54 protein-coding genes and 1 pseudogene (1 of these 55 only partly in view) are annotated in these 57,180 nt (G+C 61.4%); 38 read left to right on the top strand and 17 right to left on the bottom strand.

What is annotated here, in order from left to right:
* The 17 genes from Q8X51_RS15680 to Q8X51_RS15600 form a co-directional block, all read left to right on the top strand.
* Nucleotides 1-1,652 carry the 3' portion of a methyl-accepting chemotaxis protein gene (locus Q8X51_RS15680; RefSeq protein ID WP_065948309.1) on the top strand. 343 nt of this gene lie to the left of the window's left edge, so 1,652 of the gene's 1,995 nt are visible here — the last part of the coding sequence; its start codon lies beyond the left edge, outside the window; its stop codon occupies nt 1,650-1,652.
* Between the two features lie 78 nt (nt 1,653-1,730).
* The gene (locus Q8X51_RS15675; protein WP_065927329.1) at nt 1,731-2,189 is read left to right on the top strand and encodes an SRPBCC family protein; all 459 of its coding nucleotides are present in this window, start codon (nt 1,731-1,733) and stop codon (nt 2,187-2,189) included.
* A gap of 81 nt (nt 2,190-2,270) precedes the next feature.
* Nucleotides 2,271-2,717 (top strand): DUF411 domain-containing protein, encoded by a 447-nt coding sequence (locus Q8X51_RS15670; protein ID WP_065927328.1) that lies wholly within the window; start codon nt 2,271-2,273, stop codon nt 2,715-2,717.
* 9 nt (nt 2,718-2,726) lie between these two features.
* On the top strand, nt 2,727-3,164 hold the full coding sequence (locus Q8X51_RS15665; protein WP_027606736.1) for a YqaA family protein: 438 nt from the start codon (nt 2,727-2,729) through the stop codon (nt 3,162-3,164).
* A 44-nt stretch (nt 3,165-3,208) separates the two neighbouring features.
* A complete protein-coding gene (locus Q8X51_RS15660; protein ID WP_065948307.1) occupies nt 3,209-4,210 on the top strand; it encodes an alpha/beta fold hydrolase in 1,002 nt (333 codons plus the stop codon).
* Between the two features lie 24 nt (nt 4,211-4,234).
* Nucleotides 4,235-5,188, top strand: coding sequence for a D-2-hydroxyacid dehydrogenase family protein (locus Q8X51_RS15655; protein WP_407694450.1), 954 nt, complete (start codon nt 4,235-4,237; stop codon nt 5,186-5,188).
* Nucleotides 5,189-5,655: 467 nt separating this feature from the next.
* Nucleotides 5,656-7,212 carry a glycogen synthase GlgA gene (gene glgA / locus Q8X51_RS15650; protein WP_074846904.1) on the top strand — a complete coding sequence of 519 codons (1,557 nt, stop codon included), beginning with the start codon at nt 5,656-5,658 and terminating at the stop codon, nt 7,210-7,212.
* Between the two features lie 19 nt (nt 7,213-7,231).
* The gene (gene treZ / locus Q8X51_RS15645) at nt 7,232-8,977 is read left to right on the top strand and encodes a malto-oligosyltrehalose trehalohydrolase (RefSeq protein ID WP_407694451.1); all 1,746 of its coding nucleotides are present in this window, start codon (nt 7,232-7,234) and stop codon (nt 8,975-8,977) included.
* Complete coding sequence (gene malQ, locus Q8X51_RS15640; RefSeq protein ID WP_065948304.1) at nt 8,974-11,058, top strand: 4-alpha-glucanotransferase; 2,085 nt, start codon at nt 8,974-8,976, stop codon at nt 11,056-11,058. Before treZ ends, malQ begins: the two co-directional genes overlap by 4 nt.
* Nucleotides 11,055-13,805: a malto-oligosyltrehalose synthase gene (locus tag Q8X51_RS15635; protein ID WP_407694452.1), complete on the top strand. Its 2,751-nt coding sequence runs from the start codon at nt 11,055-11,057 to the stop codon at nt 13,803-13,805. Before malQ ends, Q8X51_RS15635 begins: the two co-directional genes overlap by 4 nt.
* Before the next feature lie 24 nt (nt 13,806-13,829).
* Nucleotides 13,830-14,099: a DUF2934 domain-containing protein gene (locus Q8X51_RS15630; protein ID WP_065925222.1), complete on the top strand. Its 270-nt coding sequence runs from the start codon at nt 13,830-13,832 to the stop codon at nt 14,097-14,099.
* 130 nt (nt 14,100-14,229) lie between these two features.
* Nucleotides 14,230-16,389 (top strand): glycogen debranching protein GlgX, encoded by a 2,160-nt coding sequence (glgX, locus tag Q8X51_RS15625; RefSeq protein WP_407694453.1) that lies wholly within the window; start codon nt 14,230-14,232, stop codon nt 16,387-16,389.
* A gap of 1 nt (nt 16,390) precedes the next feature.
* Entirely contained in the window at nt 16,391-17,389 is a 999-nt protein-coding gene (locus Q8X51_RS15620) for an acyl-CoA dehydrogenase family protein (RefSeq protein ID WP_065948302.1), read from the top strand.
* The gene (locus tag Q8X51_RS15615) at nt 17,386-18,144 is read left to right on the top strand and encodes a PIG-L deacetylase family protein (protein WP_065925219.1); all 759 of its coding nucleotides are present in this window, start codon (nt 17,386-17,388) and stop codon (nt 18,142-18,144) included. The genes Q8X51_RS15620 and Q8X51_RS15615 overlap by 4 nt, the downstream gene beginning before the upstream one ends.
* Nucleotides 18,141-18,740, top strand: coding sequence for an SAM-dependent methyltransferase (locus Q8X51_RS15610; RefSeq protein ID WP_065925218.1), 600 nt, complete (start codon nt 18,141-18,143; stop codon nt 18,738-18,740). The genes Q8X51_RS15615 and Q8X51_RS15610 overlap by 4 nt, the downstream gene beginning before the upstream one ends.
* A complete protein-coding gene (locus tag Q8X51_RS15605) occupies nt 18,737-19,396 on the top strand; it encodes a glycosyltransferase (protein WP_065925217.1) in 660 nt (219 codons plus the stop codon). Before Q8X51_RS15610 ends, Q8X51_RS15605 begins: the two co-directional genes overlap by 4 nt.
* A 177-nt stretch (nt 19,397-19,573) precedes the next feature.
* Nucleotides 19,574-20,335 (top strand): PIG-L deacetylase family protein, encoded by a 762-nt coding sequence (locus Q8X51_RS15600; RefSeq protein ID WP_065925216.1) that lies wholly within the window; start codon nt 19,574-19,576, stop codon nt 20,333-20,335.
* 45 nt (nt 20,336-20,380) lie between these two features.
* Here the strand turns inward: Q8X51_RS15600 and Q8X51_RS15595 are convergent, their stop codons facing one another.
* Nucleotides 20,381-20,629: a hypothetical protein gene (locus tag Q8X51_RS15595; RefSeq protein ID WP_407694454.1), complete on the bottom strand. Its 249-nt coding sequence runs from the start codon at nt 20,627-20,629 to the stop codon at nt 20,381-20,383.
* 410 nt (nt 20,630-21,039) lie between these two features.
* Here Q8X51_RS15595 and Q8X51_RS15590 point away from each other — a divergent pair, with 410 nt between their 5' ends.
* The gene (locus Q8X51_RS15590) at nt 21,040-23,604 is read left to right on the top strand and encodes an autotransporter family protein (protein WP_315872489.1); all 2,565 of its coding nucleotides are present in this window, start codon (nt 21,040-21,042) and stop codon (nt 23,602-23,604) included.
* Nucleotides 23,605-23,616: 12 nt separating this feature from the next.
* On the opposite strand, the gene Q8X51_RS15585 is transcribed toward Q8X51_RS15590, so the two are convergent.
* Nucleotides 23,617-25,023 carry an amino acid permease gene (locus Q8X51_RS15585; protein ID WP_027606751.1) on the bottom strand — a complete coding sequence of 469 codons (1,407 nt, stop codon included), beginning with the start codon at nt 25,021-25,023 and terminating at the stop codon, nt 23,617-23,619.
* A gap of 67 nt (nt 25,024-25,090) precedes the next feature.
* Nucleotides 25,091-26,125 carry a histone deacetylase family protein gene (locus Q8X51_RS15580; protein WP_315872490.1) on the bottom strand — a complete coding sequence of 345 codons (1,035 nt, stop codon included), beginning with the start codon at nt 26,123-26,125 and terminating at the stop codon, nt 25,091-25,093.
* Between the two features lie 121 nt (nt 26,126-26,246).
* Here Q8X51_RS15580 and Q8X51_RS15575 point away from each other — a divergent pair, with 121 nt between their 5' ends.
* From Q8X51_RS15575 to Q8X51_RS15565, 3 genes are all read left to right on the top strand, one after another.
* The gene (locus Q8X51_RS15575) at nt 26,247-26,738 is read left to right on the top strand and encodes an Lrp/AsnC family transcriptional regulator (protein WP_027606753.1); all 492 of its coding nucleotides are present in this window, start codon (nt 26,247-26,249) and stop codon (nt 26,736-26,738) included.
* A gap of 186 nt (nt 26,739-26,924) precedes the next feature.
* Nucleotides 26,925-29,087: a TonB-dependent siderophore receptor gene (locus Q8X51_RS15570; protein ID WP_065925212.1), complete on the top strand. Its 2,163-nt coding sequence runs from the start codon at nt 26,925-26,927 to the stop codon at nt 29,085-29,087.
* A gap of 231 nt (nt 29,088-29,318) precedes the next feature.
* Nucleotides 29,319-30,812 (top strand): methyl-accepting chemotaxis protein, encoded by a 1,494-nt coding sequence (locus Q8X51_RS15565; protein ID WP_065925211.1) that lies wholly within the window; start codon nt 29,319-29,321, stop codon nt 30,810-30,812.
* An 82-nt stretch (nt 30,813-30,894) separates the two neighbouring features.
* Here the strand turns inward: Q8X51_RS15565 and Q8X51_RS15560 are convergent, their stop codons facing one another.
* Complete coding sequence (locus Q8X51_RS15560) at nt 30,895-31,863, bottom strand: OmpA family protein (protein ID WP_407694455.1); 969 nt, start codon at nt 31,861-31,863, stop codon at nt 30,895-30,897.
* A 268-nt stretch (nt 31,864-32,131) separates the two neighbouring features.
* Between Q8X51_RS15560 and Q8X51_RS15555 the strand changes: the two genes are divergently transcribed.
* Nucleotides 32,132-32,845 (top strand): hypothetical protein, encoded by a 714-nt coding sequence (locus tag Q8X51_RS15555; protein ID WP_407694463.1) that lies wholly within the window; start codon nt 32,132-32,134, stop codon nt 32,843-32,845.
* 230 nt (nt 32,846-33,075) lie between these two features.
* The gene (locus Q8X51_RS15550) at nt 33,076-33,696 is read left to right on the top strand and encodes a LuxR C-terminal-related transcriptional regulator (protein WP_074846917.1); all 621 of its coding nucleotides are present in this window, start codon (nt 33,076-33,078) and stop codon (nt 33,694-33,696) included.
* 13 nt (nt 33,697-33,709) lie between these two features.
* Here the strand turns inward: Q8X51_RS15550 and Q8X51_RS15545 are convergent, their stop codons facing one another.
* The gene (locus Q8X51_RS15545; protein ID WP_407694456.1) at nt 33,710-35,344 is read right to left on the bottom strand and encodes an ATP-binding response regulator; all 1,635 of its coding nucleotides are present in this window, start codon (nt 35,342-35,344) and stop codon (nt 33,710-33,712) included.
* A 103-nt stretch (nt 35,345-35,447) separates the two neighbouring features.
* Nucleotides 35,448-35,843, bottom strand: coding sequence for a hypothetical protein (locus Q8X51_RS15540; protein ID WP_065925237.1), 396 nt, complete (start codon nt 35,841-35,843; stop codon nt 35,448-35,450).
* A 459-nt stretch (nt 35,844-36,302) separates the two neighbouring features.
* Between Q8X51_RS15540 and Q8X51_RS15535 the strand changes: the two genes are divergently transcribed.
* Complete coding sequence (locus Q8X51_RS15535) at nt 36,303-36,710, top strand: hypothetical protein (RefSeq protein WP_092484906.1); 408 nt, start codon at nt 36,303-36,305, stop codon at nt 36,708-36,710.
* A gap of 21 nt (nt 36,711-36,731) precedes the next feature.
* Here Q8X51_RS15535 and Q8X51_RS15530 read toward each other — a convergent pair whose 3' ends face one another.
* On the bottom strand, nt 36,732-37,370 hold the full coding sequence (locus Q8X51_RS15530) for a response regulator (protein ID WP_027608115.1): 639 nt from the start codon (nt 37,368-37,370) through the stop codon (nt 36,732-36,734).
* Between the two features lie 96 nt (nt 37,371-37,466).
* On the opposite strand from Q8X51_RS15530, the gene Q8X51_RS15525 reads away from it, so the two are divergent.
* Entirely contained in the window at nt 37,467-39,083 is a 1,617-nt protein-coding gene (locus tag Q8X51_RS15525; protein ID WP_370671253.1) for an ATP-binding response regulator, read from the top strand.
* 77 nt (nt 39,084-39,160) lie between these two features.
* On the opposite strand, the gene alaE is transcribed toward Q8X51_RS15525, so the two are convergent.
* Nucleotides 39,161-39,622, bottom strand: a complete 462-nt coding sequence (alaE, locus tag Q8X51_RS15520) for an L-alanine exporter AlaE (RefSeq protein WP_065925207.1) — start codon at nt 39,620-39,622, stop codon at nt 39,161-39,163.
* 113 nt (nt 39,623-39,735) lie between these two features.
* Nucleotides 39,736-40,659 (bottom strand): LysR family transcriptional regulator, encoded by a 924-nt coding sequence (locus Q8X51_RS15515; RefSeq protein ID WP_065925206.1) that lies wholly within the window; start codon nt 40,657-40,659, stop codon nt 39,736-39,738.
* A gap of 175 nt (nt 40,660-40,834) precedes the next feature.
* Here Q8X51_RS15515 and Q8X51_RS15510 point away from each other — a divergent pair, with 175 nt between their 5' ends.
* On the top strand, nt 40,835-41,482 hold the full coding sequence (locus Q8X51_RS15510) for a hydrolase (protein WP_065941713.1): 648 nt from the start codon (nt 40,835-40,837) through the stop codon (nt 41,480-41,482).
* Nucleotides 41,483-41,661: 179 nt separating this feature from the next.
* Here the strand turns inward: Q8X51_RS15510 and Q8X51_RS15505 are convergent, their stop codons facing one another.
* A complete protein-coding gene (locus Q8X51_RS15505; protein WP_065925204.1) occupies nt 41,662-42,405 on the bottom strand; it encodes a class I SAM-dependent DNA methyltransferase in 744 nt (247 codons plus the stop codon).
* Nucleotides 42,406-42,508: 103 nt separating this feature from the next.
* Between Q8X51_RS15505 and Q8X51_RS15500 the strand changes: the two genes are divergently transcribed.
* Nucleotides 42,509-42,865, top strand: coding sequence for a VOC family protein (locus Q8X51_RS15500; protein ID WP_407694457.1), 357 nt, complete (start codon nt 42,509-42,511; stop codon nt 42,863-42,865).
* A 58-nt stretch (nt 42,866-42,923) separates the two neighbouring features.
* Here the strand turns inward: Q8X51_RS15500 and Q8X51_RS15495 are convergent, their stop codons facing one another.
* On the bottom strand, nt 42,924-43,793 hold the full coding sequence (locus Q8X51_RS15495; protein ID WP_065925202.1) for an AraC family transcriptional regulator: 870 nt from the start codon (nt 43,791-43,793) through the stop codon (nt 42,924-42,926).
* Nucleotides 43,794-43,891: 98 nt separating this feature from the next.
* The gene (locus Q8X51_RS15490) at nt 43,892-44,284 is read right to left on the bottom strand and encodes a RidA family protein (protein WP_065925201.1); all 393 of its coding nucleotides are present in this window, start codon (nt 44,282-44,284) and stop codon (nt 43,892-43,894) included.
* A gap of 137 nt (nt 44,285-44,421) precedes the next feature.
* Between Q8X51_RS15490 and Q8X51_RS15485 the strand changes: the two genes are divergently transcribed.
* The gene (locus tag Q8X51_RS15485; protein ID WP_330216151.1) at nt 44,422-45,351 is read left to right on the top strand and encodes a LysR family transcriptional regulator; all 930 of its coding nucleotides are present in this window, start codon (nt 44,422-44,424) and stop codon (nt 45,349-45,351) included.
* Nucleotides 45,352-45,405: 54 nt separating this feature from the next.
* Here the strand turns inward: Q8X51_RS15485 and Q8X51_RS15480 are convergent, their stop codons facing one another.
* Nucleotides 45,406-45,888 (bottom strand): DUF2867 domain-containing protein, encoded by a 483-nt coding sequence (locus Q8X51_RS15480; protein WP_065925199.1) that lies wholly within the window; start codon nt 45,886-45,888, stop codon nt 45,406-45,408.
* 198 nt (nt 45,889-46,086) lie between these two features.
* Between Q8X51_RS15480 and Q8X51_RS15475 the strand changes: the two genes are divergently transcribed.
* Together Q8X51_RS15475 and Q8X51_RS15470 are read left to right on the top strand one after the other, a co-directional pair.
* A complete protein-coding gene (locus Q8X51_RS15475) occupies nt 46,087-46,725 on the top strand; it encodes a hypothetical protein (protein ID WP_065925198.1) in 639 nt (212 codons plus the stop codon).
* A 74-nt stretch (nt 46,726-46,799) separates the two neighbouring features.
* Nucleotides 46,800-47,384, top strand: coding sequence for a DUF6630 family protein (locus Q8X51_RS15470; protein WP_065948290.1), 585 nt, complete (start codon nt 46,800-46,802; stop codon nt 47,382-47,384).
* Nucleotides 47,385-47,469: 85 nt separating this feature from the next.
* Here Q8X51_RS15470 and Q8X51_RS15465 read toward each other — a convergent pair whose 3' ends face one another.
* The 4 genes from Q8X51_RS15465 to Q8X51_RS15450 are packed head-to-tail and all read right to left on the bottom strand — an operon-like array spanning nt 47,470 to nt 50,726.
* Nucleotides 47,470-47,667 carry a hypothetical protein gene (locus tag Q8X51_RS15465; RefSeq protein WP_065925197.1) on the bottom strand — a complete coding sequence of 66 codons (198 nt, stop codon included), beginning with the start codon at nt 47,665-47,667 and terminating at the stop codon, nt 47,470-47,472.
* Nucleotides 47,664-49,619 (bottom strand): FUSC family protein, encoded by a 1,956-nt coding sequence (locus Q8X51_RS15460; RefSeq protein WP_407694458.1) that lies wholly within the window; start codon nt 49,617-49,619, stop codon nt 47,664-47,666. Before Q8X51_RS15460 ends, Q8X51_RS15465 begins: the two co-directional genes overlap by 4 nt.
* Nucleotides 49,619-50,527 carry an efflux RND transporter periplasmic adaptor subunit gene (locus Q8X51_RS15455; RefSeq protein WP_065925195.1) on the bottom strand — a complete coding sequence of 303 codons (909 nt, stop codon included), beginning with the start codon at nt 50,525-50,527 and terminating at the stop codon, nt 49,619-49,621. Before Q8X51_RS15455 ends, Q8X51_RS15460 begins: the two co-directional genes overlap by 1 nt.
* Nucleotides 50,528-50,537: 10 nt before the next feature.
* Nucleotides 50,538-50,726, bottom strand: coding sequence for a DUF1656 domain-containing protein (locus Q8X51_RS15450; RefSeq protein WP_065925194.1), 189 nt, complete (start codon nt 50,724-50,726; stop codon nt 50,538-50,540).
* 116 nt (nt 50,727-50,842) lie between these two features.
* Here Q8X51_RS15450 and Q8X51_RS15445 point away from each other — a divergent pair, with 116 nt between their 5' ends.
* The 8 genes and pseudogenes from Q8X51_RS15445 to dapA all read left to right on the top strand — a co-directional run bounded on the left by Q8X51_RS15445 (nt 50,843) and on the right by dapA (nt 56,935).
* Entirely contained in the window at nt 50,843-51,637 is a 795-nt protein-coding gene (locus tag Q8X51_RS15445) for an AraC family transcriptional regulator (protein ID WP_074848172.1), read from the top strand.
* A 100-nt stretch (nt 51,638-51,737) separates the two neighbouring features.
* Nucleotides 51,738-52,511, top strand: a pseudogene (locus Q8X51_RS15440) (PAS domain-containing protein); the annotation flags it as partial.
* Between the two features lie 102 nt (nt 52,512-52,613).
* A complete protein-coding gene (locus tag Q8X51_RS15435) occupies nt 52,614-53,051 on the top strand; it encodes a methyl-accepting chemotaxis protein (RefSeq protein WP_370671255.1) in 438 nt (145 codons plus the stop codon).
* 136 nt (nt 53,052-53,187) lie between these two features.
* Complete coding sequence (locus Q8X51_RS15430; RefSeq protein ID WP_323146115.1) at nt 53,188-53,808, top strand: LysE family translocator; 621 nt, start codon at nt 53,188-53,190, stop codon at nt 53,806-53,808.
* Nucleotides 53,809-53,818: 10 nt separating this feature from the next.
* Entirely contained in the window at nt 53,819-54,211 is a 393-nt protein-coding gene (locus Q8X51_RS15425) for an ester cyclase (RefSeq protein WP_065948286.1), read from the top strand.
* Between the two features lie 33 nt (nt 54,212-54,244).
* The gene (locus Q8X51_RS15420; RefSeq protein WP_407694459.1) at nt 54,245-54,724 is read left to right on the top strand and encodes a VOC family protein; all 480 of its coding nucleotides are present in this window, start codon (nt 54,245-54,247) and stop codon (nt 54,722-54,724) included.
* Between the two features lie 89 nt (nt 54,725-54,813).
* Nucleotides 54,814-55,791 (top strand): alpha/beta hydrolase, encoded by a 978-nt coding sequence (locus Q8X51_RS15415; RefSeq protein ID WP_065948284.1) that lies wholly within the window; start codon nt 54,814-54,816, stop codon nt 55,789-55,791.
* Nucleotides 55,792-56,071: 280 nt separating this feature from the next.
* On the top strand, nt 56,072-56,935 hold the full coding sequence (gene dapA / locus Q8X51_RS15410) for a 4-hydroxy-tetrahydrodipicolinate synthase (protein WP_407694460.1): 864 nt from the start codon (nt 56,072-56,074) through the stop codon (nt 56,933-56,935).
* Nucleotides 56,936-57,180 lie beyond the last annotated feature (245 nt).

Raw genomic sequence — 57,180 nt, 5'->3', positions numbered from 1 at the left:
GCAACAAGCACAGCACCTTCTGGCACCGCGATGCCTCGGGCAAGCTGGCAGTGAACACCTTCTGGAACAGCGACCCCGCCCCCAACTATTACGACCAGAGCTGGTACAAGGGCGGTCTCGCATCGCCACGCGGCCAATGTGCCTGGGCCGCGGCCTACAAGGACGACGCCAGCCAGGAGCCGCGCACCAACTGCGCCATGGCGATCCAGCGTGACGGCGCGGCGTACGGCGTGGCCACCATCGACGTGACCCTGGGCTTCTTCAACGAACTGGTAGCCAGCAAGGAAAAGGACATCGGCGGGCAAATGCTGATCGTCGAAGGCGATGGCAAGATCATCAGCAACAGCACGCGCCTGAGCAGCCCGGTGGTATTGAAGAACATCAGTGAATTGACCGGCACCTCGGCCTTTGCCGCCCAGGTCAGCAAGGCCCTGGCCCATCGCGACCAAGCCTTGCAGCGCAACGAGTTCGACAACCAGGGCGTGGCCAGCACCTTCTACATGCGCCCCATCGAAGGCACGCCGTGGTTCCTCGCCACCGCCCTGCCCACCTCGCTGATCACCGCCCAGCGCGATGACGTACTCGGCAGCCTGGCCCTGTTGCAGATCCCCATGGTGTTGCTGCTGGTGCTGCTGGCGGTGTATGCGATCCGCCAATTGGTGCAGCGCATGAAAATCCTGAAGACCAACATCGACGCACTGTCCACCGGCGATGCCGACCTGACGCGGCGCATCACCATCCGCGCCGAAGACGAACTGGGCGCCATCGGCCATTCGGTGAACCGCTTTATCGTCTACCTGCAAGACATGATCGGAGAAGTGACCCAGGCCACTGGCGCCATGTCATCGGGCCTTGAGCAATTGCAGCACACCTCGGCCCACACCAACAGCATCCTGGTGCGCCACGCCTCGGAGACCGACCAGACCGTCACCGCCATCACCGAGATGAGTTCCACCGCCGACACAGTGGCGCAAAACGCCGCGCAAACCGCTTCGTTCACCCAGCGCGCCAACGAACACGCCGACCGCTCCCGCGTGGTGGTGGGTGAAGCGTCCACCAGCGTCAGTGCGCTGATCGGCGAGGTCGCCAGTGCCACTCACACCGTCGAGAACATGCGCCAGGACGCCGCGCGCATCACCGAAACCCTCGGCGTGATCGGCGCGATTGCCGGCCAGACCAACCTGCTGGCCCTCAACGCCGCGATTGAAGCCGCGCGGGCCGGCGAGCAGGGTCGTGGTTTTGCGGTGGTGGCCGACGAAGTCCGCGCCCTGGCGGCGCGTACCCAGGCCAGCACTTCGCAGATCAATGAAATGCTCGCACGCCTGACCACCGGTGTCAGTTCGTCGGTGGCGGCCATGGAGAACACCCAGGCCAGTTGCCAGTCGGCGGCGGATGCCACGGCACGGGTGAACACCGGCCTCGACGAGATGGCCGGTTCGGTCAGCCATATCAATGACCTCAGCACCCAGATCGCCACCGCTGCCGAACAGCAAAGCGCGGTGACCGAGGAGATCAACCGCAGCATGGTGCATATCCGACATATGGTCGAAGAGCTGGTGCAGAGCGGCCATGCCACGCAAACCAATACACAAAGCCTGCTGGACGCCAATGGCCGGGTGATTGCGTTGATGGGCCGGTTCAAGGTGCGCTGATAAATGGCTGAAACACTCCCGTGCAATGTGCGGGAGTGGGACTATTCTGACAGTTCACAGCCACACAGGAGGTGTGCCATGCGCGCTGTCGAGCAGTCGGTCCGCTTGGATCGGATCAGTCAGGAACGTTTTATCCAGGCCCCTATCGATGCCGTCTACGACTATGTGACCCAACCGGATCGCTGGCACGAATGGCACCCCACCTCCCTCGGTGCCGACACCGGCACCAGCGGCCCCCTCCCCGCCGGCGCACGTTTTACCGAAATGATCGACTTGCTGGGCGTGCGCGTGCCCATGAGCTACCGCGTGCAGATCGCCCGGCGTCCCGACGAGTTCAAGACGGTGTTCACCTCACTGGCCGTCGACGGCTCGATTCATTACTTTTTGCAGCCCTTTCGCGACGGCACCCTGTTCAAGCGCGTGCTGACCTATGAAACCGAATTGCAGTTGGCCAGCCTCCATGAACGCATGATCGAGCTGTCGGCGATTGCACTGGACCGGCTCAAGCAGCGGATGGAAAACTCGCTCTCCGTATAATTTTGAAACATTAACCCGACGTCCCACGGATAAAAGCAGGGAGAATGCCCGGCTTACTGCCCGGTATTGGACGAGACCTCCATGAAAATCCCATTGCGATTGGCCCTGCTTTCAGTGTTGTTCACCACCACCCTGGCCCAGGCCGCCGACCTGATCCCCATCGATGTGCACCGCGACGCCAATTGTGGCTGCTGCAAAAAGTGGATCAGCCACCTGGAAAGCAACGGCTTCAAGGTCAAAGACCATGTCGAAGCCGACATGAGTGCAGTCAAGCAACGGCTGGGCGTGGCCCCGCGCCTGGGCTCGTGCCATACCGCCGTGATCGACGGCAAGTTCGTCGAAGGCCATGTGCCCGCCGAGCAGGTACTGGCCTTGCGCAAGCGCGACGACCTGCTGGGTATTGCCGCACCGGGCATGCCCATGGGTTCGCCCGGCATGGAAATGGACGGCCATGCCGAGGCCTATCAAGTCATCGGCCTGACCCGCGATGGCCAGGATGTGGTGTTGGCGGACTACCCGGCGCACTGATCGGTGCCGATGGGTTACCTGGGGCTGTTTCTTGCCGCATTCGGCGCGGCGACGTTACTGCCCCTGCAATCGGAAGCGGTGCTGGTCGGCCTGTTGATCAGCGGGCACTACAGCCTGTGGCTGCTGCTGGGTATCGCCACCCTGGGCAACGTCCTCGGCTCGCTGGTCAATTGGTGGCTGGGGCGCTGGGTGGAGCACTTCAAGCAGCGTCGCTGGTTTCCGGTCAGCGACAAGCAGCTGGAAAAGGCCCGCCATCATTACCAGCGCTGGGGGCACTGGACGCTGCTGCTCAGTTGGCTGCCGGTCATTGGCGACCCGCTGACGTTGGTGGCCGGGGTGATGCGTGAACCGTTGTGGCGGTTCCTGCTGCTGGTGACCCTGGCCAAGGGCCTGCGATACGCGGTGCTCGCCGCCGTGACCCTGCAATGGGTGTTAATCCCCCGTTAATCCCGCGCAAACAGCATCCGAGCATTCTGTCCGGAGCCCCGCCCATGCCTCTATCCCGCGTTTTTTGCATCGCCGGCCTGCTGACGGCCGGCGCCGCCCCGGCGTTCGCCGCCAGCTATGGCCCTGAGCTGCAAGGTTTCCAATACCCCTATCCCCTCGAACATTTCCAATTCCAATCCCAAGGCAAAGCCCTGCAAATGGGCTACATGGACGTGCCGGCCAAGGGCCAGCCGAACGGGCGCAATGTGGTGCTGATGCACGGCAAGAACTTTTGCGGCGCAACCTGGGAAGGCACGATCAAGGCCCTGAGCGACGCCGGTTATCGGGTGATTGCACCGGACCAGATCGGTTTCTGCAGTGCCAGCAAGCCCGACCACTACCAGTACAGCTTCCAGCAATTGGCCCTCAACACCCATCAATTGCTGGAAAAACTCGGCATTCAAAAGGCCACGCTCATAGGCCATTCCACCGGCGGCATGCTCGCCACCCGTTACGCGTTGATGTACCCCGAGCAGACCGAGCAGCTCGGGCTGGTGAATCCCATCGGCCTGGAAGACTGGAAAGCCCTGGGCGTGCCCACGCTCAGCGTCGACCAATGGTATGCGCGAGAACAGAAAGTCAGCGCCGAGGGGATTCGCAAGTACCAGCTCAATACCTATTACGTCGGACGCTGGAAGCCGGAGTACGAGCGCTGGGTAGACATGTATGCGGGCCTGAGCAATGGCCCCGGCCACGCGCTGGTCGCATGGAACTCGGCGTTGATTTACGACATGATCTTCACCCAGCCGGTGTACTACGAGTTCAAGCATCTGCAGATGCCCACCCTGTTGCTCATCGGCACCGCCGACACCACCGCCATCGGCAAAGACGTTGCGCCGCCGGCGGTCAAGGCCAGGATCGGCAACTACGCGGTACTGGGCAAGCAAGTGGCCAAACTGATTCCCCATGCCACACTGGTGGAGTTCCCGGGCCTGGGCCATGCACCGCAGATGGAAGAACCGGCGAAGTTTCACCAGGCGCTGTTGCAGGGCTTGAGCGCCCTTTAATCCAACTTTTCGAGGCACGCGTGCATGTCGGTACAGATCGCAGTCATTGATGATTGGCAAAATGTGGCCAATGGCGTGGTGGATTGGTCGGTGCTGGAGGCGGTTGGGCAGGTGCACTTCCTGCACGATTACCCGGCAGATACCGCCACGATGATCGAGCGTTTGAAGGCGTTCGAGGTCATTTGCGTCATGCGCGAACGCTCGACCTTCGACCAAGCGCTGTTACAGGGTTTGCCCAACCTCAAGTTGCTGGTGACCGGCGGCATGCGCAATGCCGCCCTCGACATTGCCGCCGCCAAGGCCATGGGCATCCAGGTGTGCGGCACCGACAGCTACAAGCAGGCGGCGCCGGAGCTGACCTGGGCACTGATCATGGCGTCTACGCGCAATCTGCTGACCGAAGCCAACTCACTGCGCGCGGGTGGCTGGCAGGTGGGACTGGGTGGCGACCTGCATGGCAAGACCCTGGGAATTCTCGGGTTGGGCAGTATTGGCCAGAAGGTCGCGCAGTTTGCCCAGATATTCGGCATGCGGGTGATTGCCTGGAGTGAAAACCTCACGCCGGAGCGCGCCGCGCAGGCCGGGGCGACCTGGGTCAGCAAGCGCGAGCTGTTTGAGCAGGCCGACATTCTCACGATTCATTTGGTACTCAGCGACCGCAGCCGTGGCCTGGTCGATGCCGAAGCATTGAGTTGGATGAAGCCGACGGCCCGGTTGGTGAATACCGCGCGCGGGCCGATTGTGGATGAGCAGGCGCTGGTGCAGGCATTGACCACTGGTCGCCTGGCGGGCGCGGCACTCGATGTATTCGCCGAGGAGCCGCTGCCGGTCGATCACCCGTTTCGCCACTTGCCCAACGTACTCGCCACGCCCCATGTGGGCTACGTGAGTGAGCAGAACTACCGGCAGTTCTATGAGCAGATGATTGAAGATATCCAGGCCTGGACCACGGGCGCGCCCATTCGGATGCTGGGCTGACGCACCAATCAGGTGCGGCCCGCACTAAGGGTGTGAGCGTAATTTTTGTGGTGAGCAGGCTTGCCCTGCGCTGGGGCGCGAAGCGGCCCTGAACCGGCGCAAGCCTGCTCACCACACCCTATCGCCTTCCTCAATTGCATATGGTTACAAGTTTTTTGTCCTACAAAATTCCCGCACAAACCCTACAGGCTCTGGAATCTGTCCTAGACTGATGACCGATGGGTCCCTTCCAAAACAAAAACCCCGCAAAAAATCTAAACTTTCGAACTCTGCCGTAGGTCCAGTTTTAAGGTAGGGCGAGTGCACGCGGTTCACACCCGATGCCCGTCCATCCAATCTATTTAAGCCGACCGTGCAACTGGCATAAGCCTTGCCAGTTTGTATAGCGCTTGTGCGCCTGGCCGCAGGATGCGGTCTTCGGAGCTAGTGGCAGCGGGCCATTAGCCAACCAACATTGGGAGAGAACTATGATCAGTGCCGCTGTAGATACTCAGGGAGAGCGTTTTAGTAAGGCGGCAGAGGGGCCAACGTCACTGGCCGACCTGCCCAACACTGTGCGGCCGATCGTGAGTAATAATCCCAATCGAAAGAAGGTATTGTTCGTCACCTCCGAGTTCGCCGACCTGGTGAAAACCGGTGGCCTGGGCGACGTGTCCGCGGCCCTGCCCCGCGCCATGGCCCACTTGCATGATGTGCGCGTCCTGATCCCCGGTTACCCGCAGGTGATGGAAAGCGACAACCCGATCCATATCATCGGTGAGCTGGGTGGCCACGCCGCACTGCCGCCGTGCAAGATCGGGCGCATGGACCTCAAGGACGGCCTGGTCATCTATGTGCTGATCTGCCCCGAACTCTACGAGCGCGAAGGCACGCCGTACGGCGCCAACAATGGTCGCGACTGGCCGGACAACCATATTCGCTTCGCCCGCCTGGGCCTGGCCGCTGCCGACATGGCCGCCAACCTCGCCCAGATCCACTGGTGCCCGGACCTGGTGCACGCCCACGACTGGCCCGCCGGCCTGGCCCCCGCCTATATGCACTGGCGTGGGTCACGCACACCGACCCTGTTCACCATCCATAACCTCGCCTATCAAGGCGTGGTCAGCCTGGCCTCGACGCCGGAGCTAGGCATTCCGCCCCACGCCTTGCAGCAGGAAGGCATGGAGTTCTACGGCAAGATGTCGTTCCTCAAGGCGGGCATGGCGTATTCCAGCCACATCACCACCGTGAGTGCCACCTACGCCCAGGAAATCACCACGCCGGAATTCGGCTGCGGCCTCGACGGTTTCCTCGCCGCCAAGACCCAGCAGGGCCTGCTCAGTGGCATCCCCAACGGCATCGATGAAAGTTGGGAAACCTCCACCGACACGCACCTGACCCACAACTTCAATATCGGTGACTGGGAAGGCAAGGCCATCAACGCCGACCACGTGCGCGAACTGTTCGGCCTGCATGACTCCACCGGCCCGCTGTTCGCGGTGGTCTCGCGCCTGGTCTACCAGAAAGGCCTCGACCTCACCGAAGCGGTGGCGAGCTTTATCGTCGAGAACGGCGGCCAGATCGCCATTATCGGGCGCGGCGAGCCGGAAGAAGAACAGGCCATGCGTGAACTGGCGCTGCGCTTCCCGGGCCAGGTCGGTGTGCGCATCGGCTTCAACGAGACCGACGCGCGGCGCATGTTCGCCGGCAGTGACTTCCTGCTGATGCCATCGCGCTACGAGCCCTGCGGCCTCAGCCAGATGTATGCCCAGCGCTTCGGCTCGCTGCCCGTGGCTCGCAACACCGGCGGGCTGGCGGACACCATCGAGAATGGCGTCACCGGCTTCCTGTTCAATGAATCCACCGTAGAGAGCTACGAAGAAGCCCTGAGCCGTGCGTTCCGGGTCTTCGCCAATAAAGGCCTGCTCAACGCCATGCGCAGCCGTGCCATGACCCAGCCCTTCAACTGGTGCCAGGCGGTGGAACCCTACGCCGAGCTGTATGAACAACTGGTGGCCAAGGCCTTGGGGAAATCGACTAAATAATCAAGGGAGGTCTTCATAGATGCCGTTACGGACTTTGGAAACCTGGCCCCACGGCGCAATCATGCTGGACGCGCAACACACGCGTTTTGCCTTGTGGGCGCCAGACGCGTTTTATGTCAGCGTTGAATTGGAAAACGGTAAATCCATCGCCATGCTGCCCCAGGCAGATGGCTGGTTCGAGACTGAAGTGAAGTGCCCGGCGGGCACCCGCTACCGCTATAACATCGATGGGGAAATGGATGTTCCCGACCCCGCGTCCAGGGCCCAGGCCTCGGACGTGCATGGCTGGAGCCTGGTGGTCGACCCGCTCGCCTACACCTGGCGTCACGCCAACTGGCAAGGCCGCCCCTGGCACGAAGCCGTGATCTACGAATTGCACGTCGGCGCGATGGGGGGCTACGCCGAAGTCGAAAAGCACCTGCCGCGCCTGGCCGAGCTGGGCGTCACCGCGATTGAATTGATGCCGCTGGCGCAATTTCCCGGTGAGCGCAATTGGGGGTATGACGGCGTACTGCCCTACGCACCGCACTCCTCCTACGGCTCGCCCGAGCAACTCAAGCACCTGGTCGACAGCGCCCACGAACACGGCCTCGCCGTGATCCTTGACGTGGTCTACAACCACTTCGGCCCAGACGGCAATTACCTGGGCCAGTACGCCAAAGGCTTCTTCCAGGAAGACGTGCACACCCCATGGGGTGCCGGGATCGACTTTGAGCGCCGTGAAGTGCGGGATTTCTTCCTCGATAACGCGCTGATGTGGCTGCTCGAATACCGCTTCGACGGCCTGCGCCTGGACGCAGTGCACGCCATCGACAACCCCGGCTTCCTCCAGGAACTCGCGCAACGGGTACGCCAGCAGGTGGATACCGGTCGGCATGTGTGGCTGGTGCTGGAAAACGAGCTGAACCAGGCCAGCCTGCTCAAGGAGGATTTCGACGCGCAATGGAATGATGACTTCCATAACGTGCTGCACGTGTTGCTGACCGGCGAAACCGATGCCTATTACAGCGACTTTGCCCAGGACCCCACCACCAAACTCGCCCGTTGCCTGGGCGAAGGGTTTATCTACCAGGGCCACACCACTCGCCATGGCCACGAGCGCGGCGAACCGAGCGCTGACTTACCGCCCACGGCCTTCGTCGCGTTCCTGCAGAACCATGACCAGATCGGCAACCGCGCCCTGGGCGAACGCCTGCACCAGCTCTGCTCGCCCCAGGCGCTCAAGGCTGCAACCGCCCTGCTGCTGTTGTCGCCGATGATTCCGCTGATGTTCATGGGGGATGAGGCGAACGCGAGCGAGCCGTTCCTGTTTTTTACCGACCACCACGGTGAACTGGCTGAAGCGGTACGCGAAGGCCGGCGCAATGAATTTGCCGACTTCGCCGCGTTCCATGACCCCGAGCGCCGTGAACGCATCCCGGATCCGAACGCGCTGTCGACATTCGCGCAATCGGCCCCGGTGATCGCCGATAACCCGCACGCTGAGCTCTACCGCCAACTGCTGGGCCTGCGCCATCGCCATATTGTGCCGCACCTGCCTGGCGCCGTGGCATTGGGCGCGCAGGTGCTGGCCTACGCCGCCGTCAGTGCGCGCTGGCGCCTGGGCAACGGCAGCCTGTTGCAGATCGACCTGAACCTGAGCGCCACGCCGCTGGATCACCCGGCCACCGCACCGGTCCTGTTTGAAACGCCGGCCCTGCAAGGTGCGCAACTGCCGCCCTTCAGCGCCCGCGTCACCTTATCCCCTGTTGGAGAGCACCCTTGAGCGAAGCGAACCTGGAAATCCTCGCCAGCCGCGCGGGCCTGGCCGTCGATTGGATCGACGCAAACGGCCGCCCGCAACGAGTGACACCCGACGCCCTGCGCGCGGTTCTCAAAGGCCTGGGCCACCCGGCCGACAGCGATGCCGACATCAACGCCAGCCTGCTTGAATTGGAGCGGGTGCAACAAGACAAGCACCTGCCGCCCCTGATGACCGTCGACAGCGGTGAAGGCCTCGACCTGGCGCGCTACTTCGAACCCGACACCCTGTGCCGGGTCAACCTCGAAGACGGCGAAAGCCTGGAACTGCGCCTCGACGGCAATGCCGTGCTGCCCGGGGTTATCGCCTTGGGCTACCACCAGGTGCAGATCGACAACCAGAGCTTTACCCTGGCGGTCGCGCCCACCCATTGCTACAGCGTGGCCGAAGCGGTGGACAACCAACCCGCCCGCGCCTGGGGCCTGAGCGCCCAGCTGTATTCACTGCGCCGCTTGGGCGATGGCGGTTTCGGCGACACCCTGGCCCTGGAACACCTGGTCCGTTCCGCCGCCGAACGCGGCGCCGATGCCCTGGCGATCAGCCCGATGCACGCGATGTTCAGCGCCGATACCGAGCGCTACAGCCCGTACTCGCCGTCCAGCCGCCTGTTCCTCAACAGCCTGTATGCCTCGCCCGCCTGCATTCTCGGTGAACGTGAGGTGCGCAACGCGATTGAAGCCCTTGGCCTGGAAGAAGAGCTGCACGCGCTGGAACAGCACAGCCTGATCGACTGGCCGGCCGCTGCGCGGGCCAAACAACGGCTGTTGCGCGTTCTGTATGAAGACTTCCGCCACGGCCATCACCCGCAGCACGCCGACTTCCTGAGCTTTCGCCAGGCCGGTGGCGAGGCGCTGGAAAACCATTGTCGCTTCGAAGCCGTGCAGGCAGTGCGCGCCGCTGCAGGCGAGGACCTTGACTGGCGCCACTGGCCTGAAGAGTGGCGCTCGCCGCAAAGCCCGGCGCTGGTGGCGTTCGCAGAAGAGCACCACGTCGAGATCGGCTTCTACGCCTTTGGCCAATGGCTGATCGCCCGTTGCCTGGAGCGCGCCCAACAAGCCGCCAAAGGCAGCGGCATGGGCGTCGGCTTGATCGCTGACCTGGCCGTCGGTGCCGACGGCGGTGGCAGCCAGGCCTGGAGCCGCCAGGATGAGTTGCTGGCCGACCTGACCGTGGGCGCGCCACCCGACATCCTTAACCGCGCCGGCCAGGGCTGGGGCATTTCCGCGTTCTCGCCCGAAGGTCTCAAGCGCAACGGTTTCCGCGCGTTTATCGAGATGCTGCGGGCCAACTTCGCCCATGCCGGCGGCTTGCGCATCGACCATGTGATGGGCCTGCAACGCCTGTGGGTGATCCCCATGGACGCCTCGCCGCGTGAGGGCGCTTACTTGTATTACCCGGTGGACGACCTGTTGCGCCTGCTGGCGCTGGAATCCCACCGCCACCAGGCCATCGTGCTCGGCGAAGACCTCGGCACAGTGCCCGATGGGCTGCGCGAAAAACTCATCGCCCGCTCGATCCTCGGCATGCGCGTGCTGTTGTTCGAACAGGGCCACGATGGCCAGTTCAAGCCGATCCTCGACTGGCCGGACAACGCCCTGGCCACCACCAGCACCCACGACTTACCGACCCTCAACGGTTGGTGGCACAGCCGCGATATCGACTGGAACGTCCAGCTGGGCCTGATCGATGCGCCCACCGTGGAGCAATGGAGCGAGCACCGCCTGCGTGAACGCCAGGCGCTGCGCCAGGCCTTGAGCCAGGACCCGCAGAACTTCGTCGATGAGATCCGCAATGAAACCGACCACATGATCGACGCCAGCGTGCGCTACCTCGGCCACACCCGTGCGCCGCTGGTGTTGTTGCCGCTGGAAGACGCCCTGGGCCTGGAAGAACAGGCCAACCTGCCCGGCACCACCGACACCCACCCCAATTGGCGCCGCCGTTTGCCGGGCGAGGCCTCCAGCCTGCTCGACAACGCCGGTGCCGCGCGCCGCCTTGAACTGCTGGCCGTCGCGCGTAACCAAGCCTATGAGCGTGACCGATGAAAGCCCTGCCCCTGCGCGCGACCCAGCGCCTGCAATTCCACAAAGGTTTTACCCTGGATGACGCGGTCCCCCTGGTACCGTATTTCGCCCAATTGGGCATCAGCCATCTATATGCCTCGCCCTTGCTGAGTGCGCGTGCCGGTTCCATGCACGGCTACGATGTGGTCGACCCCACCAGCGTTAACCCCGAGCTGGGCGGCGAACCGGCCCTGCGTCGCCTGGTCGCGGCCCTGCGCGAGCACGATATGGGGCTGATCCTCGATATCGTCTCCAACCATATGGCCGTGGGCGGCGCCGACAACCCCTGGTGGCTGGACCTGTTGGAATGGGGCCGGCTGAGCCCCTACAGCGAATTCTTCGATATCCAGTGGCACTCCCCCGACCCGCTGCTCAAGGGCCAATTGCTCATGCCCTTCCTCGGCAGCGACTACGGCGAAGCCTTGCAGAGCGGCACGCTGACGCTGCATTTCGATGCCGCCCACGGCGCGTTTCATGTCGAGCATTACGAACATCGCTTCCCGATCTGCCCACGGGATTACGCGGCGATCCTCGGCGCCGACGAGCTGCTTAAACCCCTGGCCGACCGTTTCAGCGCCCTGGCGTATCAGGATGACGCCTACGCCGAAGCCGCCTGGCTCAAGCAGGCATTGGCCGAGCGTGCCACCGAAGTCCTCGAGCTTATCGAACGCCGACTGACCGAGTTCGACGGACGCACGCCGGAGGGCTTCAAGCGTCTGCACCACTTGCTCGAGCAACAGGCCTACCGCCTGGCCAGCTGGCGCACGGCGGCGGACGATATCAACTGGCGGCGCTTCTTCGACGTCAACGAACTGGGCGGGCTGCGCGTGGAGCGCACGGCGGTGTTCGAAGCCACCCATGGCAAGATCTTCGAACTGATCAGCCAAGGCCTGGTGGATGGCCTGCGCATCGACCACATCGACGGCTTGGCCGACCCGCGCGGTTACTGCCGCAAGCTGCGTCGTCGGGTGGATTCGCTGTCGCCCGAGCGGCACTTGCCGATCTTCGTCGAAAAAATCCTCGGCGAGGGGGAAACCCTTCGCGAAGACTGGCAAGTGGACGGCACCACCGGCTACGAATTCATGAACCAGTTGTCGTTGCTGCAACACCATCCCGAGGGCTTTGCGCCGCTGGCCGAGGTGTGGACACGCCACAGCGAACGGCCCTCGGCGTTTATCGAAGAGGCACGGCTGGCCCGCCAGCAAATCCTCAACGGCTCCCTGGGCGGCGACTTTGAAAGCGTGGCCCAGGCCCTGTTGCAGGTGGCCCGCGACGACGTGATGACCCGCGACCTGACCCTCGGCGCGATCCGTCGCGCATTGCAGGAACTGATCGTGCACTTCCCGGTGTACCGCACCTATATCAGTGCCCGTGGTCGCAGCGCAGATGACGACAAGGTGTTCCAGCAGGCCCTGGACGGCGCCCGCACGACCCTTGGCGAGGGCGACTGGCCGGTGCTCGAGCATCTGGAAAATTGGCTCGGCGGCCAGCCCTGGCGCAATCGTCCGGTGGGCCGCGAGCGCAAGATGCTCAAGCATGCCTGTGTGCGCTTCCAGCAACTGACCTCGCCGGCAGCGGCCAAGGCCGTGGAAGACACCGCGTTCTACCGCTCGGCCGTGCTGCTGTCGCGCAACGATGTGGGCTTCAGTACCGAGCAGTTCAGCGCGCCGTTGGCCGAGTTTCATGCCATCAACCAACAGCGCTTGCAGGCCTTCCCCGACAACCTGCTGGCCACCGCCACCCATGACCACAAGCGCGGCGAAGACACCCGGGCACGCCTGGCCGTACTCAGCGAGTGCGCGCCGTGGTACGTCGAGCAAGTGGAGCATTGGCGTACCCTGGCGGCGCCGTTGCGCGACGACGCGGCCACACCGTCGGCCGGTGATGAACTGATCCTGTACCAGGTGTTGCTGGGCAGTTGGCCGCTGGACCAGGCCGAGGACTTCGAGGGCTATCACCAGCGCCTGTGGCAGTGGCAACAAAAAGCCCTGCGCGAAGCCAAGTTGCAGAGCAGCTGGAGCGCGCCCAATGAGGCCTATGAACAGGGTGTCGAGGCTTTTCTCACCCGCCTGCTGCTCACGGAGGAAGGTCGGCCCCTGCGCAGTGCGATCAATAACGCAGCCCAGGCCATCGCCCCCGCCGGCGCACTGAATGGACTGGCGCAAACCTTGCTTCGCCTTACCGTGCCGGGTGTGCCGGACCTGTACCAGGGCGATGAGTTCTGGGACTTCAGCCTGGTGGATCCGGACAACCGTCGCCCGGTGGATTTCACCGCGCGGCAACAGGCACTCAATACCCCGCCGGACATCGGCGAACTGTTGTTCAACTGGCGTGATGGGCGTATCAAGCAAACCTTGATTGCCCACGTACTGGCCTTGCGCAAGGCCCATCCGCAGGTGTTCCGCAGCGGCCGCTATACAGCGTTGGAAGTGGTCGGCCAACACGCCGAGCGGGTGGTCGCATTCTGCCGCGAACACCAAGGCAAACGCGCGCTGGTGGTGGTGCCACGCTGGTCCCATGAGCTGCTTGAAAACGGTGTGCGTCCCCAGATCAATGCGCGGGTTTGGGGCGATACACGGGTGAAATTACCGTTCGCCGCACCAACGCAAAACTGGAAGGGACTTTTTCATACAGGCGCAGTCACACCAGACATGGAGCTGTTGATCAGCACTGCCCTGGGGGATTTCCCGGTCAATGTCTTTATCAATCCTGATGATCAAGAAAGCTGAAAATTTTCTGTGAGGAGCATTGTGATGAGTACTGAAGACAAACGCATACGCGAACTGGCGCATCAGATCTGGGAGTCTGAAGGCAAACCCCACGGGGAAGACGCGCGCCACTGGGAGATGGCGCGCAAGCTGGCCGAAGCCGAAGCGCTGACGCCGAGCAAACCCAAACCCGCCGCGAAGCCCAAGACCGCACCCAAGCCGGCGGCGAAGGCCAAGCCACCCGCGCCAGCCGCAAGCAAGCCGGCGCCGCCGGCGGCCAAGAAGCCACCCGCGCCGAAAAAGCCCAAGGCTTAACGCGCACGGCGCCATCAACCTTTTGCCGGCGCGGCCGGCAAAAGGTGACTTCACTCTTCTTATCATCAGCTGAAAACTCGTCAGCACGGCCGCGTTCGGCCCGAAAAAATAGCCTTGCAGGAGCAACTCAATGAGCAAACCCCATAAGACCCCTTCGACGCCGGGCAGCGAGCCGTCGCGGATTCGTGAAGGTTTGCCCTTCCCCCTCGGCGCTACCTGGGATGGCCTGGGTGTCAACTTTGCGCTGTTCTCGGCCAACGCCGAGAAAGTCGAACTGTGCCTGTTCGACGACACCGGCGAAGTGGAACTCGAGCGCATCGAACTGCCCGAATACACCGACGAAATTTTCCACGGTTACTTGCCCGACGCCCACCCTGGGCTGATCTACGGCTACCGTGTGTACGGGCCTTATGACCCGGCCAATGGTCATCGCTTCAACCACCACAAATTGCTGATCGACCCCTACGCCAAGCAACTGGTGGGCGAACTCAAATGGTCCGAAGCGCTGTTCGGCTACACCATCGGCCACCCGGACGACGACCTCAGTTTCGACGAGCGTGACAGTGCGCCCTTCGTGCCCAAGTGCAAGGTCATCGACCCGGCGCACACCTGGGGCAACGACCAGCCGGTGCGGGTGCCGTGGGACCGTACGATCATCTACGAAACCCACCTGCGCGGCATCAGCATGCGCCACCCTTCGGTGGGCGAGGACGTGCGCGGCACCTGTGCCGGGTTGATGGAAGATGATGTGCTCAAGCACATCCGCCAGTTGGGCATTTCGTCGGTGGAGTTGCTGCCGGTGCACGCCTTCGTCAACGACCAGCACCTGCTGGAAAAAGGCATGACCAACTACTGGGGCTACAACAGCATTGCGTTCTTCGCCCCCGACCCGCGCTACCTGGCCAGCGGCAAGATCGCCGAGTTCAAGGAGATGGTCGCGCACCTGCACGAGCAGAAGCTGGAAGTGATCCTCGACGTGGTCTACAACCATACCGCCGAAGGCAACGAGCGCGGCCCGACCCTGTCCATGCGCGGCATCGACAACGCTTCGTACTACCGGCTGATGCCCGATGACAAGCGCTTCTACATCAACGACTCCGGCACCGGCAACACCCTGGACCTGAGCCACCCGTGCGTACTGCAGATGGTCACCGACTCCCTGCGTTACTGGGCCAACGAGATGCACGTCGACGGCTTCCGCTTCGACCTGGCGACCATCCTGGGCCGCTACCGCGATGGCTTCGATGAACGCCACAGCTTCCTCGTGGCCTGCCGCCAGGACCCGGTGCTGCGCCAGCTGAAACTGATTGCCGAGCCCTGGGACTGCGGCCCCGGTGGCTACCAGGTGGGCAACTTCCCGCCAGGCTGGGTTGAATGGAACGACCGCTTCCGTGACACCGTAAGGGCTTTCTGGAAAGGCGATGACGGCCAACTGGCGGACTTCGCCGGGCGCATGACCGCCTCGGGCGAGATGTTCAACCACCGTGGCCGCCGCCCGTACAGTTCGGTGAACTTCATCACCGCCCATGACGGTTTCACCCTGCATGACCTGGTGTCGTACAACGACAAGCACAACGAAGCCAACGACGAAAACAACCAGGACGGCAGCAATAACAACCTGTCCTGGAACCACGGCGTCGAGGGCCCCACCGACGACCCGGAAATCAACGCACTGCGCCTGCGCCAGATGCGCAACTTCTTCGCCACGCTGCTGCTGGCCCAGGGCACGCCGATGCTGGTCGCCGGTGACGAGTTCGCGCGGACCCAGCACGGCAACAACAATGCCTACTGCCAGGACAGCGAGATCGGCTGGGTCAACTGGGACCTGGACGAGGATGGCAAGGCGTTGCTCAAGTTCGTCAAGCGCCTGATCAAGCTGCGCCTGGCCTACCCGATCCTGCGTCGTGGGCGCTTCCTGGTAGGCGACTACAACGAAGACATCGGCGTCAAGGACGTCACCTGGTTGTCGCCGGATGGCACCGAGATGACCACCGAACAGTGGGAAGACAGCCACGGCCGTTGCCTGGGCATGCTGATGGATGGCCGCGCCCAGGAAACCGGGATTCGCCGCGCCGGTGCCGACGCCACCCTGTTGCTGGTGGTGAACGCCCACCACGACATGGTCAATTTCCGCCTGCCGCCGGTGCCGGAGGGTGAGTTCTGGACCTGCATGCTCGACACCAACGAGCCGGCGGTACGTGGCCAGGAACGCTTCGAGTTCGACCACGAGTACGGTGTGACCGGCCGCTCGCTGCTGCTGTTCGAACTGCAGCGTGACGACGAGGTGTGACATGGCACTGCATGGATTCCTTCAAGGCTTCCAGGGCTATGCGGACACGCAGGACCTGGCCAAGGCCCTGAGGGCATTTCAGGAGGAAGGCCTCGATCAGTTGCCGCTGCCTGGCAGCGGCGACACCCTGGGGCGGTTCAGCCGCCTGGCGCAGGTGGCGGGTCATGACCTGCGCTTGTGCAAGCTGTTCGAAGGCCACACCGATGCGTTGGCCATCATTGCCGAGCTGCGTAGCCCGGCGCCGCCTTTGGGCAGTCTGTGGGGCATGTGGGCCGCAGAACCGCCGAATGCCAAGGTGCAGGTGCGCTGCGAGGGCCATCGCCTGCGTCTGGACGGGCGTAAAGCCTGGTGTTCCGGGGCCGCGGTGCTCAGCCATGGTTTGCTGACGGCGTGGGATGAACAAGGCGGCCAGCAATTGGTGGCGGTGCAGATGGACCAACCGGGCATCACGGTCACCCACGACGGTTGGAATGCCGTGGGCATGGCCGCCACCGGCAGCGTCGAGGTCGTCTTTGACGGCGCCCATGGCCTTGCCGTGGGCGGCCCCGGCGACTACCTCGGGCGTCCCGGATTCTGGCAAGGCGGCATCGGTATCGCCGCCTGCTGGTACGGTGCGGCACAACGCCTGGCCGAGGTGTTGCGCGATCACTGCAGCAAGCGCTCGGAGCCTCACGCCCTCGCCCATCTGGGGGCGGTCGACAGCGCCTTGAACAGCGCTGCCTGCGTGCTGCGGGCCAGTGCGGAGCAGATCGACCGCTACCCCAGGGCCGATGCCCGGCACCTGGCCCAGCAGGTGCGCGCGAGCATCGAGGACACCGTCGAGCAGGTCATGCGGCACGTGGGCAGAGCCGTGGGCGCGGGTCCGTACTGCAAGGATCCGCACTTCGCCCAGTTGATGGCGGACCTGCCGGTGTATGTCCGCCAGAGCCATGCCGAACGCGACCTGGCCGGCCTCGGCGAACTGGTCGCAGGGGAACCCACAGGGAGGTGGCAGTTATGAAACCCAACCCGATCGTCGGCCAGGGCACGCCCCTGCAGCGCTGGCAGGACTCGCCGCTGATGGCCGAACTGCCGCAGATCAGCGTCGAACAATTGGTACCCGAGGGCCACCGCGCGGTGATCATCGCCCCACACCCGGATGACGAAGTGCTGGGCTGTGGCGGCCTGTTGCAAGGCTTGGCCGAACTGGGCCGGCCCATTCAATTGATTTCGGTAACCGATGGCAGCGCCAGTCACCCCGGCTCCACCCACTGGTCGGTGGAGCGCTTGAGCGTGGTGCGCCCCCAGGAGTCGGCCCAGGCCCTGCACCGCCTCGGTGTGCCGTTGCACAGCCTGAAATGGTTGCGGGCCGGCTTCAGCGACAGCCAGGTGGCAGCGCGGGAAGACCAGCTCAGCGCCTTTATCCAGCGCCACCTCAAACCCACGGATGTGGTGTTTACCACTTGGCGCGAAGACGGCCATTGCGACCACGAGGCCGTTGGCCGCGCGAGCGCCAAGGCAGCGCACGCGGTGGGTGCGGCCCTCTATGAGCTGCCGGTGTGGACCTGGCACTGGGCGTCTCCCGAGAACAGCCTGGTGCCCTGGCACCGTGCCCGCAAAATCCCCCTGAGCTGTGAAGCCGTCGCGCGCAAGCGCCATGCCATTCATGCGTTCGCCAGCCAGCTGGAGGGTGACCCGCAGATCGGCCTGCCGCCGGTGCTGGCGCCCTATGTGGTGGAGCGTCTGCTACAACCTTTTGAAGTGGTATTCGTATGAGTGTGGCGACACCGTATTTCGATCAACTGTTTGCCGGTAACGACGACCCCTGGGCATTTCGCCAACGCTGGTACGAGCGTCGCAAACGGGCGCTGACCCTGGCACTGTTGACCCGGCCGCGCTATGCCTCGGTGTTCGAACCCGGTTGCGCCAATGGCGAATTGAGCTTCGAGCTGGCCCCGCGCTGTGATCACCTGCTGTGTTGCGACACCGCCTCGGCCGCCGTCGCCCTGGCACGCAGCCGCCTGCTGGGCTTTGCCCATGCCCGTGTGGAGCAGAGCCGCCTGCCCGAGCAATGGCCGATAGGCGAGTTCGACCTGATTGTCTTGAGCGAGTTGTGCTACTACCTCGACCGCGATGACCTGTGCCGCTTGATCGATCGCGCCCTCAGCAGCCTCACCGCCAACGGCCAGGTGTTGGCCTGCCACTGGCGCCCGACGATCGACGGGTGCCCGCAGACCGCCGAACAGGTGCATGCCCTGCTCCATGAGCGGCTGGGGATGCCCCTGGTCGCCACCCACCACGAACCCGACTTTCTACTCGACCTGTGGAGCCGCGACGGCACTTCGGTTGCCACCCTTGAGGGCCTGCGATGATCGGCATTCTGATCCCGGTACATAACGAAGAGGCGCTGCTCGGCGAGTGTCTGGAGGCAGCATTGGTGGCCGCCAGTCACCCAGGCCTGCTGGGTGAAACGGTGCAGATCCTGGTGCTGCTCGACAGTTGCAGCGATGCCAGTGCGGAGATTGCCGAGGGGTTCCCGGTGCAGCGCCTGGAGGTACAGGCGCGCAATGTGGGCCATGTGCGCGGGGTGGGCGCGCGACACCTGCTCAACCAGGGTGCACGCTGGATTTCGTGCACCGACGCCGACAGCCGCGTGGCCCCCGATTGGCTGGTGGCCCAGTTGGCACTGGGCGCCGACGCGGTGTGCGGCACCGTGACCGTCGACACCTGGAGCGAAGAGTTCGACCCGGCGGCGCAGATCCGTTACCAGGCGGCGTACCACGCCCGTGACGGTCACCGGCATATCCACGGCGCCAACCTGGGCATCAGTGCCGGGGCCTATGTGCGCGCCGGAGGGTTCGAACCGCTGGCCTGTCACGAAGATGTGCAATTGGTGCGTGACCTCGAGCGCTGCGGGGCCTCCATCGCCTGGAGCCACGCCCCGCAAGTCATCACCAGCGCGCGCCTGGAGGCCCGTGCCCAGGGCGGGTTCGGCGATTATTTGAAGAGCCTGATGTGCGCGTCTTGAAAAAAACGACATTGCAAAATGTAAAAGCGACCAATCCTTGTCTATGCTGATGACGCCTTGCTGGTAATTCAGGGTTGGATTACCACGCGTGCACCACGGCGGAGTCTGTGGTGAATAAATAGAGTCGTCCCGTCAACGGGGCACGACCCAGCATCAATCGACAAGGACGTAACGCCCATGAAGCCTGCCTCCCTCAGTGAAGGCCGTCGCGGCCCCGCGCAAATCTGGAACAGCGCACCGCAGCTGGCGCAAATCCCGCCTATCTCTACCACCTCCCTGGTGCCCGCTGGCGCGCGTGTGGTGATCATCGCGCCCCATCCCGGCGACGAGGTGGTGGCCTGCGGCGGTCTACTGCAATTGCTCAGCACCCTGGAACACCCCCTGCAAATGATCTCCATCACGGACGGCAGTGCCAGCCACCCGGGTTCCCACGTATGGCCGGCCAGCCGCCTGAGTGTGGTGCGGCCCCAGGAAAGCGCCGAGGCGCTGCGCCGCCTGGGCATGCCCTTGCACAGCCTGAAGTGGATTCGCGGCGGTTTCTGCGACAACGCCCTCGCCGCCCGCGAGCCGCAACTGAGCCAATTTATCGCGCGCTACCTGCAACCGGGCGACGTGGTGTTTTCCACCTGGCGCAACGACGGCAATGACGACCATGAGGCCGTCGGCCGTGCCAGCGCCAACGCCTGCAGGCTGGTGGGTGCGCAACTCTATGAACTGCCGATCTGGGCCTGGCACTGCCCCGCCCGCGAGGGTGCGATGATCCCCTGGCAACGGGCGCGCAAGGTACGCCTGGACACCTGGACCGTGGCGCGCAAACTCCACGCCGTCCATGCGTATGCCAGCCAGTTGGCGGGCGACCCGCAGATCGGCCTGGCGCCGATATTGGCCCAGGTGCTGCTGGAGCGTATGCGCGAGCCTTACGAGATCGTGTTTTCGTAAGCACGAAGGGGAGCAAGCAGCCCGCCGCTCCCCTCATCCGTGTATTTACTCCTCGGACGGCCGGCATTTGATGATGTAGCGATCGGCGTCGTTCCAACGCTGGTCTTTACGCAGGGTTGCCTGGGCATGGTCGACACTCCCGGCTTCGACTGATTCATCCGCCTGCCTGGCCTCCGCCCCTTGCCCGGCGTTGATCGTCTTGTCATAGACCGCGCAATCGAATAACGCGGCCCAACTCAGGGCGGGCAACATCATCAACACCACGGCCAGTGCTTTTACTGTTTTGATAGTCACGATAGCTCTCCTTGTAGATGAGGTGGCCTCACAGGCCATTCGCCAGGCACGTCGAGGATCATCCAACGGCTACGCCCTCAGGCCCGTCGGGCCTGCGCCTTCTACATTCATCCACTACCGTTTCGCTCCCGGCCCATTAAGCATAGCCAGGTAAATGCTGCGGCCGAACTCGTCTACACCTGTTATTTCTGACAGTAGCGCCCCGCACTTTGTATGACTATGGTGCAAAAAGTGCTGCACAGGTTGAGGTGCAGTCGAGAAAGCCATGCCAACCCTTTGCATTGGCCGGTGTTTTCAGACTCAGGTAACCCGTCGTCCCTGATCCGTATCGCGTTCGTTGTTGCCATGGTCTTTAACCGTGCCTGTCACCAGGCACCGTGGAGATAGGTCGCGCTGCGCGAGGATGGATCATGAGCAAACGACTTCCCCCCTTGGCTTGCCTGGGCGTGGCCATCGCTGCGTCGTCCTGGTTGGCTACCTGGCCCGGCAGTACACAGGCCTGCACGTTGACGGTCACGCCAGGCGATGACGTGATCAACTGCAACAGTGGCGCAGCCAGCGCCCTCGTGGACACACAAGGCAACAACAGCCTGATCTTTTCCTCCGGCAACGGCAGCGTGACTGCGGTGACCTATGGCGTCGGTAACGACCTGATCGAGCTCAATACACCCGATGCCGTGATCGGTGTCGGCGGTGTCAGCATGGGGGATGGCGCGAACATCTTTCGCCTCTTTCAAGGGCAGGTCCAGTCAGTGGTGATTCAGGGCGCCGGTGCCGATATCGTGCAGGTCAGCGGTGGGCAAGCGCAAGCCATCAACCAGGGGGCTGGAGCCGACAGCGCCGCTATCAGCGGCGGTACGATTGCTTCGCTCGCCCAAGGTGATGGCTACGACACCTTTCGCATGAGCGGCGGCACCATCACGGGTGCCTTTGAAGATGGCGACGAGGCGCTGATGACTGGAGGCACTATCGGGCGCGTCGACATGAAACTCGACGACAACATATTCGACATGCAGGGCGGAACCATCATCGGCAACCTGGTTACCGGCTTTGGCAACGACACTATCCTGGTGTCGGGCACCAGCTATATCGGCGGCAACATCAGCGTCAGTGGGGGTACCGACGTGATTAAAATCACTGGCGGTACGGTCAACGGGCAGATTCTTGCCAGCTTTGGTGAAGACCAGTTCGAGTGGGACACAGGCGGCGAGATTCACTCATTTGTGCTAATGGGCGGCGATAACGACACGGCGCTGCTGAAAAACCTGACCGAAGCCATCGTAGCCCCCACGCCCTTGGTGGACGGTGGCGCGGGTACCGACACGTTGACATTTGACAACACCAAGGTCAGCACGCCCGAGCGCTATACCAGTTGGGAAAACGTGAACCTGGATAACAATTCGCAACTGACCCTCGGCGGCACCTTCACCCTTGGCGATACCGGCACCGGTACGGGCACCATGAACCTTAATGGCAGCAGTGTGTTGCTGGTCAGCACGGGAGTCATCAACCCGTTCACCGCCGGCCAGTTGGCGACGCTGAACAACAGCGGCCTGATCGATATGACCACCGCCAGCACCGGCACCTCCGACACCCTGACAGTCAATGGCAACTACACCGGCACCGGCGGCCAGCTGGCGCTGCAAAGTGTATTGGCTGGCGACGGCTCGCCCAGCGACAGACTGGTGGTGAGCCAAGGCACGATGCAGGGCAGCACCAGCATCCGCGTGACTAACCTCGGCGGTGCGGGTGCGGCAACGCTGCAGGATGGTATCCAGGTGGTGCAGGCGCTCAACGGTGCCACCAGCAGTGGCACCGTGTTCGCACTCGGAGCGCCGGTATCCGCTGGCGCGTACGACTATCGTCTGTTCAAGGGCGGCGTAACGGCTGGCACCTCGGAAAACTACTACCTGCGCTCGACCATTCCTGTGGTGCCACCAGACCCGGTGATTATCGTGCCGCTGCCAACCCCCGTACCCGGAGAGCCCCCATTGCCGACCAACCCAGGGATCACCCCGATTCCTATCTATCGTCCAGAGGTGCCGATCTACGCTGCGCTGTTCCCCGCGGCCCAGCAGATGGTGCAGGGCATGCTGGGTACCTTTCACCAGCGCATGGGCGACCAAAGCCAGCAACAGCAAACTGGCGCGTTGCCGGCGGGTTGGGGCCGGGTCTATGGCACCAGCAGTCGCCAGAGTTTCGCGGGAACGGTCAACCCAACGTTGGACAGCTCAGTGACGGGCTTCCAGGTCGGTAGCGATGTATATGCCGGCACAATGGGCGATGGCCAGCAACGCCTTGGGTTCTTTGTCGGCCATAGCCGCCTCAAGGGCACTGTCAAAGGTTTCAACGGCGGTAGGGAAGACAAGAGCGCCGGTAAGACCACCTTGCGTGGGGACAGCCTGGGGGTCTACTGGACGCTGATCGGCGCCAATCAGGCCTACCTTGACGTGGTGTTGATGGGCACGCGCTTCAACGGCAACAACGAGTCGGACCGAGGCGTGAAGATGGACACCAGTGGGCATAACGTCACGGCATCCGCCGAAGTCGGCTGGCCGATCCCGGTGACCCGCAATTGGGTCGCAGAGCCCCAGGCACAAGTCATCGTCAGCAAGACCAAACTGGATAGCCAGAACGACGGGATTTCCGATGTGTCCTATGACGCTGACACCAACCTGACCACTCGTCTCGGGGTCCGCCTGCGTGGTGACTATCAAGTGCGTGGCCTGCCGCTGCAGCCCTATGTGCGGGCAAACGTCTGGCATAACAGCGCCGGGCAGAACACCGTCACGTTTGCCGATGTGACCGACATCGACACCGAGCAGAAGTCCACCACCCTGGACCTGAGTGTCGGCGCCATGCTGAAGGTGGCCACGGGCATCAGCCTGTACGGCGAGCTGGGCTACAACCGCAACCTGGACAGCAACACCTTCAACGGCCGCCAGGGCACGGTGGGCTTGAGAATGGAGTTCTAGGGAACCCGTGAATCACCTATGACCGGGATTGACCACCCCGGCAGCCTTGAAGCGTGAAAACTGAAAGGCAATGCCCAGCCAGATAAACCAGGCCGGCATCACGTACAGCGCCAGGCGTGTATCCGGCCGCAACGCCAGCAGGCCGAGGACGAAGGCCATGAAGGCCAGGGAAAACCAGGCCATCGGCACACCGCCAGGCATCTTGTAGAGAGATCTGGCGTGCAGGTCCGGGCGCTTTTTGCGGTAGGCAATGTAGGACGCGAGGATGGTCGACCAGGTGAAAATCACCAGGATCGCCGACACCGTCGACACAATCGTGAAGGCGGTCATCACCTCCGGCACCACAAACAGCAACACCAGGCCCAGCAGCATCAGCAAGGTGGTGAAGGCCAGGCTGATAAACGGCACGCTGCTTTTCGACAAGCGTCCAAAGATACCCGGGGCGTCCCCCAGGTCAGCCAGGCCGAACAACATGCGGCTGGCGGAGAACACCCCACTGTTGGCCGACGAGGCCGCCGAGGTCAGCACCACGAAATTGACGATCCCCGCCGCAGCTGGAAAGCCCGCCACCAGGAACAGTTCCACGAACGGGCTCTTGCTCGGCGACACCTGTTGCCACGAGGTGACCGCGATGATGCACGCCAGGGCCAGCACGTAAAACAGGATGATCCGCAGCGGAATCGAGTTGATCGCCTTGGGCAAGGTCCTTTCCGGTGCTCGGGTTTCGGCGGCTGCGGTGCCGATCAGTTCGGTGCCGGCAAAGGAAAAGATCGCCATCTGGAAGCCGGCGAAAAAACCGAACAGGCCATTGGGAAACGCCGCCTGTTTGTCCAGCAAGTGGCTCACGGAGGCCGTGACCCCGGTGGGCGAGACAAACGAGCTGGCAATCAGCACCACGCTGACACCGATCAGGGTCAGCACCGCGATGATCTTGATGATCGCGAACCAGAATTCCACTTCGCCGAACAGCCTGACCGTCAGCACGTTCAACGCGAACAGCGTCAACAGCATGCCCACCGCCGGCATCCACGCTGGCACATGCGGGAACCAGTACTGGAAAAACCCGCCGACCACCACCGCGTCCCCCACCACCGCCACGCTCCAGCTCAGCCAGTACGACCAGCCGAGAAAGAACGCCGCACGCGGGCCCAGGTAGGCGCCGGCAAAGTCGGCGAAGCTCTTGAAGTTGAGGTTGGACAGCAGCAGCTCACCCATGGCGCGCATCACGAAGTACACGAACAGCCCGATGATCATGTAGATCAGGATGATCGAGGTGCCGGACAACGCGATGATCTTGCCGGAGCCCATGAACAGGCCGGTGCCGATCGCACCGCCCATGGCCATCAGCTGGATGTGGCGGTTGCTCAGGGTGCGTTGCAACGCAGGCTTTTCACACAGCCCGGACGTGGTTGTTTTCATCACAAAACCTCTTGTTATGTTTTTGAGTTTTGGCAGAAAAAAGAATCGAGCGAGTGTTGTTATTAGGTCAGGCAGTCTTGCTTTCGAAGCCGTGCAGGACGTTGACGGCGTTGATGCCGATCTCGTCGACCATGTAGCCGCCTTCCATCACGAACAGCGTCGGCACGCCCACCCCGGCGATGATCTCGCCCATGCTGAGGAAGTCCTGGCTGTCGAGGAGGAAGTGGCTGATGGGGTCGTCCTTGAAGGTGTCGACGCCGAGGGAGATCACCAGCACCTCGGGGGCGAAGTGTTTGAGTTGCTGGCAGGCGTGGATCAGCGCGGTTTTGTACTGGGCCCACGTGGTGTTTTTCGGCAAGGGGTAGTTCAGGTTGAAGCCCTCCCCGGCACCTGCACCGCGTTCGCTGTCGGCGCCGGAAAAATACGGATAGGACACCGACGGGTCGCCGTGCAGGGAGATGAACAGCACCTCCGCGCGGTCATAGAAAATATTCTGCGTGCCGTTACCGTGGTGGAAATCCACATCCAGCACCGCTACGCGCCTGGCACCTTGGGTGATGGCCTGTTGCGCGGCAATCGCGGCATTGTTGAGGTAGCAATAACCGCCCATGTATTCGCGGGCCGCGTGGTGCCCCGGTGGGCGGCACAGGGCGAAGGCACTGTGATGGCCTTCGTCGATCAGCGCCAGGCCGGTGAGCGCGATGTCCGCGCTGGTCTTGACCGCCTGCCAGGTGGTGGCGGTGATCGGCGAGCCGGCGTCCATGGCGAAGAAGCCCAGCTTGCCGTCGATGAAGTCCGGCACCTGCTCATTGGCCAGGTCGCGTACCGGCCACACCAGCGGCAGCGCGTCATGGCGGCGGCCGATGGCGGTCCATTCGGCCCAGGCGGTTTCGAGGAAGCTGACGTAGCGCTCGCTGTGGGCGTTGACGTAGCAGGCGCGCTCGAAGCTGCGCGGCACGATGATATCGCCCAGCCCGACGTGCCGGACGCGGTCACGCACGGTGTCGGCGCGGCTGGGTTGTTCGAATGAGGGCTTGAGCACGCCGTCCTTGAGTTCGGTGCCGTGGTGCAAACGGTGGTCATCACTAAAAACAGTCAGCATTTGGATACATCCGCCAGAAAAAGACAGGGTCTATTTTGTTCTGGCTGCGCAGGGCTTTCTTTGCTTTTACTTCTGACACTGATAGCTTTATCGGGTGTTTTTACCCCATTGATAGCCAACTATGAAAAATAAAACCAAGCAGGTCGTTCTTGACGACACCGATCTCGCCATCCTCGCCCTGCTGCAGGAAGACGCGAGTATTTCCAACGCCCAACTGAGCGAACGCCTGGCCCTGAGCCTCACCCCCTGCTGGCGGCGGCGCAAACGCTTGGAGGAAGAAGGCGTGATCAAGGACTACCAGGCCAACCTCGATCGCAAGTTGCTCGGCCTGGACATCATGGCGTTTGTGCATGTGCGTTTTGCGATCCACACCGACCATGCTCCGGATGCGTTCGAAGCGGTGGTGAAGGAGCTTCCTCAGGTGCTGGCGTGCCACAAGATCACCGGCGACGCGGATTACCTGTTGCAGGTGCTGGCGGAGGATCTGGACAGCTACAGCGAATTTGTCGAAAGCGTGCTGCGGCGGCAGTTGGGGATTGCGTCGATCCAGTCGAGCCTGGCGCTGCGGGAGGTGAAAGCGACGAGTCGGATGGCGATTCCGAAACGCGATTGAACACGCAAAAAAACAACTCGCCGACGGCAGGTAATGGCAAAAAGCCTGCCCTGCAGATGTGAAAAATTCGTTAACTAATTCTCCCCAAAGGCTTTTTCCGACAGATTTAATCTGCCAAACTAATGCGAATAATTATCAACAGATTTATTATTCGCCACGGACGGCACTTAGGGGAGAGTCCGTTCCATGTCTGTGCAACAACACGGCGGTAAAGGTTTTACACCCAGTCTGATCGCTTTGGCGGTGTGTCTCGCCACCTCGCACGCGGCCTTCGCCGCCGACGCTGAAACGCCGGCAACCACCTTGGAACTGGGTGCGACCCAGATCTCCGGCGAGCAACAACTGGGCGAAACCACCGAGGGTACGCAGTCCTACACCACCGGCGCGATGAAAACCGCGACCAAACTGCCCCTCACCCTGCGTGAAACCCCGCAGGCCGTCACCGTCATCACACGCCAGCGCATGGATGACCAGGGGATGACCAGCATCAACGACGTGGTCAATGCCACGCCTGGGCTATTCCTCAACTATTCCAGCGGCCCGGGCCGGCAGTCCTACACCTCACGCGGTTTCGACATCGACAACCTGATGTACGACGGCATCCCCAGCGGCTACAACGGCGTTTCCGTAGGCGCCCAGCCGAACCTGGCGATGTTCGACCGTGTCGAGGTCGTGCGTGGCGCCACCGGCCTGGTGACCGGTGCGGGCAACCCGTCGGCGGCCATCAACCTGGTCCGCAAGCGGCCGCTGGACGAACAGAAAGTCACCCTCACCGGTGCCGCCGGCAGCTGGGACGACTACCGTGGCGAGCTCGACGCCTCCAGCCCGCTCAATGACAGCGGCACCTGGCGCGGCCGGGTGGTCACTTCCTACCGAGACGCCAACAGCTTCATCGACAACGCCGAGTCCTATCACGGCCTGTTCTATGCCGTCACCGAGGCCGACCTGAGCGAAGACACCACCCTCACCCTCGGTTTCTCGAACCAGAAGGACAAGACCAACTACTTCTGGGGCTCGTCGATGATCGGCCAGGACGGCCATCACCTGGACCTGCCGCGCTCCTACAATCCCGGTACCGACTGGGAGAACAAGGACCAGGAAATCAACACGGTCTTCGCCGAACTGCGCCAGCGCCTGGCCAATGACTGGAAGCTTCAGGTCAACGCCAACTACGCCGAACAGAACGCGTTGTTTTCCGGTTCCTACCAGTCGCGCTGGGTCAACAACACCCTGGCGCGCACGGTCTACCAGGCCGCCTACGATGAAAACCAGGCCGGTGTCGACGCCTTTGCCAGCGGCCCGTTCCAGGCATTCGGGCGCACCCATGAACTGGTGGTGGGTGCCAGCCGACGCATCTACGACATGACCACCCACAACTACAGCCCCTACGACACCAACTGGCCCCTCACCGCGGGCAAACCGGACTTCGTCCACACCACGGACGATCGCGAGGTCACCACCCAGGACGGTGTCTACGTGACCACGCGCCTGAGCCTGGCGGACCCGTTGAAGCTGATCCTCGGCGGGCGCCTGGACTGGTATGACTACGATGCCCACGGCAGCAACGACGGCGACTATCACGTCACCCGCAACCTTACCCGCTACGCGGGGCTGATCTACGAGCTGGACGATCACCACTCGGTGTACGTCAGCTACAGCGACATCTTCACGCCGCAGAGCGCCAAAGACACCTCCGGTACCCCGGTCAAGCCGATTGTCGGCAAAAACTACGAGGTCGGCATCAAGGGCGAATACCTGGGTGGCGCGCTGAATGCGAGCGTGGCGCTGTTCCGTGTCGACCAGGAAAACCGCGCCACCCAGGTGACCGTGCAAAACTGCCCACAGACAGAGTGCTATGAGGCCTCCGGAGAGATTCGCAGCCAGGGGATCGACTTCGAACTGCAAGGCGCACTGACCGAGAACTGGCAGGTCGGCGGTGGCTACACCTACGCGCGTACCCACACCATCAAGGATGAAGCCAACCCGCAGAAGGTCAACAAGCAGTACGACACGGATGTTCCGGAGCACCTGTTCAAGCTGACCACCCGCTACAACTTCCAGGGCCCGCTGGAGAAACTGCGCGTGGGCGGCAACATCTCCTGGCAAAGCCGCCTGTACAACGACGTCAAGCTGGCTGACGGCAGCACCTACCGCCTCCAACAGGGCGCCTACGCCGTCACCGACCTGATGGCCGGCTACAAGGTCAACGACCACCTCGACCTGCAGCTCAACGCCAACAACATCTTCGACCGCCGCTATTACTCCACCATCGCCAACTCCGTGAGCTATGGCGGCGACGCCTACGGCACCCCACGCAACATGATGCTGACGGCCAAATACAGCTTCTGATCCACCTGGCGAACGGGGGTCCTGATGTGGGGGCTTGCTCCCTCCCACATTGCCCCCCGGCTTGTCACCACGAATGTGTTCTGTCCCCTCCGAACGCATTCGCGCTTAAAGTCCCCTCCCGCAAAGCCGATAAACTTTTTGGTTTCCCTGCACCCGCAAAGTGCCTGAACGCGGGCCGTAGTGGCACGCCGCATGCTTTGATCCTTGCCAGACCACATGGAGTAAGAGTGAATGCCCGCACGCGCACGTTTCCTGGAGCACTACCGCAAGGCCGACCGCATCATGCTGGCATTGATCTGGCTGATGACGCTGTTCTCCGTCGGGCTTGCGTTCTGGCACGACACCCTGACCCAGGCGATTGTCGTGGGAGGAGGCACCAGCACGGTGCTCACCGCGCTCTACCGCGCCATCGGCGGCACGCGGGTGATGCGTTGCGCACTGGGCGCGGGCTTGATGGTCATGGCGGCGCTGCACATCAACCAGGCCCAGGGTGTGATCGAAGCGCACTTCGGGATTTTCGCGCTGCTGGCGGTGCTGACGTTCTATCGAGACTGGCTGCCGATCCTGGTGGCCGCCCTGACGATTGCCGTGCACCACGTGGTGTTCCATGCGTTGCAGCATCAAGGCTTCCCGGTGTTCGTGATGGCGCATCACGGCGGTTGGACCATGGTGTTTGTCCACGCCTTCTACGTAGTGATGGAAACCATCGCCCTGCTCTACCTCGCGGTAAACAGCCAGGCCGAGGCGGTGGAAAGCGAGGAGATGCTGGAAAAAATGCTCGCCGTCACCACCCAATTCACCGTGGAAAGCGCCAAAGGTGAAGGCAAGGTGCACGTCTCCCTTGCCAAGCGCTTTGACCATTTCCTGCAACAAATCACCCACCTCATCGACGGCGTCGCCCGCGACTCCCACGGCCTCGGCCAACTCGGCCAGGAACTGGCCCACGCCAGCGGCACCCTGGAAAAAGGCGCTCGCCACCAACTGGCCGAAATCGCGCAAATGACCGACTCCATGCAGCGCATGGAAGACGCCATGGGCCACATTACGGTGCACGTCGAAGAAGCGGTTGAACACGCGGGCGTCGCCAGCCAGCAAATCCTGCGTGGCCAGGAAAGCGTCGGCCGCGCCCAACACGAAATCACCCAACTGGCCACACGCCTGGAAGGCACCAACCACACCGTCCAAGGCCTGGCGGTCCAGGCCGAACAAATCGGCTCGGTACTGGAAGTCATCAGCAGCATCGCCAACCAGACCAACCTCCTTGCCCTCAACGCCGCCATCGAAGCCGCCCGCGCCGGCGAACAAGGCCGCGGCTTCGCCGTCGTCGCCGACGAAGTGCGCAGCCTGGCGCAACGCACCGCCGTCTCCACCCAGGAAATCAAAACCATCATCGAAGGCCTGCAGCAAGGCAGCCGCCAGGCCGTGGAAGCCATGCACGACAGCCGCCAGGGCGTGGAACGGTGTGTGGAGGACAGTCAGCTGGCAGTGGAAATGCTGCGAGCGGTGGGCAATGACATTACCCAGATCGATGCGCTGAATGGGCGGATTGTCTCCACCACACGCGAACAGACCTCGGCGAACCTGGAGATTGTCGGGCGCTTGCAGTCGGTGCAGAGCATTGCGCAGAGCACGGCGGAGGATGTGGAGATGTTGGCCAGGAGCAGCAAGCAGTTGCCGCCGATTGCGGTGCGGTTGGATGCGTTGGGGAGGCGGTTTCACCCGTGATAATTTGGGGCTCGCCATCAGCCGGAAGCCATCACGGGTCTCGTCTTGGCGGCCCGGGCCGCCCCTGGTCCTGAGCGTTCGCTTAGTCTTGCTTGACCAGCTCGACCCTGCGGTTTTCAGCTTTGCCTGCCTCGGTGGCGTTGTCGGCCACCGGGTCAGCCTCGCCAAATCCGGCCGCAGATAACCTCGCCGTGTCGATACCCTTGGCGGTGATGGCGGCCTCGACGGCCTTGGCGCGGCCGTATGACAGTGTCTTGTTGTGCGCGGGATCACCGGTGTGATCGGTGTAGCCGTTAATGGCCAGTTTCAACGATGTATTTTGCTTGAGTAACAACGACACCTGCTCGATCTGTGGCTGTGAACCCGGAAGGATGCGGGTCTGGTCAGTCGCAAAGTTGATGTGCAATGCCACCTTGCCGGTTTTATCTATCTGCGCTTTCAGTTCACTGGCCGGCAACAGGCTGGCCGTTATTTGCAGCGGTTTGGTTTCGGCAATCAGCAGGCCGCCGCCGAACGCGTAGCTGCACAAATGAATCCAGATATCGCGGTCGGCGCGATGGATAACAAACACCTGCGCGGCGTTATTCCAAATGTCCCCCAGACCACTGTTGTATTTGAGCGCGAAGTCCCGCGGCCATTCTTTGATCTTCTGGCCAGGGTCTTCCGGAATCCTGCCATCGAAGATCTTGCTGCCGCCCAACGAGGACACTACGGACTCGAGGTTGCGCTGCAATTCCAGGTCGGAGAACGCCTTGCCCTGCGCGGCGTCGATATGGGCTGACCAGACCTTGCCTTCTACTACTGCCAGGCGATCACCGGTCCAGAAGGGTACCTGATCGAAGTCGGAGACATCGGGCGCGGTGGCGATGACATATCCGTCGGGAAGGGCGATGTAGGGAAAGGCGCCCAACGGCACGTTCGACACCTCAAGGCTCGCGGCATCGAATACCTTGTTGTCTGCTCCGCTCTCGAATGACGAGGCTTGAATGCTCAGCCCCAGGGTGACGATTAAAACCAGGGTAGTCGCTGGTGTTTTTTTCACTAACGTCATGTTATTCCCGCAAATCCTTAACACCCAGGGTGTGATGGTCGACCGGATAAAGGGTGTTGCTGTCGTTGGCTGCTTATAAAACCGGGGCAATCGAGATAACTCAATAGCACAGCTGCCCTATTGCATCGCGCTTTAGCGCTGGATCACAGTTGTTCGCGCTCTAACAGGTCTTTTCTACGCTATTCGACGCTGCCGATCGTATTGAACAGGGATGCTTTTTTTGAAACCTATAACCACCAGAAAAATTGAAATGAACGCTGCGCTGGCGATGGCCTTGATCTCGCTGTTAACCACCAGCGCTACCTGGACCGAGGCAGCCGTTGGTGCAACGGCCTCCTCGGCACCGTGTACCAATGAAGCGGATTTCCAGGCCGGCACCGTTGTGGAGTCTGAAAGTCGCGACAACACCTCTGCAGTAACCAATCGAAGTAAAACCGAAACGCTGGGCCATGAAGACTTCGCCGGGGCCAACCCGGTGGCGTCGTTACACACCACGTTCATAAGCAATTCGCCGGTGTATTTAACGACCACCTTTGCGCAAATCAAGGACGGCCAGTTGATTCGCTATGGTGATCGACACGGTGCCGGGCCTTCGTTGACCACGACCCTTTACACCCCTCCTCCCACCACGCCGCTGGATTTACAACCCGGGCAGACAGTCGCCGTCAGTTACAAGAACCAGGTCGCCAGCGGCGGCACCACGCTTGAGTTTGAGGTATCAGAAAAGCTGACCTACCACGGCCGCGAGACGATCAAGACAGCACTCGGGACGTTCGAGACCTGTCGCTTCACCAATGAAATTTCCACTGGATCAACGTCCGGTCAGCAACCGACCCAGAAGGTCGTGGTGCAGAATTGGTTTGCTGCCGAAGGGCCCTACCGTGGACAATCAATCAGGTCGGCCAGCCTCTCCGGAACCAATGGAGGACAGGAGCGGCTCGTTGAAGTGGTCAAGATGCGATATGAGACGCGAGCCAACTAGGTAGCTTTATGCCCAGGCGATGAGAAGGAGGATAGCACTGCCCTTCCTGGCAACGGGTTCAAGCCCGCTGTTTGTGCCGCAGTTGCATCGACCAAAATGTACTTAATTGCTTAATGGCCTTTAGTAACTAGCACAGGTGTACTAGTTCAGCTGTTCTATATCATAAGTTGTATGAGTCGGACATGATCAAAGCGTGTTTTCATTGATCTGGACGGGTTGTGCTTGCTGATATGAGTTGCCGAATTGTGGTGGCGGACGAACACCCACTTTATCGAGAGGGCATGACAGGGCTACTGGAGTGCTTAATACCTGAAGCAACGATAAAACAGGCAGGAAACCTGGAGGAAGTCTGGGTTCTCCTGGAACGCTGGCAACCTGTCGCCATGCTGTTTATCGAAGTATATTTGCCAGGGCTTTGCTCCTTGAAAGAGCTTGCGAAACTGTGCGGGGAAAGAGGCACTACTGCAGTCGTTGTTGTTTCGACAGTCGATGACAGCGTGGTCATTACGCGAGTGATGGAGGCCGGCGCCAATGGTTTTATTGGCAAGAACATTTCAGCCGAAGAGGTACGTAACGCCATCAATGATATTCGGAATGGCCAAGTAGTGGTCAAATACGAACCGGCCGAATCACCATCATTTGAAAGTGATCATGCGATGGGCAAACTGACGTCGCGGCAGCGGGAAGTCTGGCATTTGATCGCACAAGGTAAAACCAACAAGGAAATTGCCGCTGAACTGGAAATCTCTCCCTATACCGTGCGTATTCACGTGTCTTCGCTGATACGTGCCTTGAACGTACCCAATAGAGCAGTAGCCGCCGCGCGTTTCGCGGGGCGCTACACCTGCTAGTCCCTTGATGGATCTACGGGTAACTCGCACCGCACTTCATTGACTTGACCTGCTCAAGCAACACGTTACGCAGTTCCGGCGGTCGCACCGGTTTGGCCAGTACCGAGATATTGAATGCGTGCAGTGATTGACGGATGCGCTCGATTTCGTGCCCGGTGATGACCAATGCCGGTATCTCTTGACCCCGGAACTCGCGTATTGCCGCGATACATTCGGACCCCGAGACCTTTGTGCCCAGGTCGAAGTCGGCAATGATGATGTCGCAATCGCTGGCCAGGGTATCCGCATCACTGTGGGTCTCGACGACGCAGCCCCATTTCTCCAGCAGGGCCTTGGTGGCCAGCAACACATTGGCGTCGTCTTCAATCAGGCATATCCGTAGTCCGTTCAGGCGCTCATGGGTGCTTTTCATCCGAGGCGCGATGACCTTTGGGGCGGCGTGTTTCAACCCGCTGATTGCCACCTGGGTGCCGCGCCCGGGCGTGGAGCGAATATGTACATCGACATTGAGCAATTGGCTGATGCGCTTGACGATGGACAAGCCCAACCCCAGGCCCTCGACATCCTTGTCGCGTGCGTGGCGCACCCGGTAAAACTCTTTGAACACGTCCGGTAAATGTTCGGCGGCGATACCGCAGCCCTTATCGTAAACCACCACGGCCAAGCCCTTTGCCTGGCGTCTGACACCGATCAGCACGGGCTCTCCCGATGCGTACTTGATCGCATTGGACACCAGGTTCTGCACCATGGTGGTCAACAGCCCCCCATTGACATTAACCCAGTGCTCGCAAGGGCGCAGGCGCAGTTGAACCCCGGCCCAGCGCGCGGCCTCGGTGTTCTGTTTGACGACCTCCTGCAACAGCGCGCCCAGGTTCACCGGTTCCGCTTGCGGCTCCAGCTTTCCGTTGTCGAGGGTGTAGATATCCAAAATCGAACGGAACAGTTGAGAGACGGTATGCAGCGAGCGGTCGATGTTGTCCACCAGGCGCAGTTCTTCGCCGCCCAGATTCGCGTCCCGCAGGCACGCGGTGAACAGGCCGATGGAGTGGATGGGCTGGCGCAGGTCGTGGCTGGCCTGGGCGAGAAAGCGTGATTTCTCCTGATTGGCGGCGATTGCCTCTTCCGATGCGATACGCGTGCGTTTGAGCAGAATGTGTGCATAGGTCGGCACGACGATGGTGGTCACGATCAGCATCAGGAACATGTAGGGCTGCGCGCGCCAGAAGGGGTTGAACAAGAAAATAACGATAAGGGTAGACAACGCGATCACGGTTGCCAGGGCCAGATAGTGTGAGCCGAAACGCATGCCATTACCCAGGGTCACCCAGAGCAGCGCGGCATAAATAGGCAATGCACCTTCGCCTCCCAGCACCATGGCGAAAGCAATACCGGTGTAGTCATGGAGCATGGAGAGCAAGCGCCGCCAAAAAAAGTGTCCTGGCCAGCGCTTGATCGCCATGCGCAGGAATATCGACACCACGATGAAGGTCGAGATATACACGATGATGGGCGTGTAGGCTGCGGTATCGCTGGGGCGCAGCCCGCTCAGTACGATGATGTACAGCAGCGCACAGGCGCTGACGGTCAGGCGCAACGTGGCCTGATTGAGTTCGCTGTTCTTTTCCACGCGTTCAACCTCATGGACCATGGGGGATGCATCGCTGGATGCCGCCCCCTTGAGAACAATAAGGCGTAGGTTGGCGTGTTAAGGCATCAAACGACACGGCGTGTCGTATCAGAAGCGGAACGTGTCAGTAAAGCCTGTAGTAATCCACCACGTCATCCACGAAGTAAATTATCAACTTCGTTCCCTGGGTCTGGCTTTGAGCTTTTTTCGTGCCCGTCACACTGCCGACATCATTGGCGACACCCTGTGCCTTGGACACTTGCGACGAGGCGTCGTACATCTTCAGGCTTGTCTCGGTCGAGACATATTTGTGGGCCAGGGTCATGTACTTTTCCAGACCCTCCTGGTTTTTATCATAGGTCCAGTTGGACCCGTTGCTTCTGCTCGTTGAATCAAGTTGCTCTTCGGCTGGAGCGCCGAACAATTGCGTCACCTGAGTCTTGGTAGTTTTCCCCGGGATGATGGTTTTCTTCAGGTAAGCAACATCGTACTTTTGTGCTCCAGGATTTAAGGAACTCATCAAATCCCCAGTGTTAGCACAGCCTCCCAGGCCTGCGGTCAGTATGCACAGCGTGAATCCGATTCCAAGTAGTTTTCCATATTTCAAGCACATAGACTTACCTTGAGTTGTGATTAATACCATTCCATTTCGACCGGATGCACGGTGAAGTTGACACAACGTAGTGCAACTAATCGAGCCTTTGGATTCACAGGTGGGCAAACACACTGGAACACTTCAACGCTGAAGTTAAAGTGCATTCCGGTGTGCGCTCTGGCTCAAAGCCTTTAAGACTTTTTCGAGCGTGTACAGCTTATGAGGGCGCGTGAGCTGACGCTATAGTACAAGTGTGCTATAGGCGACCAACAGGGACTTGTCTAGCATAGCCAGATGGACATTAATGGCTTGAATCAATGTAATAAATTACTCGCCAGTTGATGTAATGCCCGATTATTGAAGCCGCATGAATGGAGTCGAAATATGAAATCATGGATCACCGTCTTATCCATTCTGATGCTGTCCGGGTGTGCGGGTTCTCCCTTGAGTAATCTGGTCACGAACCAGCGTTATCAAACGACATCGGACATTACTGCTTCATGGGTAGGTGCGTCCGAAGATGAGTTGGTGACGTCATGGGGGGCGCCAAAAAACAGCCATGGCCTCAGTGATGGCAACTCGAAAATCATCGGCTACGACTACGTATGGCTTACAAACGGCAGCCATTCGATGGAATGGGGTTATGTGCCTGATTACGCCCGTTGCGAACAGCGGTTCATGATTGAAAAGGGCGTGGTGACCCGCTGGTATTCATCTGGCGACTGTCCAAAAAGGCCTAAAGGCGCCAAGTTGATCCCCGGTAACACCCCCGTGCCCCAACCCACGCTCTAATGTTCATTGCACCGTCTTGATTCACGTATCGAGCTTGCCCGGCCACCCACTGGCACCGGGAAAGTTACTGAATTGAGCCGCCGCCGCCGCGCGGGTGGGCACACCCAGGGATTTAAGCAGAGTGGAAACATGGATGCGTACGGTGAACGGGGAGATCCCCAGTTGCTTGGCTATTTCCTTATTGGTCTTGCCCGCTGCAACCAGGCCGAGCACTTGCCGTTGGCGGGCGGTGAGTGAGGCAAGGCTTGGGTCCAGCAGGGGATTTTCGGGGTTGTACTTCACCACGACTTCCCCTTCCCGAATCGCCAGGATGGCTTCGGCAATGCCTGCCGGATCAACGTTTTTGCCGATAAAGCCATCAGCGCCTTGGGCGATGACCTGGGAAATAATGTCCAGGTCATCGACCATCGACACCACAATGATCGAGGTGCGCTTGAACTCGTTGCGCAGCTGGCCTATGACCTGCATCGACGTGATACCGGGAAAGCGCAGGTCCAGAATCAACGAATCAACTTCTGCGCCCGCACGCGCCAGCGCCAGTACTTCATCCAGATTGCCCGCCTGCTCTATCATCGCTGTCGGCATAAGCCGTTCTATGGTTCTCAGCATACCTTCGCGAAACAGAGGATGGTCATCTGCCACTATGATTCTGTGCGTCATGTCAAGGCCCATCTCACCTCAGGTCCGGCGCATCGTAACGCAAACTGTAACGCCAGGTTTCAACTTTTAAGCGACTTCTTACCCTGGAGAATCGCAATGAACATGACGGAAAAGAACAGTGAGCTGGACCAGGCCACGTTGCGGTTGACGGTCAGCACCTGTGCTTCGCTGTACATCTTGGTGGTGGCCCTCCTTCCTTCAAGTGACTTCGCCACCTATGTACCGATCATGTGGTACATGGCGTTTTTCATCAGCGTGGCAGTCCCCCTGCGCATGGCGATCAAGCGCTGGCCAGGGCACTTTTTCTGGCGCCGATTGTTCGCCATGGCCCATGACTATACCGGCATCGCTTTCGCCATGATCGTGGGTGGAGAAGGCGCGTTGCCGGTTTATGCCGCGTTGCTCTGGGTCACATTGGGCAATGGCATGCGCTTTGGCTCGCGCTACTTGACCGCCGCGACACTCATCGCACTGAGCATGCTGGTCATGATCTTCATGCTTACCCCGTTCTGGCGCGCACAGCCCTACATGTTCCTGATGCTGATCGTGACCACCATCGTCGTGCCGGCCTATGCGCACATTCTGCTCAAGCGCACGCGTATCGCATCGGAAGAGGCAATCGCCGCCAATCAGGAGAAATCACGCTTTCTCGCCCAGGCCAGCCACGACCTGCGCCAGCCCATCCACTCCATCGGCCTGTTCACCGCGTGCCTGCGGGACGCGAATCTGGGCGGCGAAGAACTGCGACTGGTGGACAACATCGACCGCTCGCTGCATACCGTCTCTCAACTGTTCCGTTCGATTTTGGATATCTACACTCTCGACAACGGAAAGCTGGAGCCGCAAGCGGAACCGGTGAACCTGGGCGCGCTGCTGCGGGACGTCGTCAAACAGAACACCGAGGCCGCGCGCTGGGCCGGGGTTCAACTGCGCCTGCGCCCTTGCGAGCACTGGGTTAATGTCAATGCGGGGCTGTTGACCACCATGGTGCAGAACCTGGTGTCAAATACACTCAAATACGCGTCCGGCCAACCGGTCTTGATCGGTGTGCGTCCCAGAGGCAAGGGCTTGGCCATTGTCATCTACGACAAGGGACGCGGCATCGCCGCTGAACATCTGCCGGACGTATTCAAGGAGTTTTACCGGGTGCGCCACGCACGCGACAAGGATGTCGAGGGCCTGGGGTTGGGCTTGTCCATCGTCAAGCGCATCAGCCAGTTGCTCAATCTGGATATCCAGTTGGACTCCCGACTCGGCCAAGGCACCCGCGCCACTATCCAACGCCTGGAAAGCGTCGCGCCAGGCATCGAGACGCAACGGCCAGCGCCCACGCAAAGCCGTCTGCAGGGTCTGCGGGTATGCCTGGTGGAAGACGATTCCAACGTACTGATGGCGACCTCGGCCTTGCTGGAAAAATGGGGATGCGAGGTAGAAAGTCATAGCGATGGACTGAACGTGACCACGGAATGCGACATCATCATTGCCGACTTCGACCTGGGCCCTAGGATTTCAGGTTCCGAGTGTATCGCTGCAATTCGCGAACAGCGTGGTTGGGAAGTACCGGCCATGATCATGACCGGCCATGAAATCGAGCGTATCCGTAGCACATTGATCCACATGAATATCTCCATCCTGTCCAAGCCCGTGCGTCCGCCTGAATTGCGAACGACCCTGCTCGAACTGACCAAGCATTTCGCCAGGGAAATGGGTTAGCTGGAGGATGTCGATGCCCGGATATATCGAAGAACGTCCGTTCGACCACCGCAACAGAATCGCCCAGCAGCGGTCGCTCAGCTGTTCAGCGACATCGGCTTGTCTCCACCCGGAGGCAATCCAAACACCTTGCGCACCCCATTGAGAAACGCCCCATAAGGCCGGCCCAGAACCAGCATCATCAACGCCGCACCGAGCGTGCCGCGCACCAGCCCACTTCCCGATGCACCACTGAAGGCTATGATCGCTGCATAGATGGGCACCTGGAAACTGACGAGGGCGAGACTGTCCCATAGCAACCTGGAAACCCGACCCTGACTGGCGCGCGTCATCACCCAATCCCGCCATAGACCGTAAGGTCTCGCGACCGGCACCATCAGCACTGCGCCCAGAAGGCGCGCATGAAGGACCTGATCCCAGGCCATGCCGGCAATGAAACGTTCATTGATGATGCCGGTGATTGTGAAAAACACGATCAGCGCTGTTGTGTCTGCAAAAAACGCAGTCCGGCCCCTTGACTGTCGCGAGCGTTGAAGCACATCACATCTCCTGTCCTGGCTTGGACAAACAAAGCGCTGGACCTTGATTCACGCACGACGCCAGCTCAGCCAACAGTGCCAACCTTCAGCCCGGTTACTCGGCCCACCATGATTCAGCTATTCGGCGGCGCATCTTCCCGATGTGACAGCGGCTGCACCGCCAGGTGCGGAGATTCACCGAAGAACTCGATCAGCAGTTCGGTGAGCACGCGTATTTTACGGGCGGGATGCGGACCCGGCGGGCGGAGGATGTAGGCCCCGGCCGGTGGTGGTGGATGGTTTGTCATGATCGGTACCAGTGCGCCGGATGCCACGTGTTCATGGGTCAGGCAGTCAGGCAGGTAGGCGACGCCGAGGCCAGCAATCGCAGCGGCAACAAGGGCGATGCCGTTGTCGGCCTTGAAGCGTCCTTGCGGACGAACCGTGATGATCTTGTCGCCGTCCATGAACTGCCAGGCTTCAGTGCCTTGCAGAAGCGCCTGATGGTCGACCAGGTCGTCCGGCGTCGCGGGGGCACCGTGCGCCTTGATGTAATCCGGGCTCGCGACAAGCTTGGTATAGACCGGGCCAATGCGCCTTGCGATCAGGTTGGAGTCCTTCAGATACCCCACGCGAATGGCGCAATCGTAGCCCTCGGTGATGAGGTCAACGAAGCGATCGCTGTAGCAAGTCTGCATATGCAACTGAGGGTGACGGCGTGCCATTTCCGCCAGCACCGGTGCGAAATGAGTCGGGCCAAACGACAGCGGGACGGCCACGCGCAGGCGGCCGCGAAGAGCGCCGGCAGGCAGGATCGTTTCCTTGGCGATGTCGATCTCGGTGCAGACTCTGGCGGCGTAGTCCCTGAATGTCGCGCCGGACTCAGTGAGTGCCGCGCCGCGAGTGGAGCGTGCCAGCAGTTGCACGCCGAGTTCGCTTTCAAGCCGAGCCAGGCGACGACTGACGATCGACTTCGATACGCCAAGACGCACTGCTGCCTGCGAAATGCCCCCGGCATCAGCCACCTCCACGAAGGTCTGTAGTTCTTCGATATCCATGCTTGCGTTCCCCGTCATGCGACACAGCACATCGCAGGATGCTACTACTGTGTCGAACATGGGAACAGCACAATGGATTTTCCAGGCACAGCATCCTCTACCCGTGTCCTGGAATCCATTACCCGCACGGGCTCAGGCCTTTTTACCAACGTGCACCCATAAAAAGGATTTGCCCATGGCAAGCGAGACTCTGCGCAACCCCCATACCGACCCACTACTGACCCCGGAAAACTCAGCGTTGATCATCATCGATTATCAGCCTGTTCAGGTTTCCTCGATCCGCTCGATGCCGCGTGACGAACTCGTCTTCAACATCACCAGCGTCGCCAGGGCGGCGGTCAACTACAACCTTCCGATCATCCATTCGACCGTCAATGTAGCGACCGGTCGCAACAAACCGCCGATCCAGGAACTGCAAGAGGTACTCGGCCACCTGCCGACCTATGACCGCACCTCGATCAACAGTTGGGAGGACATGGAATTCAAACAGGCGGTCAAGGCGCTTGGGCGTAGGAAACTCATCATGACGGCGCTCTGGACCGAGGCCTGCCTGACATTCCCGGTGCTCGACGCTATCCAGGAAGGCTATGAAGTGTATGTGCCGGTCGACGCGGTTGGCGGCACATCGCTCGCCGCACACGAGGCGGCGCTACGCAGAATGGAGCAGGCGGGCGCGAAGCTCATCAGTCGCGTGCAGATGTATTGCGAGCTGCAGCGCGACTGGGCGCGAGAAGTGACCGTGCCGGGCTTTATGGGCGTGTTCGAGAACTTCGACGGGTTCAACGCTGAAAAGGCTCTGGAGGAAGCGGGCAAGAAAACCTGATCAAAGGGCAGTTGATGATTGCGTGATGGCCCTGGCCTGATGTGGCGATCATCGGTCAACGCTTGCGTGCCCAGGTTTCAGCCGCAGAAGAAGCGCCAGCAAGTTAAATCAAATCAACTGAACCCGCGCTGGCATCATTGCGATCCAGCGCGTCAGCATCAGGGCCGCCTGGCAGTTCATTACCGCTTCACACACACAAACAACGCATTGCCGGTCACGCCCGCCCAGGGCGTGATCCGCTCATAGTCATGCTCGAACACCTGCACCTCAAAATACGGCTGTAACAGCCCCTGCAACTCCGTGAAACTCAGCGCCACCATGGTGTGCTCATCCTGCCAGGCCTGGGTCACCCCCGCCGTGGTCTTCTCGATACTCAGGCGCAGTGCCTGCTGCTCCCCTTCTCCGCGGTAATGCCAGCCGGAACCGAAGGTGAAATGACTGCCTTCAAACTCCACGCTATGGCGTACCAGCAAGCGGTTGTCGATATGCAGTTTGTCCACCGCGTTGAAGCAGAACACGCCGTTGTCGGCGAGTGCGCCGTGCACGCTGGCGAGGCAGGCACGCAGTTGGGCCAGCCCGGGGTTGTAGTGAGTCGAGTACAGGAAGCAGGTGATCAGGTCTTGCGGTTCGTCCACCTGGAAACCGGCCATGTCCTGGCGGCTGAACCCTGCCTCGGGGCAACGCAGTTGGGCGAGGTCCAGCATCGGTTGGCTGATGTCCAGGCCGGTGCTGCGGTAGCCGAAGTCGAGGAAGTGGCGCACATGGGGCCCGGTGCCACAGGCAAGGTCCAGATGGCGGCGCCCGTCATTGCCGAACAACTGGTGCAGCCGGCGCACGCTGTGGCTCTGCGCGCGGTAGTCGATGTCGGCGCACATCAGGTCGTAGTAGATGGACAGGTCGGTGTACAGCGCGTTGGAGGACATAAGTGGCCAGAGGGTTCGGCGGAAATTTCGCGCCGGCATGGTAACCCAGTCCCGGGTGTAAACCGCTACACTCGCCCCTCAACCATCCGCCAAGGAGGCAACCATGAGCGTTCGCGGTCCAGACCGACAGATCGACAATATCGAGTTCAACGTGGGCGATATCGCCCGCAGCAAAGCCTTCTACGGCGCAGTGTTCGGCTGGGCATTCGTCGACTACGGCCCCACCTACACCGAGTTCAGCGATGGCAGGCTGACCGGCGGGTTCACGACCGCAGAGCCCGTTCGACCGGGTGGCCCGCTGGTGATCCTGTACGCGGATGATCTCGAAGGCACGCAGCAGCGGCTCAAATCCGCAGGCGCCGTGATCAGCCGCGAGACCTTTTCGTTCCCCGGTGGCAGCAGGTTTCACTTCATTGACCCGGATGGTTATGAACTGGCGGTGTGGACCGCTCAACCGTAGCTGGCCGCAACACCGGGCGTGGAAGCGCAATCGCGCTCCCACAGGCTGGCGAGCGCCGCTACTGCAACGGCACATAAATATCGGTCTGCCATTGATCCTGCGGTGTCTCGGGGAAAATGCTCAGGTATTCGAAAAACAACGGCTGGTCCCGAAGCTCCTCGCCGCTGCCAGGCAGCCAGTCGCGGTAGATCGGATAGATCGACTCTGCGATGTGATCCGGCGAACCCACGTGACGCACCACCACACAGCGCCCGCCGGGGATGACGCGTTCAGTGACGCCGAACTCATTCGCGGCCAGCGCCTGGTGAATCTCGCCGCAAATGGCAAACCGGAACTCATCGGCCGGGGTCGTATCAGGATTGTCGAAGGGAATACCGAAGCTGCGACTTGAAGCCACCGGCGACTGCCCGCTGTGCATGCGCCACGCAATGAACGTCTGCACGCTTTCATTCACGCGCCCTGGGGCGCCGCGGTGCTCGAATGCGGCCACCTTGACCGCAGGAAACTCCACAATTCGTACCTGCATGATGATGCTCCTGGAAAAGTAAGGGACGCTGAATACCGCGCGCCAGAGCTGCCAATCCGGTCGTTTCCGGAATGCGCTCGGCGCCATGCCGAACGCTCGCCTGAACGCCCTGGCAAAGGCTTCAGGACTTTCGAAGCCGGCACCCAGCGCCGCCTCCAGCACCGAATAATCAGCGCGGGAAGACAAGTCATGTGCCGCGCGGCGCAGGCGCATCAGTTGCACATAGCGCGCAACCGGCATGCCCACGAACGCGGTGAATTGCCGATGGAAGTGAAACACCGAAAAATGCGCCACCCCGCTCAGCGTCTTCACTGACAAGTCACCTTCAAGATTCGCGTCGATATAGGCGAGTACGGCGTCGAAACGCTGTGTGTAGGCGGCGTTGCCTGGCAAGTCAGACACGGGTTGCAAGCTCCGGGATAGGCGTTGGACGATAGGATCAACTATACCAACAGCCTGCGCCTAGCCGTGCTTGCTGAGGTGGATGTGCCAGCACGGATTCACACAGGAAGCCTGGCAATCACCTTGATCTCGAACTGGTACCCATACAGCCAGGTAACCCCCACGCCAGTCAGCGTCGGGTGCGGCGCTTCGCCCCAGAACTCCGGCACCACCTTCCAGATCGTCTCGAACCTGGATTCGGGATCGACGATAAACACCGTCACATCGATCACATCGTCAAAGGTGCAGCCGGCAGACCCCAGGATCGCATTCAGGTTGTTGAACGCCAGACGGACCTGATCCTCCAGATCGGGCTCGGGCGAGCCGTCTGCATGGCTGCCGACCTGCCCCGACACGAATAAAAAGCCATTGGACTTAATGGCCGGTGAATAGCGATTGCGCTCATACAGCGCCTGGCGTCCAGGCGGAAAAACCACATTACGCTGCGTCATGGAAGCCTCCATCAAAGGGTCGAGATTGACCCGCAATTAACGATGGGCAGACTCTAGGGGCTTGTGCCAGGGCGATAAACCAGCAACCTTGGCCAGCACTGTTTGTGAAACCCAAACAATCGATCGCCGAGGCCTTAATGGACCGTTTTGATGCAATGCAGGCATTTGCTCGCGTGGTGGAAGCCGGCAGCTTCACCAAGGCCGCCGAGACCTTGCACATGAGCAAGACCACCGTGACGCAACTGGTGCAGCAGTTGGAGGCACGCCTGCGGGTCAAATTGCTTAACCGCACCACGCGCAAAGTCAACGTCACGGCCGACGGCGCCGTGTACTACGAACGCGTGCTGCAGCTGCTGGCCGATATGGACGACGCCGAGACCAGCCTGTCCGGCGCGGCAACCCTGCCCAGGGGCCGCCTGCGCGTGGACGTGCCGAGCCCACTGGCCAGCATGATCCTCGTCCCCGCGTTGCCTGGGTTTTACGCCCGGTACCCGGACATCCAGATCGACATGGGCGTCAGCGACCGTATCGTCGACATGATCGATGAGAACGTCGATTGCGTGGTGCGTGGCGGTGAACTCACCGACCAATCCCTGATGGCCCGACGTGTAGGCGACCTGGCGCTCGGCGTGTTTGCCGCGCCGAGCTACCTGGCACGCGTAGGTACGCCCGCCCACCCACGGGAACTGGAAGACGCCAACCATCGTATCGTCGGCTTCCTGTGGGCCCGCACCGGCAAGCCCTTGCCCTATGCCATGGGCAAGCACCAGGAAAGTCTCCAGATCAAGGGCCGCTACGCCCTGGCGGTCGATGATGGCAATGCCTACCTTGCTGCCGGCCTGGCGGGCCTTGGCGTGCTGTGGCTGCCCACCTACATGTCGAAAGCCTTCGAGGACCGGGGCGAATTAGTGCCCTTGTTCAAGGACTGGCACCTTGATCCGATGCCGCTTTACGTGGCCTTTCCGCCGAACCGGCATATCAGCCTCAAGCTGCGTGTGTTTATCGAATGGGTGGCTGAGTTGATGGCCGTGCATGCGCCTGTCAGTGGGCGACAGGATGGGTGCTGATGGACTCGTGTACGGGTTCGCTGATCGATGAAATGCAGCCGGAACAACCAACCTCTACTGCCCTTCAAGGCTTCTCTTCAGTCGGCGCAGATGACTACTGACGATCACTTTATGGGCGAGCCCTACCGGTAACATGTAGATGCGTCCATAGAGGTTATGCGTGACGACCGATGATGTGATGGTGAGCACACGATCTGTTATCGAAAGGCAGATCATGACATCAAGATGCCTGTCACGCTCGGTAAGAACCAGGATATTGGAGGCGCTGTGCTCCACCAGAAAGAAATCCAGGTGTTCGCCTGCGTGTACCGTTTTTCGCGCAACGCCCGAGAACCCGCCGATTCGCCTCACACCGAATAACGAAGAAATTGCGTCCCTTATTCGGAAAGCCAGCCGCATGGCCAGCCCCGGCTCAGCCGTTGTGATGTTCCACGCGTCAAGCATGGTGATTTCAACGGGGAGCTGAACCGACCTAATGTGGTAGTAATCGAGCTCCGACAGTGCACGCAACGTGTGAGCTGGTGATGTGATAGGCAATTTTCATCCCGTCCAGTGGGCCAGTTTTCATTCCCGATAACATCCGAGGCTGAGTGTTATGCGGCTATGTTACGTCAATGTACAGCCGCCATGAACGTCCCCTCCCTGTCCCTTCCCCCGTGTATCGCAAGTGGGCGAACATATCCCCGCCATAGTATGGTTGCGGCCCCCAACCCTCACAGGATATGAAGGTTACCCATGCGTTTACTGTTTCCCCTGGCCGTCAGCTTGACGCTGATCGGCTGCGCCACCACCAAGACCGACGTTCGCAACGAAGCACAAATCAGTCGATATGACCCGGCCAATACGGCGCGTGTCCGCCTGATCACCGGTGACACCACCCACGCAGGCTTTATCAGTGGCCAGACCTGCGAGATGTTCTACAACGAGTCCCTGCTGACCAAAACCCCCGAGGAAGCCGGATGGCAAACAGCCCATGTCGACTCGGCGGGGCTCTACCCTTTCCGGGCGACAGACCGCCAGAACAGCGTGATTGGCATGCCTGCCAGCAAGGCGAGCAAAGCCATCAATCAATCGCCCAAGGTGTTTGACGAACATGTCATCCCGGCCGGTAAACCGTTTATTGCAGGGTTCGCCATGGGGGGATCGCAACTCTCCTGCTTTCCCGCGCCTGTCACGCTCATCCCCGAGCCCGGTAAAGACTATGAAATGGAACTTCAAATGATGAAAATCAGCACGTTCAAGGCCGGCTGCGTGATTGCCGTTCGCCAACTCTCCACCCAGGCCGACACCACCGTAGAAACGCCGCTGAAACCCCAGGTGTGTGCCAAAACGCCGTCGGGCTGGTACACCGTGACCCCAGCGTCTTTGCCTTGATCGTCCCGGGACAGTTGTTGAACGGCAGTTGTGCTTGACTCAATGGTTTTCCTCACACTCATACAGGGACAGACATGGGCATTTTGGATCGGTTGTTTGGTGGACGCTTTACCATGCCTCCTCCCGAGGAAACCAACCTCAGCGCTTCAGCGATCATGAAAGAGCTACGGCCCGAGCGCAGCGACCCCACCCAGAAAAAAGCCCTCGAAGCCTTTGCCCAGGCGCTGGTGGCGACCACTGCGGAAAAAGAAGGCGCCAGACTTGTCCGCCGCGTTATGCGCAGATACGCGATGGGAGATGACCCCTGCAGTGCCCTCACCGAAGGTTTCCTGAATGACGCCAAGGGGCAAAAACTTGAACACCTTGTACTCCTCAGCGTGGATTGGAAGGGCTATGACGTGTTTGAGTATCAAGCGCCCTTTCTGGTCAGCGCCAGTGGCTTGAAGGCGCCCTACGCCTATGTACGGGAAGACGCTACCTCCATGCCACAGGTTCTCGATAACTTTGATCAGTGGCTCGCCCGGTTCGGTAAACGGTTTCTTCACCTGGACTCCGGAGGTGAAAATTACGACGGTTTCATTGTTGACGCGGATCGACTGGAAGACGTTATCGAGCTGGCTGGACGAGCGGGAATCCACGTGCGTCTTGAGAGCTTCTGACTCTGCGGCGGGGTGAGGGGCTTCTGCAAAACCTGTTCAATCAAGCCCTCGCCCGAGGAATGTCCCTGCCCCGGCCGCTATCCGATCAGGTTTTCCCTTTCCCGGTCATTGCGGCCTTGGACCTGGAGCCCTGATCCCCCCTCGGGCGTTCAGCCCGCTGTTTTTGCTCCTGCTTGAATTGCTGCTGCCAGCGCACCAGCGCCTCAGCCCCGTCCGATGCCTGCACGGCCCATGGCGTCGACGCGATCATGCCGAAAAGCGTCCAGATAAGGAGTTGCTTCATTTCATCTCACCTTGGTTGTTTGAACTGGAATGGATGCGGATATCCGCGTTGGTAATGCTTGAATAGGTGTCGAGCAGCCCGGCTAACTCCTGGTAGCCAGCCGCCAGAGCGTGAGCCCCCAGCCGGGTCAATGATCTCGACGTCCGACGTGCCTGAGCCGCGCTGATCGCGGGAGTGGAGGCATACCGTGAAATACGCTGTTCGCCCCTTCGCGCGCACGTGGCGATCGCCGAGTCAGGTTCCAGCTCCCGTGTCTGGCGTTGTAAAGTCAGCAGCCGGCGACTCAATTGAAGGGACACAGAGCCGGCGCCGCCCGCCGGTTGGTGACCAGCGCCCAAGAGTGCCTGCAAGGCGACCAATCGGTGCTGTTGCCGGGCCTGCCACTTGAGCAGGTCCATGCGGCGCCCGTGCCGGAGTAAGCGCCGGGTGTCCCTGTGCAGCGCCTGGGTGAGGACGTGTACATGGCGGGCGGATTTCCCCGGCAGTAGCTGGAAGGCCAGCAGGCAGATGGCAAGCGCTGCCAGCCAGGCGAGCGCTTGATTGGCGAAGTCCGTGAAGTCGTACTGGGCCGTGCCGCCGGTGCCGACGAGGGTGTTGAACGCGATCAGGTAGGCAATGCCCTGCAAGGCGTGGCGCGGCCGGGTGGTGGCATGAATGCCGACGGTCCAGAAGGCGATCAGCACGATGCTGAGCAACGCGAACCCGCTGATGTGCGGCAACACCAGGAACTTGCACGCCGCTGCCGTTACGATGCCGTAGAGCGTCCCCTCGAAGAAGCGGCCGATGCCTTGAGCGGGCGCCGGGCTGGTGGCCAGCAAGGTGCAGCACGGGCCCAACACCGCCAGCAAGGTTGGCCCCTGGTCCCAGGCGGTCAGGTACCAGACCGCAGCGGTTGCAAGCGTGGCCACCAGGGCGCGTAGACCGTTGCGCAGCGCGTCGCCGTAATGGCGGTGGAACCCCACGGCGCGGGCCGGCGTCCGGGGCGCGCGTTCAAGGCAAGCAAAGCTCAGCAAGGCGCTGGACAGGTCTGCCAATTGTTCACTCAAGCACTGCTGGCTTTGACAGTTTTCATGCGCCTGGGCGAGGCAGTGCTGCATCTCCCGGACATGCTCGGCTGCCGCGGAAAAACCCGGCTTTGCTTCAGCCAGCTGTTGCAGCTGCGCGCCCATCCGAACGAGGGAAGGCAAGCCACTGCGGTTGAGCGGTGACTCGTCCAGGATCACCCCATGCACATACGCAAGCCCTGCCTGCAGGGGCGCAAGCCTGGAACGGATCAGGCGGGACTCACCTCGGCCGATCCCGAGAAGCTCGTCCACCTTACCCACATCGATGGCCAGCTGGCCCTGCGCACTAGCCAGTTGCGCGCCCTGCTCCCCCTCCATTCGCAAGGCCAGCAATCCCAAGGTACGGGCGGCGATGTCCTCAAGCGCCTTGTTCAGTTTGGACTCGACGGTCTTGCGGCTGAACAGCGTCGCCACCAGACTCAGGCTCAACACCCCGAGGACCACGGCCGTGCCCCGCGCCACGATATGCTCGAAACCTTGCTGCGGGGCGATAATGGCCGGGCCCAGGGCAAGGCAAACCGTATAGCCTGCGACCACTGCCGCCGTGGCCTGGTAGTGCCGAAGCACGGTCATGGCACCGACACAAAGGCCGAGCCACACCCCGACCCCGAGGATGAACAGCAGCATTTTTTGCGCGAACAGGCCGGTCAGGACCAGGGCGGCGAGCAACCCCACCAGGGTTCCCAGTACGCGATTGAAGCCCTTGCCGACCACCGCGCCCTGCAGCGGATGGATCAGCAGCAACACGGTCGAAGCCGCCGAGAACGGCGCCTCCAGGTGCAATTGGAAACCCAGCCACAGGGCCAATGTGGCCGCCGCAAGACTGCGCAGCACATACCCCGAGGTCTCGGGCGACCATGCCCCGAGCATTCGCAGTGCACGGGCCATCACATGAAATCCTGCAGCCACTGGGTAAGCCGCCAATGGGGGGCGGCCCCCGCCTCGGCGACCTCGATACTCGCAGTCATCCCCGCCGCCAGCTCCACGCCCGGTGGCACCTTGTCCAGCTCAATCCGAACCGGCACACGCTGGGCCAGGCGTATCCAGCTGAACGTAGGAGCCACCTGGGGCAAGCCACTGTTACTGCGCAGCTCGTTGCCGTCGGCAATGCCTCTGCCGAGACTCGCCACATGCCCTTCAAGCAGCGGCGCAAAGCCCATGAGCTTGATGGACGCCGCGGCCCCCACGCGAACACCGGGCAGCTTGGTCTCCTCGAAGTAACCGGTGACCCAGAAGCTATGGCTGTCGACCACATAGATATTGGTATCGCCCGCCGCCGCGTAGTCACCCGGCTGCAGCCGCAGCTGGGTCACATACCCGTCGACCGGTGAACGAACCGTCGTGCGCTGCAGATCCAGCTGCGCGTGGGCCAACTGGCTCTGGGCCGCGTCCACCCGCGCCCTGGCCACCGCCAGGTCCCGGGCCGCATTGTCGGTCTCCTCCCGCGCAATGGCATCGCCGAGTTGCTGGCGACGGCTGAGCTGTGAGCGGCGCTGTTCGAACACGCTGCGCGCCTCGGCAAGCTCGGCCGTTCGCTGTTGCCGGGCCAGCAGATAGGCGCTGCGGTCGATCTGATACAACAACGCGCCCTTGGCGACCCACTGGTTGTCCTCGACCAGCAGTTGTTCAACCTGGCCGGACACTTCGGGGGCAATGCGGATGACTTGCGCACTGACCCGCCCGTCCCGTGTCCAGGGGGCCAACTCATAGGCGCGCCACAACTGCGTACACAACAGCAGCGCGGTCAAGCCGAGCATCAGGGTGACGAGGGTCTTGAGCAGGTGTTTGATCGTCATCGCCCGCGCCTCAAAACTTCAGTACGAGGATCGAGAGAACGATCAACGACATGCAGAAACGCGCCATGCTCGGGTGCCAGGCCCAGTCCAGCCAGGGCCGCACGATCCGCTCCAGCAGTGCGTAAACCACGGCGGTAACGCCCAGGTAGAGCAAGAAAGGCGGCAGGTAGAGGTGGGCAATCGTGATTTCGCTCAGCATCGTTGAATCTCGCAGTCGGCAATGGCCTTGCTGACGATGGTAGGGACTGCAAGGCCGTGCCGATATTGAGTATGCTGCCAAGATATAATCAAATTCAGACAATCGAGGTGCGCGACGTGGACGAGACACATCTCTACGGGGTGGATCAATTCGAACTGGACAATTTCGACCAACCCGCAGTGGCGTTGATGCTGGGAAGCCAGCGAAACGACACCGAATTCCCCGTCCATACGCACCGCAAAGGCCAACTGGTGGTGGCGTATCACGGCGGCATCGTGTGCACCGTAGAGGATGGCGTGTGGATGGTGCCATCGGGGTTCGGCGTATGGATTCCGGGCGGTATTGCCCACAGCAACCGGGTGACCGCCAACGGCAAGATCGGCTATCTGTTCGTAGAGCCCGGTGCCGCAGCATTACCGCACACATGCTGCACGCTGGTGCTGTCACCGCTGGTCCTGGAATTGATCCTGCACTTGAGCGCCCAAGCCCAGGACTATCCGCCGGCGTCTGCCAATGCACGCGTGGCGAGCGTGCTCCTCGAACAGTTGGAACTGGCCCCCTCGGAACAGCTGTACCTGCCGCTTCCGGCCACAACGCAGCTGCGTTTCATCGCACGGGGGTTGGCCCAGGACCCGTCAAATCGCTGCACCATGGCCCAATGGGCACGCCAGGTCGCCATGAGCGAGCGCTCCCTGGCGCGCTTGGTTAAAAGCGAAACTGGGCTAACCTTTGGCCAATGGCGCAAGCAATGGCAAATCATCGTGGCCTTGCAGAGCCTGGCCGAGGGCGAATCCGTGCAACGCACCGCCGAAGCCCTCGGGTACGAGTCGGTCAGTTCGTTCATCAGCATGTTTCGCAAGACACTGGGCTCGCCGCCAGCGCGGTACATGCGGCGGACCGCAACACGTTAGCGGGGATCCGGCTGGCTGATGAAGCTTTACCCGTCGAACGGCCTAAATTTGCAGAATGACGTGCCGATAGGCTGGATATAACCCAAGGAGGCGGTTTCCCATGTTCAATACAAAAGCCAAGAACCAGCTTCACGCCCAGGCAGCCGAGCTGTTGGAACTGCGCCAACTGCGCGATGGCCTGAACCGTGAAATGCTGACGTTGAGCATCGACTCGACATTCAAGATCACCGCATGCAACGACAACTTTGCCAAGTCGTTGGGCTGCACCCCGGAGCAACTTCGAGGCCGTGCCATGGCCGAGATCGTCCCGCAGTACGTCTCCAAGCTGCCCTGCTTTCATAATTTCCGAGCGGCGGTCGCCGCAGGCAAGTCCATTACCGACGATTACCGCTACCTGCATGCCGACGGCTCATTGATATGGCTGCATGCACATTGGCAGCCGATCACGGATGCGAGCGGCCAGCTGAGTCATGTCACCTGCTATGCAACGAACATTACCGCCCGGGTAGAAAAAGCCTCGGAAAACACTTCTTTCATCCAGGCATTGCTGCGCTCGACGGCGGTGATCGAGTTCGACCTCTCCGGGCATGTCATCACCGCCAATGAACAGTTCCTGCACGCCATGGGCTACAGCCTGGAACAAGCCAAAGGCAGCCACCACCGGATTTTCTGCAAGCCGGAGGAAACCTCGTCGCAGCACTACAAGGATTTCTGGGCAACCCTGAACAGGGGTGAATTTGTAGCCGGCCGATTTGAACGCGTTGACAGCCGCGGCCAGACCGTGTGGCTGGAAGCAACCTACAACCCGGTGTATGACACTGAAGGCGCACTGTGCAAGGTGGTCAAGTTCGCCACGGTGGTCTCCGACCAGGTTGCCCGGGAACAGGAAGTCAGTGGCGCGGCGCAAACCGCATTTGAAATTTCCCGGCAGACCGATGTCAGTGCCGAGCGCGGAGCCGTCGTGGTCAACGACACGATGCATACCATGCATAAAATCGCCGCTGATATGCAGGCGGCTGCCGGTGGAGTCGAAGCCCTCGGAAAACAGTCACTGCTGATCAGTTCGATCATTCAGACCATCAGCAGCATTGCCCAGCAAACCAACCTGCTGGCATTGAATGCCGCGATTGAAGCCGCCCGTGCAGGCGAGCAAGGTCGCGGCTTTGCGGTGGTGGCTGATGAAGTGCGACAACTGGCCGGGCGCACCAGCACGGCGACGGAAGAAATCGCCTCGGTGGTGCTGCAGAACCAGAAACTGGTGGATGAGACCGTCGCCGAAATGGCCAACAGCAAATCCCAGGCAGAGCAAGGTCTTGAACTCGCCACGCAGGCAGGCCAGGTCATTGTGGAAATTCAGGATGGCGCCAAGCGGGTGGTCGACGCGGTGGGCAGGTTTGCGAATCAGGTGGCTTAGCCGGAGCAGTCACAGGGCCGCCTGTGCATGAGGCGGCGAACTGCACGCCGGACATGGGAATCAAGCCGCACATTGTCCAACCACCTCCACTCCCCTTATCCTCGACGCTCCCCGTCCGTCCAAAACCGGAGCCGCCATGGACCTCGCCACCCTCGCCCTGTTCCTCCCCGCCTGCTTCGCCCTGAACATGGCGCCCGGCCCGAACAACCTGCTGTCCGTCAGCAACGCCACGCGCTACGGCTACCGCACCTCGTGCCTGGCCGGTATCGGCCGTCTGCTGGCGTTCGCCGGGATGATCGCCCTCGCCTCCGCAGGCTTGGCGGTGGTGCTGCAGACGTCGGAGTTGTTGTTCTACGCGATCAAGATTGTGGGCGCGGCGTATCTGTTTTATCTGGCATTTCAGCTGTGGCGGGCTGATCCGCAGGCTGAGGCGCAATCGGCAGGCGCGAAGGTGGGTTTATGGGCACTGGCGCGGCAGGAGTTTCTGGTGGCGGCGGGCAACCCCAAGGCGATCCTGATCTTCACCGCGTTCCTCCCGCAATTCGTGGTCCCCGGCCAACCCATCACCCCGCAATTCGCCGTGCTGGGCGCGCTGTTCCTGGTGTTGGAATGGATCGCCATCAGCCTCTACGCCTATATGGGCCTGCACATGCGTCGCTGGTTTGCGGAGCCGCGTGGCAAGCGGATATTCAACCGCTGCTGTGCGGGGTTGTTGTCGGCGGCGGCGACGGTGTTGTTGACCGCGCGCAGGGCTTGAGGAAAAAAACATGACCCGCAACCAACTTGCCGACCTTTACCTCGGCTACATCGACTGCCTCAACCGGCAGGATTGGAACCGCCTGGGCGACTTCGTCCACCCTGAGGTGGCCTATAACGCCAAGGTGGTCGGCCTGGAGGGCTACCGCGCCATGCTGGAGCGCGACTTCCGCGAGATCCCCGACCTGGTGTTCCACATCCAGTTGCTGATCGCCGACCCGCCCACCGTCGCCTGCCGGCTGAACTTCAATGTCACGCCCCGGGGCGAGTTTTTCGGGCTGGCGATCAATGGTCGCCAGGTGGCGTTCTCGGAGAACGTTTTCTACACGTTCGTCGACGGCAAAATCGCCCAGGTCTGGTCGGTGATCGACAAGGCGGCGATCGAACGGCAGTTGGCCGTCTAAACTCCATGGACCCATTGTCCGTGGAGACCGATCATGAAACGCAAGAACACCCTCTGCCTCTGGTACAACGACACCGCCGAGGAGGCTGCGCGCTTCTACGCCAACACCTTCCCCGACAGTACGCTCGACGCCGTGCACCTGGCCCCCGGTGACTACCCGTCCGGCAAACAGGGCGATGTGCTCACGGTGGAATTCACCGTGATGGGCATCCCGTGCATTGGCCTCAATGGCGGCCCGATATTCCCCCACAGCGAAGCGTTTTCCTTCCAGGTCGCCACCGATGACCAGGCCGAAACCGATCGCTACTGGAACGCCATTATCGACAACGGCGGCCAGGCCAGCGCCTGCGGTTGGTGCAAGGATAAATGGGGATTGTCGTGGCAGATCACGCCTCGGGTGTTGACGGACGCGGTGGCACACGCTGATCCGGCCATTGCCAAGCGTGCATTCGACGCGATGATGACCATGACCAAGATCGACATTGCGGCGATAGAAGCCGCGATAAAGGGCTGACCGACTACGCCTACGTCTACGAAGCGAGCACAGACAAGAATGACGTTTTCCACTTCGATGCACACAGCGACACCCAAGAGTACCCAACCATGAGCGACGGCGTGCGTATCAGCCCACGGACCATCCCCGTGCCCTCTTCGATCAGCCCCGAAGCCCAGGCGATGCTCAAGCGCATGGTGGGTGAAGATGGCGTACCGTTGAACGCTCTGCACGTCATGCCGGCGCCTGACGACCACGACGGCTGGCGCCGCATGCAGGCCACCGTTGCCGAGCACTTCGCCGTAGCCACCGCCGGCCAGGCGGCCTCACTGCGCGCGAGCCTGCATACCCTCCGTGTAGAAAACGCGACCGTGCATGTGGCGACGCCGTCGGATCACACCGGCGACGCCTACATTGACCTGCATGGCGGTGCCCTGGTATTCGGCGGTGGCGAAAACTGTCGCGTCGCGGCCGGGAGGCAGGCCGACCTGCACAACATGGTCTGCTACGGCGTGGACTACCGCATGCCACCCGATCATCCCTACCCGGCGGCACTGGATGACTGCATGGCCACCTACCGCCATGTGCTCAAGCATCACGCCCCAGACCGTATCGTGATCGGTGGCCGCTCGGCGGGCGGCAACCTCGCAGCGGCCCTGGTATTGCGTGCCCGCGACGAAGGGTTGCCCTTGCCGGCGGCGCTGGTGTTGTTGTCGCCGGAAGTGGACCTGACCGAATCGGGCGACAGTTTTCACGTCAACCGCACGGTAGACGTGGTGCTGCCCAACCCGCTAATGGGCACCAACCTGCTGTATGCCGCCGGCGCGGACCTGGCCCACCCGTACCTGTCGCCGCTGTTCGGCGATTTCAGTCGGGGCTTCCCGCCCACTTTCCTGCAAAGCGGCACGCGGGATCTGTTCCTGTCCAACACCGTGCGCCTGCACCGGGCCTTGCGCCAGGCGCGGGTGCCGGCGCAATTGCACGTGTTCGAAGCGATGCCCCATGGCGGTTTCATGGGCGCGCCGGAAGATGCAGAGCTTGCACAGGAAATCCGCGCATTTGTGCGTGAACACCTGCAACGCGCTTGACACATTTACTGACATCCCCTGAAGATGGAAGCCTCATTCAGGGTGTGTCAGTTATGTCCGCAACCTCACTCGTTAACCGTACCGTCATTGGCTTGATTGCCAAGGCGCAAGGTTGCGTGGCGCACGCCCTCAAATCGAAGAAACAGTCGCTCATGTGACCGGGGCGCGCTGTCCCGTCAGATGAGCTGACAGGACATTGAGCGCGGACTCCTTCCCCCTTGCACAATTGCCCATGCCCTTCTGACGGTGACTCAAGCGGTCAATCATCAGGAGAAAGTGCATGTCATCGTTTCAAGGTATCTGGGTTCCCGTGGTCACGCCGTTCCAGGATGGCGCCATCGACTTTGTCGGCCTGCACCGCCTGGTCAGCCGCCTGCTGGACAAGCACGTGGCCGGGATCATGGTGTGCACCACCACGGGCGAAGCTGCATCGCTCAGCCGCCAGGAACAACTGACCGTGCTGGATGCGGTATTGCAACAGGTGCCCGCCCACCGCGTGGTGATGGGCCTGGCGGGCAACAACCAGATTGAGCTGCTGCAATTCCAGGCCGAGATCCTCAAGCGCCCGCTGGCGGGTTTGCTGGTGCCGGCGCCGAGTTACATCCGCCCTTCCCAGGCCGGCCTTGAAGCGTTCTTTCGCACGGTGGCCGATGCGTCCAGCGTGCCGATCATTCTCTACGACATTCCCTACCGTACCGGCGTGACCTTCGAGCAGGCGACCTTGCTGAACATCGTCGCGCACCCGCAGATCGTGGCGATCAAGGACTGCGGCGGCAACCTGGGCAATACCCTGGCGGTGTTGGCCAGCGGTGAGGCCGATGTGTTGTGTGGCGAGGACCTGCAGATCTTCAATGCGCTGTGCCTGGGTGCCAGCGGTGCGATTGCCGCGTCGGCCCATGTGTGCACCGAACAGTTTGTGGCGCTGTGGCAACAGGTACGGGACAACCAGTTGGCTGAGGCGCGGGCGACGTTCCTTGGCTTGGTGCCGTTGATCAGCACACTGTTCATGGAGCCCAACCCGGCGCCGGTGAAAGCCGCACTGGCGCTGGAGGGCTTGATCGAGAGTGAGTTGCGGGCGCCGATGCAGCGGGCAACCGAGGCGGTCATCGCAAAGCTGCAAAGGCTTTCACGCCAGGCCCAGTAACCTGTGGTGAGCGGGCTTGCCCCGCGTTGGGCTGCGAAGCAGACCCAAAACCAGGCGCTGTGGTTTACCTGACAGAACACAGGCATCCTGATTGGGGCTGCTGCGCAGCCCAGCGCGGGGCAAGCCCGCTCACCACAATAAGCTTGCGCAGGCTCAACCAATAACGCATTCGAGATTGCACCTCCACGCCCCACGTGATCTGAGGACTACTCCTAACCTGTGGCGAGCGGGCTTGCCCCGCGTTG

Source organism: Pseudomonas sp. Yb2C2 (assembly GCF_052112325.1).
Lineage (GTDB): Bacteria > Pseudomonadota > Gammaproteobacteria > Pseudomonadales > Pseudomonadaceae > Aquipseudomonas > Aquipseudomonas marginalis.
The sequence above is the reverse complement of the archived record's forward strand: the minus strand, read 5'-3'. Positions and strand labels throughout refer to the sequence as shown.

Bases quoted from the DNA above. Each gene is read 5' to 3' on its own strand.
- Q8X51_RS15675 (WP_065927329.1), top strand. From the start codon at position 1,731: ATGCGCGCTGTCGAGCAGTCGGTCCGCTTGGATCGGATCAGTCAGGAA.
- Q8X51_RS15670 (WP_065927328.1), top strand. From the start codon at position 2,271: ATGAAAATCCCATTGCGATTGGCCCTGCTTTCAGTGTTGTTCACCACC.
- Q8X51_RS15665 (WP_027606736.1), top strand. From the start codon at position 2,727: ATGGGTTACCTGGGGCTGTTTCTTGCCGCATTCGGCGCGGCGACGTTA.
- Q8X51_RS15660 (WP_065948307.1), top strand. From the start codon at position 3,209: ATGCCTCTATCCCGCGTTTTTTGCATCGCCGGCCTGCTGACGGCCGGC.
- Q8X51_RS15655 (WP_407694450.1), top strand. From the start codon at position 4,235: ATGTCGGTACAGATCGCAGTCATTGATGATTGGCAAAATGTGGCCAAT.
- glgA (WP_074846904.1), top strand. From the start codon at position 5,656: ATGATCAGTGCCGCTGTAGATACTCAGGGAGAGCGTTTTAGTAAGGCG.
- treZ (WP_407694451.1), top strand. From the start codon at position 7,232: ATGCCGTTACGGACTTTGGAAACCTGGCCCCACGGCGCAATCATGCTG.
- Q8X51_RS15635 (WP_407694452.1), top strand. From the start codon at position 11,055: ATGAAAGCCCTGCCCCTGCGCGCGACCCAGCGCCTGCAATTCCACAAA.
- Q8X51_RS15630 (WP_065925222.1), top strand. From the start codon at position 13,830: ATGAGTACTGAAGACAAACGCATACGCGAACTGGCGCATCAGATCTGG.
- glgX (WP_407694453.1), top strand. From the start codon at position 14,230: ATGAGCAAACCCCATAAGACCCCTTCGACGCCGGGCAGCGAGCCGTCG.
- Q8X51_RS15620 (WP_065948302.1), top strand. From the start codon at position 16,391: ATGGCACTGCATGGATTCCTTCAAGGCTTCCAGGGCTATGCGGACACG.
- Q8X51_RS15615 (WP_065925219.1), top strand. From the start codon at position 17,386: ATGAAACCCAACCCGATCGTCGGCCAGGGCACGCCCCTGCAGCGCTGG.
- Q8X51_RS15610 (WP_065925218.1), top strand. From the start codon at position 18,141: ATGAGTGTGGCGACACCGTATTTCGATCAACTGTTTGCCGGTAACGAC.
- Q8X51_RS15605 (WP_065925217.1), top strand. From the start codon at position 18,737: ATGATCGGCATTCTGATCCCGGTACATAACGAAGAGGCGCTGCTCGGC.
- Q8X51_RS15600 (WP_065925216.1), top strand. From the start codon at position 19,574: ATGAAGCCTGCCTCCCTCAGTGAAGGCCGTCGCGGCCCCGCGCAAATC.
- Q8X51_RS15590 (WP_315872489.1), top strand. From the start codon at position 21,040: ATGAGCAAACGACTTCCCCCCTTGGCTTGCCTGGGCGTGGCCATCGCT.
- Q8X51_RS15585 (WP_027606751.1), bottom strand. From the start codon at position 25,023: ATGAAAACAACCACGTCCGGGCTGTGTGAAAAGCCTGCGTTGCAACGC.
- Q8X51_RS15580 (WP_315872490.1), bottom strand. From the start codon at position 26,125: ATGCTGACTGTTTTTAGTGATGACCACCGTTTGCACCACGGCACCGAA.
- Q8X51_RS15575 (WP_027606753.1), top strand. From the start codon at position 26,247: ATGAAAAATAAAACCAAGCAGGTCGTTCTTGACGACACCGATCTCGCC.
- Q8X51_RS15570 (WP_065925212.1), top strand. From the start codon at position 26,925: ATGTCTGTGCAACAACACGGCGGTAAAGGTTTTACACCCAGTCTGATC.
- Q8X51_RS15565 (WP_065925211.1), top strand. From the start codon at position 29,319: ATGCCCGCACGCGCACGTTTCCTGGAGCACTACCGCAAGGCCGACCGC.
- Q8X51_RS15560 (WP_407694455.1), bottom strand. From the start codon at position 31,863: ATGACGTTAGTGAAAAAAACACCAGCGACTACCCTGGTTTTAATCGTC.
- Q8X51_RS15555 (WP_407694463.1), top strand. From the start codon at position 32,132: ATGGCCTTGATCTCGCTGTTAACCACCAGCGCTACCTGGACCGAGGCA.
- Q8X51_RS15550 (WP_074846917.1), top strand. From the start codon at position 33,076: ATGAGTTGCCGAATTGTGGTGGCGGACGAACACCCACTTTATCGAGAG.
- Q8X51_RS15545 (WP_407694456.1), bottom strand. From the start codon at position 35,344: ATGGTCCATGAGGTTGAACGCGTGGAAAAGAACAGCGAACTCAATCAG.
- Q8X51_RS15540 (WP_065925237.1), bottom strand. From the start codon at position 35,843: ATGAGTTCCTTAAATCCTGGAGCACAAAAGTACGATGTTGCTTACCTG.
- Q8X51_RS15535 (WP_092484906.1), top strand. From the start codon at position 36,303: ATGAAATCATGGATCACCGTCTTATCCATTCTGATGCTGTCCGGGTGT.
- Q8X51_RS15530 (WP_027608115.1), bottom strand. From the start codon at position 37,370: ATGACGCACAGAATCATAGTGGCAGATGACCATCCTCTGTTTCGCGAA.
- Q8X51_RS15525 (WP_370671253.1), top strand. From the start codon at position 37,467: ATGAACATGACGGAAAAGAACAGTGAGCTGGACCAGGCCACGTTGCGG.
- Q8X51_RS15515 (WP_065925206.1), bottom strand. From the start codon at position 40,659: ATGGATATCGAAGAACTACAGACCTTCGTGGAGGTGGCTGATGCCGGG.
- Q8X51_RS15510 (WP_065941713.1), top strand. From the start codon at position 40,835: ATGGCAAGCGAGACTCTGCGCAACCCCCATACCGACCCACTACTGACC.
- Q8X51_RS15505 (WP_065925204.1), bottom strand. From the start codon at position 42,405: ATGTCCTCCAACGCGCTGTACACCGACCTGTCCATCTACTACGACCTG.
- Q8X51_RS15500 (WP_407694457.1), top strand. From the start codon at position 42,509: ATGAGCGTTCGCGGTCCAGACCGACAGATCGACAATATCGAGTTCAAC.
- Q8X51_RS15490 (WP_065925201.1), bottom strand. From the start codon at position 44,284: ATGACGCAGCGTAATGTGGTTTTTCCGCCTGGACGCCAGGCGCTGTAT.
- Q8X51_RS15485 (WP_330216151.1), top strand. From the start codon at position 44,422: ATGGACCGTTTTGATGCAATGCAGGCATTTGCTCGCGTGGTGGAAGCC.
- Q8X51_RS15475 (WP_065925198.1), top strand. From the start codon at position 46,087: ATGCGTTTACTGTTTCCCCTGGCCGTCAGCTTGACGCTGATCGGCTGC.
- Q8X51_RS15470 (WP_065948290.1), top strand. From the start codon at position 46,800: ATGGGCATTTTGGATCGGTTGTTTGGTGGACGCTTTACCATGCCTCCT.
- Q8X51_RS15465 (WP_065925197.1), bottom strand. From the start codon at position 47,667: ATGAAGCAACTCCTTATCTGGACGCTTTTCGGCATGATCGCGTCGACG.
- Q8X51_RS15460 (WP_407694458.1), bottom strand. From the start codon at position 49,619: ATGGCCCGTGCACTGCGAATGCTCGGGGCATGGTCGCCCGAGACCTCG.
- Q8X51_RS15455 (WP_065925195.1), bottom strand. From the start codon at position 50,527: ATGACGATCAAACACCTGCTCAAGACCCTCGTCACCCTGATGCTCGGC.
- Q8X51_RS15450 (WP_065925194.1), bottom strand. From the start codon at position 50,726: ATGCTGAGCGAAATCACGATTGCCCACCTCTACCTGCCGCCTTTCTTG.
- Q8X51_RS15435 (WP_370671255.1), top strand. From the start codon at position 52,614: ATGCATACCATGCATAAAATCGCCGCTGATATGCAGGCGGCTGCCGGT.
- Q8X51_RS15430 (WP_323146115.1), top strand. From the start codon at position 53,188: ATGGACCTCGCCACCCTCGCCCTGTTCCTCCCCGCCTGCTTCGCCCTG.
- Q8X51_RS15425 (WP_065948286.1), top strand. From the start codon at position 53,819: ATGACCCGCAACCAACTTGCCGACCTTTACCTCGGCTACATCGACTGC.
- Q8X51_RS15420 (WP_407694459.1), top strand. From the start codon at position 54,245: ATGAAACGCAAGAACACCCTCTGCCTCTGGTACAACGACACCGCCGAG.
- Q8X51_RS15415 (WP_065948284.1), top strand. From the start codon at position 54,814: ATGAGCGACGGCGTGCGTATCAGCCCACGGACCATCCCCGTGCCCTCT.
- dapA (WP_407694460.1), top strand. From the start codon at position 56,072: ATGTCATCGTTTCAAGGTATCTGGGTTCCCGTGGTCACGCCGTTCCAG.